Raw genomic sequence first — 56,223 nt, 5'->3', positions numbered from 1 at the left:
CGCCGCCACCACGGCGCAGGAAATCCTCGGCGATTTCGAGGGCGACAAGCTCGATTACGTGGTCACAGGCTATGGCACCGGCGGCACAGTGGCGGGGCTGGGCCGGGTACTGCGCGAGGCGCGGTCCAAGACGAGGATCGCCCTGTCGGAGCCCGCCAACGCCGCTGTTAGAAGGGATCGGCGAGGACATGAACGAGGAAGAACAGGCGATCTCGGCCTCGACCCCGGGCTACCGGCTGGGCGGACGGCCCATTGCACTTTTGCACACAATCTTGTGCAGTCGCGCCGCTTGTGTGCGCGACTGCAAGAGTTAGCTTGACGGCAAAACAATTCGAAAGGATTTCGACAGATGAGCGACGACAGCTATACGCCCCCCGAGGTCTGGACGTGGGAGGCGGCCTCCGGCGGGCAATTCGCCTCGATCAACCGCCCCATTGCAGGCCCCACCCATGACAAAGACCTGCCGGTCGGAGAGCATCCCTTTCAGCTTTATTCGCTGGCCACGCCCAATGGCGTCAAGGTGACGGTGATGTTCGAGGAACTGCTCGCCGCCGGGCGTGACGCCGAATATGACGCCTGGCTGATCAAGATCGGCGACGGCGATCAGTTCGGCAGCGGCTTTGTCGACGTGAACCCCAATTCCAAGATTCCGGCACTGGTGGATCACACCGGCGAAACGCCCCTGCGCGTGTTCGAGAGCGGCTCGATCCTGATGCATCTGGCCGAGAAGTTCGACGCTTTCCTGCCCGGGCACGGCCCGGCGCGCACCGAGGTGATCAACTGGCTGATGTGGCAGATGGGCAGCGCGCCCTATCTCGGCGGGGGCTTTGGTCATTTTTACGCCTATGCGCCGGAGAAATGGCAATACCCCATCGACCGCTTCGCGATGGAGGCCAAGCGACAGCTTGACGTTCTCGACCAGCAACTGGCGGAGCGGCCTTATATAGCGGGCGATTCATACACTATCGCCGATATTGCGATCTGGTCTTGGTATGGGCAATTGTGCCTCGGACGGCTCTATAGTGCAGGCACCTTCCTCGATGTGCAAAGCTACAAGCATGTGATGGCCTGGGCCGAAAAGATCGACGCCCGCCCGGCAGTGCAGCGGGGCCGCATGGTCAATCGCAGCTTCGGCGAGCCGCATATGCAACTGCACGAGCGGCACGCGGCCGAAGATTTCGAAACCCGCACGCAGGACAAGATCGGCGAAGACGCCTAATCGCTTTCACCCCGCCGCAGGATCGGGCATGAAGGGGCAAAGGAGCCTCTTCATGCCCAACCGCGACACCCAACTCCTCGCCGTGCTTATCGACGCCGACAACGTGCCCGCGAAATACGCCGACGCGATCCTGCGTGAGGTCACCAGCTATGGCGAGCCAGGGCTACGCCGGGTCTATGGCGACTGGTCGAGCCAGCAGTTGTCCGGCTGGACCCGCACGGCGCAGAATCTCGGCCTCGTCCAGCATCAGCAGACCGCCAATACCAAGGGCAAGAATGCCTCTGACATCGGGCTGGTCATCGACGCGATGGACATTTTGCACGCCGGCCATTTCGACGGGTTCGTGCTGGTATCCTCGGACAGCGATTTTACCCGTCTGGCCAGTCGCATCCGCGAGCAGGGGCTGACGGTGATTGGCATCGGCGAGGCCAAGGCACCCGATGCGCTCAAGAACGCCTGTAACCGCTTTGTCGCTATCGAAAACATCTACGAGGATGTGACCGACACGCCCCGCACCGCCCCCAAGACCAAACTCGACAGCCAGCATATCGCCGATGCGCGGCGGCTGATCTTCGACGCGATGGAGAAGATCGACAGCGATGACGAATGGTATCCGCTCGGGCGCATCGGCCAGCAGATCCAGGCCGACAAGCCGGATTTCGACACCCGCAGCTATGGCAAGAAGAAACTGAGCGACCTGATCAAGGAGTTGAAGGTGTTCGAGACGCAATCAGGGCCGGGCAACCAGCTTCTGGTGCGGCGGGTGGACTGACCCGGGGTCGGCGGGGTTGCGGCGTCAGCCCTGCCCCAGCACCGGGCCAAAGCGGATCAGGACGCGCCCCTCGGGCGTGGTATCGCGGTACACCACGAGATCGGGCAGGCGCAAGCGCAGCGGTTGCCGCGCCATCCCGGCGCGCCAGGCCGTGCCGGTGTCGAGGCAGGTCGCATCGACGCCCGCGTAGCTTTCGCGCGGCCGCACGCGGCGCAACTCGCCCAGATCGTCGAGCATGACACGCCCATCCACCACCGCCTGCGTGCGCCGCAGGATCTCGCGCCCGAGACTGGCGGTGCGCGGCCCCTGCCCCGGCAGGTCGGACCACACGCCACAGACATGCGCCCGCCCGTTGACGGAGATGAGTTCAGCGGCCACGCGTAGCCCGCCTCCCGAGGAATAGCGCCCCTCGGACCGGCTGACAGCGGGGCTCAGATCGACAAGACGGCTCAGGCGACGCAGGAACGGCACCACCTCGAGCGCCGCACCCATGGCCCCCGGCCCGGTCTGGCGAAACACAATGTGAGGGCCGCCATCGCCCTCATCGGCATGGGCGATCTGCTGGCGCGGCAGGAACACCTCCGGCACACGCCCCGTGCGCCACGGCAAATCGGTCAGGACACAGCCCGCAGGCGCGCCCGCATAATCCAGCTGCGGCGCGATCTGTGGCAAGGCACCCAGATCCTGCGCCACGCGCCGACCCTGCACATAGACGCTGGCCAATTGCACGATACGCCGTGCCTCGCCCGTGGTGTAACTCGCCTGGCTTTCGCTCTCGGCCCATGCGCCGCAGAGCGCGGTGCCACCTTGCGCGGTGCGACGAAACTCGGTCGCGACGGTCAGCCCGCCCCCCGAAGAGAACGTGCCATGCGCAAGGCTCACCCCCTCGCTCAGCCGGGTTTCGGCCTGCGCGCCGGTGGTGACGCCCAAGACAAGAACAAGGATCAGCGGAAATCGCATGGCGGGCCTCCAGGGCAGTTTTTGCCAGCCTAGCAAGACCCGCCATCCGGCACAAATCACGTCGCGGGTTACACCGCCCGCGCCAGCAACTGCTCCTCGACCATCCGGTCGGCGATCACGGCGGGGCTTATGCCCTCCGCCGCTGCACGGGTGAGGATATGCGCCATGTTGGCCTGCATCGCCGACAAACGGTCAGCAACCCAGCCATCCCGGTCCGCGATCTGCAGAATTTCGGCGGCGACATTGATGATCCCGCCGCCATTGGCCACGTAATCCGGCAGGTAGAGAATGCCGCGTGCCTCCAGCAGGTCGGCGGCCTCGGGCGTCGCCAGTTGATTGTTCGCCGCGCCACAGACCATCGCCGCCCTGATCCCGGGGATGCTCCACGCGTTCAGCACACCGCCGATGGCGCAGGGCGCGAAAATATCCGCCTCCGCCGCGTGAATGGCATCCGGTGCCACCGGCTCCGCGCTGAATTCCTTGACGGTCGAGGCGACGCGCGCCGCGTCCATATCCGCCACCAGCAGCCGCGCGCCCGCCTCGTGCAGCATCAGGCACAGGTGCCAGCCGACATGGCCCAACCCCTGCACCGCGACGCGACGACCGGCCAGATCGGCCTTGCCCCAGACCCGCATCGCACCGGCCTGCATCGCACCCAGCACGCCGCGCGCCGTCACCGGCGAGGGATCGCCGCTGGCATGCGCGCCCTGATCGCGGCCCGCCACAAACCGGGTCTCGCGGGCGATCTCGGCCATGTCCCCGGGGGACATCCCCATGTCCTCGGCAGTCCAGTAGCGGCCCGCAAGGCTGTCGATGGCGCGCCCCATGGCGCGCAGCAGCGCGGGCGTCTTGTCGTGGTGCGGATCGCCCATGATCACGGCCTTGCCCCCGCCAAGCGGCAGACCGGCAGCGGCATTCTTGTAGCTCATGCCGCGCGAAAGGTTCAGCACATCCTCGATCGCCGCATCGTCGCCCTCATAGACCCGCATCCGCAAGCCCCCCGCCGCCGGGCCAAGCCGCGTGGAATGCAGTGCGATATAGCCGCGCAAGCCGCTGTCGCGATCCTCGACGCGGTAAAGCTCTTCGTGGCCGGACGATGATAGACGTGTCAACATGGTGGAATCCTCCTTGCCCACAGGGTAAGACCAACCGGGCGAGATAAAACAGCAAACTTTGGTCACTTGCACGTGACGAACGGGGATTATCCCCAAAAACAAGGGGGATTTTGGGGATTATGGACAGTATTGACCGCCGCATCATCGCCGCCCTGCAACACGACGGACGCGCGAAGCTGGCCGATCTTTCGGCCGGTATCGGCCTCTCGCCGACGCCGCTCGCGCGACGGATCGCCCGGTTGGAAGAGACGGGCGTGATCACCGGCTACGCCGCCCGCGTCGATCAGGAAAAGCTCGGCCTGCCACTCAACGCCTTCATCTTCGTCGAGCTGGAGCATCACACCCGCGACGCCATCAAGACCTTCGAGACCCGCCTGCGCCGTTTCGACGAGGTGATGGAATGCTACCTGATGACCGGCACGCGCGACGTGCTCGTCCGCGTGGTCGCCGCCGACCTCGCGGGCTTCGACCGGTTTCTCGAGGACGGGCTGATGCAGACCCCCGGCATCCGCTCCATGCGCTCCAGCTTCGCGCTGCGTACCATGATACGGCGCGACGCTCTGCCCGAGGTCTGAATGGAGCACTTTGACCTCATCGTGATCGGCGCCGGGCCCGCAGGTGGCGCAGCGGCGTTCTGGGCGGCGCGCGCAGGCCTTACGGTGGCACTCATCGACCGCAAGAGCTTTCCGCGCGACAAGCTCTGCGGCGGCCTCGTGACGGGGCGCGCGCGGAGGCATTACGCCGCGATCTTCGGTCATGAGATGCCGTTCGACCCAGATCAGCGCAAGACCACGGTCGATTTCCGCCATCGCGGCCAGCCCATCGGGGTGATCCAGGATGCCCCGACGCTTTGCCTTGCGATGCGGTGGGACATGGATGCGATGATCTGCGGACAGGCGCTCGGCGCGGGCGCGCGGGATTTCACAGGGCAGGAGGTGTCTGCGCTGAATTTCAGCGCGCGCACCGTCACGCTCACCGATGGCCGCGCCCTTGCCTATGGCGTGCTGATCGGGGCCGACGGGGTTAACAGCCAGGTGGCGAAACGCCTCTTCGGCCAGAGCTTCGAGCGCGCGCACATCGGCTTCGGGCTGGAGATTGAGGCAACCGATCCGCACCTGTCCCCCGACGCGCCGATCCGCATCGACCTTGCAGCCGCGCAATGGGGCTATGGCTGGGTCTTTCCCAAACGGCGTTCGACCACCATCGGCGTCGGCGGCCTGCTGTCCGGAAACCCCGGCATGAAACGCACCATGGCCGCCTATTGCGACAGTCTTGGCGTGACGGCCCCTGAGGCGCGCATCAAGGGCCAGTTCCTGCCGTTCGGCCATTTTCGGAGAACCCCCGGACGGAACGCGGTGTTGCTCGCGGGCGACGCCGCCGGGCTGGTCGATCCGATCACCGGCGAGGGGATCGGCCACGCCCTGCATAGCGGCCAACTGGCGGCAGAGGCGGCAATCAGCGCGCTCGCCGCACACCGACCCGAGACGGCCCTGCGCCGCTACCGGCGCGCCCTGCGGCCGCTGCACCGCAGCCTGCGGATGGCGCGGCTGATCCGCCCGGTGATCTTCGCCCCCGCGCTTGAGCCGTCCTTCGCCCGCGCCTTCGCCCGTTCGACGACGCTGCGGCGGCAGTTTCTCGACCTGATGGCAGGGGATGCGGACTATGGCGGCATCCTGTGGCGGCTGGCGTTGCGTTTGCCGCGCCTCGGCCTGATGGCGCTTCAGCGCCGCAGGATCGAGGAATATACCAAGAGCCCGTGATCGCCCAGCTCCCGCTCGATCCGCGACCAGAGCGCGCCCATGCCGATGGGGTCGGTCCCGGTTGCCTGCGCGATCTCTTGCAGGCTGCGCCGTCCATCCACCGCCGCGATCAGCCGGGCCGCCTCTTTCGGCAGGCTCAGCCGCGCCCGCAACCCGCCAAAGCTAAGCTTGGGGCTTTGGCCCTGCGCCACCGCACGCGCCAGATCAGCGGCGCGCAGCCCCTTGACATGCGGTATCAGCGCGCGATTGCGGCCCGTGCCCTGGCCGCGTGCCTCGCTGCCACGCACCGCGTATCCCACATGCGTCTTGATCGTGCCGTTGAGCTTTTCGGCCAGCGCCATACGCTCCACCCTGCCCAGATGGTCCGGCACTTCGGTCAACCGCCCGAGATCATAAAGCGCGGGCATGGTAAAGCCCGACAGATGCCAGCCCGTCGCCTCCAGCATGTCGCAGAGCGTGGTCACGTCAAAGGCGCGGTCCTGCGAGTGCAATAGCAAGTCATAGAACCCTGCGTCGCTGTCCTTGTGATCGCCAAGATTGATATTGGCCTTGAACGGATGCCCCTCGGGCAGGCCAGCCATGATCTTGCGCGCCGCGTTCAGCCGCGCCTCGGGCACCATGCCGTCAAAAAGCGTGGCGAACGCCTCTTGCAGCGGATATACACCTGACCGCCCATAGGGCGCATAGACCATGAACCCCATGCCGCCGCCGGGGGCCAGCGCGGCCAGCAACGCGCGAAACCCCGCGGCCGGGTCGGGCAGGTGATGCAGCACGCCGCAACAGTCGATATAGTCGAATTCGCCATACTCAGCGGCGTTCAACAGGCTGCCGGTGACAAAGCGGATGCCACCCAGCCCCCGAACCCGCGCGCGCTCCTCTGCAATCGCACGCGAGGCGGTCGAGAGGTCCAGATAGGTGATCTCGGCCGCTCGCCCTGCATTCTTCATCTGCTGCGCCAGTTGGATGAGCGCGTCCCCGGTGCCGCCGCCCGCCACCAGCACCCGCAAGGGCCGTGACCAGTCGCGCGCACCGCCGAAGACGAAATGATCGACCTCCAGCACGTGCGACGGCGATCCGGTGATCAACCGCGTCTTCTCCTCCGCCGGATCGCGCGTCGGATAGGGATAGGCCTCGTATTGCGCCCTGACCTCGCTCACCATCCCGCCCCCTGTTTCTTCTTGGCAAAATACTCAAATCCGACGCGGATCTCACTCGAAAAGCTTGCGAAGCACGTCCTTCGCCTTGTCTTCGATCTTGTCTTCGATCTTCTCATTGACGGCATCCTCTAGGCTCTGGCCCTCCTTCGGCGTCACCTTGAGCCGCTTTTGCACCTCGCGCTCCAACCGCTCCTCGGCCTTCTGCTCCAGCTTCTCGCGCTCGGCCTTGAGGTTTAGATCGAGCGCCTTCTCCAGGTCGGGCTTGATGCGCGGGCTGGCCCAGGGCCCCTCGATCCGCACCGGGATAGCAAGGCCACGGGAATTCTCCCCCTCCAACAGCACCGGCGTGAAGAGATAGTCGATATCGCGCGCGCCCAGACCCACGCGGCCCGTCCCCTCGGCCCGCGCCAGCGGCAGCTTCATCGCCAGATCGCGGTTATAGAGATGACCCTTGTCCATTGTAAAACTGGCGCTCAGCGTGTCGAAAACCGTGGTCCCCCCCGACACGTCGCCCGCCCGCATCAGCCGGTCGAGATCGATCCCCGAGATCACCCCCCGTCCGGTGCGCATCGCGCCCTTGCCCGACAGCGAATTCATGATCGCATGCACCGATTGGCCGACGCCGAGAAACTCCACCTCGCCGTTTGCCGAGGCGGCAAACCGGGTGATGTCCATCGCATCCGCAAGGAAGCGTTCGAGGTTGATCCCCTCGGCATTCATGTTGCCCCCCACCGACAGGCCCGCGCGGTTGTTGGCCACGAACTCGCCGGTGATCAGCCCGTCATAGGCACGCAACTCACGCAATGAGAACACCGCGCGCGACCGGTCCAGCGTCATCAGCGTGCGGGTTGTGCCCAGCTTCAGGTCGCCCAGGTCGATGCTGTCGGCCACCAGCGCCACCTCGCCATTCGCAAGCGCCAGACCGCTTGCGTCGATAGGCGTGCGCGACCAGCCGCTGTCAGCACCGCCGCCCGCCTCCCCATCCGCGCCAGCGAATTGCGACAGATCAAGCGCGCCGGCATCGAGCTGCGCATTGACGCGCGGCACATCACCCGCAAGCTCGATATCCGCCGCCCCAGACAGCGCATTACCCCCCAGATCAAGCGTCATGTCGCGCAAGCTGAGCCGCATTTCCTGCGTCAGCGTCACATCCGCCCCGCCTCTGACGCCAGCGCCAAAGCCCTGTGGCAGATCCACCGCACCCAGATCCAGCGCCGCGACAAAGGCACTGGTGTCGGACATGTCGATATCGAACCGCCCCTGCACCTGCGGCTGAAGACCCGCGCGCCCGTCAAAGCCGAGACGCCCGCCCGGCCCCTCGATATTTGCCACCACATCCGTGACCGCCCCGTCGATGAACGCGCCCACCTGTTCCAGATGGCCCGACACCGTCACCGGATCGCCCGCCTGCCGCAGCACCACGTCGAATGTCGCCCGGCCATCGTAATCGGGCCAGCGCAGATCGAAATCCATGTCGCGGATCGCCTGCACCTCGCCTGTGCCATGATCGGTATAGGTCAGATAGGCGCCCTTTATCAGCGCCCGGTCCAGCGTCAGTGACAACCGGTTCGCGGTGGCAGGCGTGTCGCCCTCGGACTGGCCAGAGGGCGCCACGCCCTCGACCCCCAGTTCCCAGTTCACCCGTCCGTCGGCGGCCCGCTCCAGCCGGATCTGCGGCCCCACCGCCTCCAGCCCGGTGATCCGGATATCGCCCCCGAACAGCGCCGCAGGCTCCACCCCGATCTTGAGGCTGTCGGCGGTGAATATCGGCCCTGCGTCGGACCAGTCGGCATTGGCGACCTCGACGGCCCCGGTCGCGACGCCCAGAACGGGATAAAAGCTGATCTTTGTCTCCCCCGACATGGTGACCTGACGGCCCGTTGCCTTGGAAATCTGCTCGGCGGCGATCTTGGCGATCCGGTCGCCAGGCAGGAAAAACAGCGCGCCCAGCACGATTGCCACGATCACAACCACCAGCCCGATCAGCCGAAACACCCACCTCATGGCACACGCCCTTTCCTGCAACGCCTCAGGACAACTCTAGGCGTGCAGTGCAGGCTTGGGCAACCGCTTTTGCCCCTTCCCGCGGGACCGGGCAGAGGCTATATCGCGGCCATGTCACAAAACCCGCCCAGCCTTCGCCCCGACCTCGCCCCGCGCGCCCGCCTGACCGAGGCACCGCGCCACGGCCAACCCACCATCGGCATGGTTTCGCTAGGCTGTCCCAAAGCGCTGGTGGACAGCGAACGCATCCTCACCCGGCTGCGCGCCGAGGGTTACGGCATCTCGCCCGATTATACCGGCGCGGATGCGGTGATCGTGAACACCTGTGGATTTCTCGACAGCGCCAAGGCCGAAAGCCTCGAGGCCATCGGCGAGGCGCTGACCGAGAATGGCCGGGTGATCGTCACCGGCTGTCTGGGGGCCGAGCCCGACTACATCACCGGGGTGCATCCCCGCGTCCTTGCCGTGACCGGCCCGCACCAATACGAGCAGGTGCTCGACGCGGTCCATGCCGCCGTGCCGCCCAACCCCGACCCGTTCATTGATCTTTTGCCCGCTTCGGGGGTGCGCCTGACACCACGCCATTACAGCTATCTCAAGATTTCCGAGGGCTGCAATCACAAGTGTAAATTCTGCATCATCCCCGACATGCGCGGGCGTCTTGCCAGCCGCCCCGCCCATGCGGTGATCCGCGAAGCCGAAAAGCTGGTCGAAAGCGGCGTGCGCGAATTGCTGGTGATCTCTCAGGACACCTCCGCCTACGGTGTCGATATCAAACATGCCGAGACGAATGGCCATCGCGCTCATATCACCGATCTGGCGCGCGATCTGGGGAGCTTGGGCGCATGGGTGCGGCTGCATTACGTCTATCCCTACCCGCATGTGCGCGAGTTGATCCCGCTGATGGCGGAAGGGCTGGTGCTGCCCTATCTCGACATCCCGTTCCAGCACGCCCATCCAGACACTCTCAAACGCATGGCCCGCCCCGCCGCCGCCGCGCGCACCCTTGACGAGATCGCCGCCTGGCGACGCGAGTGCCCCGACATCGCCCTGCGCTCCACCTTCATCGTCGGCTATCCCGGCGAAACCGAGGCGGAATTCCAGACGCTTCTGGATTGGCTCGACGAGGCGCAGCTCGACCGGGTCGGCTGTTTTCAATACGAGAATGTCGCGGGCGCGCGCTCCAATGCCCTGCCCGATCACGTGGCCCAAGAGGTCAAACAGGACCGCTGGGACCGGTTCATGGCCAAGGCGCAGGCGATCTCGGAGGCCAAGCTGGCCGCGAAGGTCGGCCAGCATCTCGACGTTATCGTGGACGACATCGACCAAGACGGCATCGCCACCTGCCGCACCAAGGCCGACGCCCCCGAGATTGACGGGAACTTGTTCATCGACGAGGGGACAGAGGCGCTCTCACTCGGCGATATCGTCACCGTCGAGGTGGATGAGGCCGGGGAGTATGATCTGTGGGGGCGCGTCCCCGCCTAGTGGCCCACCAAAAATACTCTGGGCGGCACCTCCCTCCCCCGTCATCCTCGGGCTTGACCCGAGGATCTCTCGTCAGACGCATGCCCCGGAGCCTCGCTGTCGCGGACATTTTGGCGTGCCATGACGACGCAGGATGCGCGCTCTTCCCGTGACCTCCTCCCGTTCTAGATAACGCAAGAGGAGGCCCCGATGACCACTGAAACCCATGTGCTCTATAATGCCCGCTGCCCGGTCTGCCGGGCCGAGATCGACCGTTACCGGGGCTATGCCGAGGCGCGTGGCCTGCCGATCGCGTTTCACGACCTCAACACCCGCGATCTGGCCGATTGGGGGATCGGGGCCGATGCCGCCGCAAAGCGGCTGCATGTGCGGCAGGGCGGGCGCATCCTGTCGGGGGTCGATGCCTTCATCGCGCTCTGGCGGGCATTGCCGCGCTATCGCCGGATCGCGCGGATCGTGTCGTTGCCGGGGCTGCGTCAGGCCGCGCATCTGGTCTATGAGCGGCTTCTTGCCCCGCGCCTCTATGCCCGGCACCTCGCGCGTGAGGGGCGGGCAGCGTCGTGACGGTTCACTCCCCGCTCACCAAACTTGACAGATCCACCGCCGCCTCGCGCATCTGGTGCAGATAGCCGAGCGCGCGATCGATGTCGAACCGCTGCGTCGGCGCGTGAAACGACAGCGTCGCCATCAGCCGGCCGTTGATATCGAGCACCGGCACCGCGAGCGCGATCATGTCCTGCATGAACTCTTCGCGATCGAGCGCATAGCCGCTGTCGCGCACCAGCCGTATCTCGTCGATCAGTGCCTCGGGATCGGTGAGGGTGTTGGCAGTTCTCGCGCGCAGATCGGTCGCCGCGAGGTATTTCTCCAGATGCGTCCGCGCCAGTGAGCTGAGATACATCTTGCCGCTCGCCGTGCAGTAGAACGGGACCCGCGTACCGATGGGCAGTTGGATGCGCAGCGGCCATTCGGTCTCGACCCGCTCCAGGTAAGTCATCGCGTCACGATCCGGCAGGGCGATGTTGCAGGTCTCGCCGATCTCGCGGCTTAGCCGCTTGAGAATGGCCTGCCGCGCCGTGCGGATGCGCAGCGATGACAGGATGCCGCCCGCCATGGTGCGCAGCCGCGGCCCCGGCGAATAGGTGCGCCCGTCCATATCGCGTTGCAGGAATCCCTCCTCTTCCAGCGTGGCGAAGAGCCGGTGAATGGTCGGCTTGGGCAGGCCGAGCCGCGCATTCACATCCGTGGGCGTGACCGGCACACCGGCCCGCGCGATCTCTTCGATCACCAGAAGCAGGCGCAGGTTTGTCGGGATCGTTCCCGTGTTGTCACCGTCCATGACTACCCCATCGTCAGCGGTTCGGAAGCAAGGCCGTCGATAGCTCTGGTACGAGGGCCACGATAAACCAGACCGAAAGCAAAGCCACCAGATACGGGACGGTGTAGCGCAACAGGCGGAAATAGGGAACGCCCGTCACACCCGAGGCGACATAGAGATTGAGCCCGTAGGGCGGCGTGATAAACCCGATGGAGGCCCCCACAAGGAAGATCACCGCGAATTGAACCGGCTCCACCCCGACCGAATGCGCGATGGGGGCCAGGATCGGCGCGAGGATAATCGTCACCGGCAGACTTTCCAACACCATGCCGCAGACGAAGACAATCGCCATCGAGGTGAAGAGCACCGCGTAATAGCCGCCCATCGAGGTGACGAACCCGCCGATCAGCTCCTGCGCGCCCAGCACCGACAGGATCTGCTGCATCACCACCGACACCGCGATCAGCGGTGCCAGGATGCCGGTGATCTGCGCCGAGCGCATGGTGATCGCGGGCAGTTCCAGCGGGCTGAATCCTTCGACGACTAGCATTTCCGAGACCCGCTTTTCGCTGACATCGCGGCCCTTGGCCCCGCCCATGATCTTGTAGAGTGGCAGGCTGATGAAACCCACGATCACGCAAAAGCCCACGGTCACGCCCGCAGCTTCGGTGGGCGAGAACTTGCCGGTATAGATGCCCCAGAGCACGAGGCCGATGGCAAAAAAGCCGAGCCAGGCACCGATTGCGGTCTTGATCACCCGCATCGGGCTGAGCGTGATCAGAATGCCCCACTTGTTGCTAAAGCAGATCAGGAAGGCCGCGAACATCATTGCGCCCACCATCAGCGCGCCTGGAATGATCCCAGCCACGAACAACTCCGAAATCGGCAGGTTCAGTAGAAAGCCGTAGACGATGAAGATGATCGAGGGCGGGATGATGATGCCGACCGTACCGCCCGCCGCTGCGGTGGCCGCCGAGAACCGCTCGTCATAGCCGCCCTTGACCATCTCGGGATGCAGCATCGAGCCGATGGTTGCCGTGGTGGCCGAGTTCGACCCCGAGATCGCGGCAAAAAGCCCGCAGGCACCAAGCGAGGCCATCGCCAGCCCGCCGCGTATCCAGCCAAGGCAGGCATAGGCGAAATCCGACAGTCGGCGCGCGATGCCCGAGCGGTTGATCAGATCACCCGTCAGGATAAACAGCGGCATGGCCAGCAGCGCAAAGCCATCGGTGAACACATCCGCCAGCGCCCCGCCGATATTCTGGAGCGGCATCCCGAGGACGAAAGATACGCCGATCACCCAGTAGCCGATCACCAGAAAAACCGGCACGCCCAGCATGAAGAGAAACGTCACCGCGATGGAAATGAGCGTGACGAGGGTTGAAGGGTCGGTCATGTCAGTCACCTCCGATCACGGATTGGGTGATAAGCGTGTCGCCGTTTCGGTAATTGGCGATGTCGCGCAGCGCGTTCTCGATCACCCGAGCCACCAGCGTGGTGAATGCCAGCGGCACCGACAGCAGGAACCACCATTGCATCACGTTGTCGGTGCCCAGCATGATCTGGAAATTCGCTGCCGAATTGACCGCGACCTTCATCGACGTCACCACAACCACCCAGGAAAACCCGATCCACAGCAGCGCATCCAGCATCAGGCAGCCCATCTGCCCGGCGCGCGGCATGGCGGTGCGAAACTCGGCAAAGGCCAGATGCGTGCGAAGCTTGACGTTATAACTGCACCCGAACCACGTCATGATCAGAAACAGGAACGGCGGCAGCGTGGTCGACCACGGCGCCTGCTGCGACAGCACGAAGCGGCGGAACACCTCGACAAAGATGATCCCGCCGATGGCGAGGTAAGAGACGACCATCAGCGATTGTTCAAGATTGCGCTCGGCCCAAGGCACCACGCGGTAGAGGGTCAGAAAGGCGATCGCGACCACCAGCATCGCGATCAGGCCCAACGGCCAGGTCGCCGGTGCGCGCATCGCCTCGCTCAACATCCACGAATCGCCCGAGGCGAGGGCACCAAATATCTCCCCCATACCCTGAAACCAGCCGGTCATGCCCACTCCTTCTCTTTGGGTTGCCGTATGTCGCGGCCGAACGTCTCGGCGGCTTGAAGCCGGGCCGCGCGCGGCCCGGCCCTATGCTAGGCGATCAGGCCGAACGCCACCAGCGACGCGGCTCGACATTCTCGGGCAAGGTATCCACGGGGATCTCGCGCGCGGTATCGTAAATCTCCTGATAGGTGTCGATGCCCCCGGCCCAGCCGTTGAGTCTCTCGCGCCATTGCGCCCAAGGCTCGGGGTTGAACTCGGGCGAGCACATTTCCTCGGCCATCTTGATCTGATCGTCGGCGAGAAAGGCAGGCCGCACGCCGTGCTCGGCAAAGATCGTGCCGGGCAATTGCGGATCGGAAAACCCGACAGTCTTGATCAGTGCCGCCTCGTTCGCTGCCTGAACCTGGACCTGCGCCAGATAGGCCGATTCCATAATCGCATCCTGCAGATGCGGCTCCATCGCATCAAAAACGCGCACCGACATCGAAGTATGCTCGGTTCCGCAGAAGAACTTGAGATCGACCGATTGGCTGACCACCGGCGACATGTTGGCATAGGCCACCGCCGACGCCCAGGTCTCGGCCCCGTCGATCAGGCCCTGCTTGAGCCCGTCCAATGTTTCTTCCCAGGCCACCGGCACCGGGTTGAGGTTGAGAAGCTGCATAGCGATACGGCCCAGTTGCGTGCCAGTCACGCGGTTCTTGGTGCCGAACAGCTCTTCGAGCTTGGTCACGGTCGGTTTCTCGGCAAAGTTGTTGCCCAGCTGGATGCCGCGCAGTTCGCAATGCGAGAACAGGAATTTCAGCCCGTGACGGTTTTCCAGCGGCTCGCGCAGCACGCGCTGCGAGGCCGGGGAATAGAGGAAATGGTACTGCGCCGCCCGGCTGGGAAACATGTAGGCATAGTCCAGCACGTTGAGATAGGGCGCACCGCCCGCCGAGTTCTGCGTCGAGGCGGCATACATGTCGATCACGCCGGTCTGGGTCTTTTCGACACAGTTGAGCTGGCCGCAAATCTGGTTGTCGCCGATGAATTCGACACGAATCTCGCCTTCCGTCCGCTCCTCCAGGTCGCGGGCGAACTCCAGAACGCCGGCACGCTCGATCAGCAGGTTGCGCGCGTTGAAACCCGAAGCCCCCAGTTTCAGCGTGTGCTTGGGCTCCTTGGCAAAGCGTTTTTCATAGGTGCTCTCGGCGGCGCGTGCGAGGGAGGGCAGACTGACAGCCCCCGTCAGCGCACCCGCACCCATGACCACGGATGACAGGCCAAATTGGCCTGACAGACGGAATAAATCCCTCCGGGAAATCCCGGCTAGGGCTTTCGATGCTTTCATGGTTCCCTCCCTGAAATTGCAATATTGATACTTGCGGTATCATTATTGGTCAACTTATGGTCAATGTGGCAAGGAAAAACTTTTTTCCTCTCAAACGCATCGAAAGGTCATTGAAAAATGTCTGAAATTTCTGCGGATTACGTGATCGTCGGCGCAGGCTCTGCTGGATGCGTTCTGGCGAATCGCCTCTCCGCCGATCCCAAGACCAAGGTTGTGCTGATGGAGGCGGGTGGGCGCGACTGGAACCCGTGGATTCATATCCCGGTCGGGTATTTCAAGACCATGCACAACCCGAGCGTCGACTGGTGCTACCGCACCGAGCCCGATCCGGGGCTCAATGGCCGCGCGATCGACTGGCCGCGCGGCAAGGTTCTGGGCGGGTCGTCGTCGCTCAACGGCCTTCTGTATGTGCGGGGCCAGCCGCAGGATTACGACCGCTGGGCGCAGATGGGCAATCCGGGCTGGGGGTGGGACGATGTGCTGCCGCTCTTCAAACGATCCGAGCGGCAGGAACGCGGCGCGGATGACTATCACGGCGATCAGGGATCGCTCTGGGTGTCTAACATGCGCCTGCAACGGCCGATCTGCGACGCCTGGGTCGCAGCGGCGCAAGAGGCGGGCTATCCGTTCAACCCCGATTACAACGGCGCGACACAGGAAGGCGTGGGCTATTTTCAACTGACCACGCGCAACGGGCGGCGGTGTTCCTCCGCGGTGGCCTTTCTAAACCCGGTGCGGGACCGCGAGAACCTGACGATTGTGACCCGCGCACAGGCGAGCCGGATCACCTTTGACGGCACCCGCGCGACCGGTGTGGCCTATCGCGACCGTGCGGGGATAGAGCATACGGCGCGCGCCGGGCGCGAGGTGATCCTCTCATCGGGGGCCATCGGCTCTCCGCAGCTAATGATGCTGTCGGGCCTGGGCGAAGCCGCGCATCTGGCCGAACACGGGATCGAGGTGCGGCGCGACCTGCCCGGCGTGGGGCGCAACATGCAGGATCATTTACAGGCGCGGCTGGTGTTCAAATGCAATGAGCCGACGCTAAACGACGAGGTGCGCAGCCTGTTCGATCAGGCGCGTATCGCGCTGAAATACGCGATGTTCCGTGCGGGTCCGATGGCGATGGCCGCGAGCCTTGCCACCGGGTTCATGCGCACCGGCGATCATGTAGAAACCCCCGACATCCAGTTCCACGTGCAGCCTTGGTCGGCGGACAGCCCTGGCGAGGGGGCACATCGCTTCTCGGCCTTCACAATGTCGGTCTGTCAGTTGCGCCCCGAAAGCCGGGGCGAAATCCGCCTCGCCTCTGCCGATCCGAACACCTATCCGAAAATCCATCCCAATTACCTCGCGACCGAAACCGACTGCCGGACCATTGTTGAGGGCATCCGCATCGCCCGCCGCATCGCCCGGCACGCGCCGCTCACGACCAAGATATCCGAGGAATTCCGCCCCGACGCCTCGCTTGATATCGACGATTACGACGGCACGCTCGACTGGGCGCGCAACTATTCCACCACGATCTATCACCCAACCGGCACCTGCAAAATGGGCCAAGGTCCGGGCGCGGTGGTCGATGCGCGGCTGCGCGTACATGGCATCACCGGGCTGCGCGTCGCCGATTGCTCGATCATGCCCGAGATCGTCTCGGGCAATACCAACGCCCCGGCGATCATGATCGGGGAAAAGGCATCGGACATGATTCTCGAGGATCAGGCTTGACAAAAAACGCCCCCCGGCCATGCCGAGGGGCGATTGCGGATCAGTGGACCACCGCGTCGGCGGGCGGGTCCTGGGTGGTTGTCCCCACCCGGTCGCCGATGATCAGCCCGTCGGGGCCTGCTGTGACCGGCACGGTCGCGCCGTCGAGGATGTCGCCCGCAAGCAGCGCCTCGGCGAGCGGATCCTGCAAGGCGCGCTGGATCACCCGCTTGAGCGGACGCGCGCCGAACACCGGATCATAGCCCGCATCGGCAAGCCATGTCTTGGCGGCATCGTCGAGTTGCAGCGCAATGTTGCGGCTGGCCAGACGCCGGAGCAGGCGGCGCAGCTGGATTTCGACGATCCCGTCCATATCCTCGCGGTTGAGGCGGTCGAAGATGATCGTCTCGTCGAGCCGGTTGAGGAATTCAGGGCGGAAATGGGACCGCACCGCATCCATCACGTCGCGCTTGGCCTCCGCCGAATCCGAGCCTTCGGGCAGCTGGCTGAGCGCCTGTGAGCCCAAGTTCGAGGTGAGCACGATCAGGGTCTGCTTGAAATCCACGGTGCGCCCGTGACCATCAGTCAGCACCCCGTCATCGAGCACCTGCAACAGCACGTTGAACACGTCGGGATGCGCCTTTTCGACCTCGTCGAATAGCACCACCTGATAGGGGCGGCGGCGCACGGCTTCGGTCAGCACCCCGCCCTCGTCATAGCCGACATAGCCCGGAGGCGCGCCGATCAGACGAGCGACCGAATGTTTCTCCATGAATTCCGACATGTCGATGCGCACCATCGCTGAGTCGTCGTCAAAGAGGAACTCGGCCACCGCCTTGGTCAGTTCGGTCTTGCCTACGCCGGTCGGCCCGAGGAAGAGGAAGCTGCCCAGGGGCCGGTTCTCGTCGTTGAGGCCCGCGCGGGCGCGACGCACGGCGTTGGCCACGGCCTTGACCGCCTTGTTCTGGCCGATCACGCGTTGATGCAGGTTGTCTTCCATGCCCAGCAGTTTTTCGCGCTCGCCTTCCAGCATCTTGGCGGTCGGGATGCCGGTCCAGCGTTCGACGACCTGCGCGATCTGCTCGGGGCGCACGGCCTCTTCGACCATGACATCGTCATCGCCTTGGCTCTCGGCCTCACTCAGTTGCTTTTCAAGCTGCGGTATGACGCCATAGCTGAGCTCGCCCGCCTTGGCGAGATTGCCTTCGCGCTTGGCGATGTCGAGCTCGGCGCGGGCGCGGTCGAGTTGCTCCTTGATGTCGCGGGCGCTGGCCAGCTTGTCACGCTCGGCCTGCCATTGCGCGGTCATCTCCGAGGATTTCTCCTGCAACTCGGCCAGTTCCCGTTCCAGCTTGGCCAGCCGGTCCTTGGAGGCGGCGTCGTCCTCCTTGCGCAGCGCCTCGGCCTCGATCTGCTTTTGCAGGATGTCGCGGTCGAGCGCGTCGAGTTCCTCGGGTTTGCTGTCGACTTCCATGCGCAGACGGCTGGCGGCCTCATCCATCAGGTCGATGGCCTTGTCGGGCAGGAAGCGGTCGGTGATGTAGCGGTGGCTGAGCGTCGCCGCCGCCACCAGCGCCGAATCCGAGATGCGCACGCCGTGATGCAGCTCGTATTTCTCCTTGATGCCGCGCAGGATGCTGATCGTGTCCTCCACCGTCGGCTCCTCGACCACAAGCGGCTGGAACCGGCGGGCCAGCGCGGCATCCTTTTCCACATGCTTGCGGTATTCGTCGAGCGTGGTCGCGCCGATGCAGTGCAATTCGCCACGCGCGAGCGCCGGTTTGATCAGGTTGGCGGCATCCATCGCGCCATCGGCCTTGCCCGCGCCCACCAGCGTATGCATCTCGTCGATGAAGAGGATGATTTCACCGGCGGCCTGCGTCACCTCATTGAGCACGCCCTTGAGCCGTTCCTCGAAATCGCCGCGATATTTCGCACCCGCGATCAGTGCGCCCATGTCGAGCGACAGCAAGCGCTTGTTGCGCAAGGATTCAGGCACGTCCCCATTGACGATGCGCAGCGCGAGGCCCTCGGCGATGGCGGTTTTACCCACGCCCGGCTCACCGATCAGAACCGGGTTGTTCTTGGTGCGGCGGCTGAGCACCTGCATGGCGCGGCGGATTTCATCATCGCGCCCGATGATGGGGTCGATCTTGCCTTCGCGGGCGGCCTTGGTCAGATCGTGCGCGTATTTTTCCAGCGCCTCATAGGTGTCCTCGGCGCTCGCCGTGTCGGCGGTGCGGCCCTTGCGGATGTCGTTGATCGCCTCGTTGATCTGCTGCGCGCTGATACCGCCTGCATCAAGCGCCTCCTTGGCCGGACTTTTCACGACGGCAAGCGCAGTCAGGATGCGTTCCACGGGCACAAAGCTGTCACCGGCTTTCGAGGCCAGCTTCTCGGCCTCCGCCAGCACCTTGCCGGTTTGCTGGTCCATATAGGTCTGGCCCGCATCGCCCGAGACCTGCGTTATCTTGCCAAGCGCCAGATCGTTGGCCTGCATCACGCGCGCGGGATCGCCGCCGCCGCGTTTGATCAGGTTGCTGGCCAGACCCTCGGGATCGTCCAGCAGCGCCTTGAGCAGATGTTCGGGGGCAAGTTTCTGATGGCTTTCGCGCATCGCGATGGTCTGTGCGGCCTGAATGAAACCGCGCGACCGCTCCGTGAACTTGTTGAAGTCCATGGTCGTTCTCCTTTTCTCAAGCGTTCCCCCGGTGCCGCACCCTAATCAAGGCATGCAGCGGTCGGGGACCTTGAATAGTAAATGGGGAACGGCCGTGTGAGGTTCAAGACAGACCCTCCCCGAAATCGCAGCCTGCCACATTTTTGTGACCCCGGCTTGGATCAACCCATTGCGATACCGATATCTTCTGTAGTTATCCACAGGCCCCGCGCGGGCCATCAGACAAAGGATCGGACTCATGCAACATCAGCCATGCCGGATCGGACCAGTGCGCTACAATCCCCAACAGGGCGCGTTCGAGGCAGTCGTGGACATCATGCAGGGCGCAGTTGCAATCGGCTATGCCGTTCACTTCCCGGCACCGCTCACGGCGGAGTATGACCGGGTCATGCGAGGCCTGCGCGAACGGGCGGAACGGTTGCACCGGTCGGGCCGTGCCGGGCTTCGGATGCTGCGCCTGACGGAGCACGTGATCGCCGCGCACTCGCATGCCGCCTGACCACGGCCGCGTGACACAGAGGGCTTGACGCCCTGCGGGCGCGCCGCGACAAGGGCGCAGCATCCTGCCCCTGCTTCCGGAGTGTTCCCGATGTCCGATGACCGCCTGATCGTTGCCCTCGACCTGCCCAATGCGCTGGAGGGCTTGCAGCTTGCCGAGGCGCTCGGGCCCTCGGTCAGCTTCTACAAGATCGGGTTGGGGATGCTGACGGGCGGTGGGCTGGCGTTGGCCAATGAGCTCAAACAGGAGCATGGCAAGCGGATTTTCCTCGATATGAAACTGTTCGATATCGGGGCCACAATCGAGGCCGCAGTGCGCGGGCTGGCGCAGTTCGATCTGGATTTCCTGACGGTGCATGGTGATCCGCATGTGGTGCGCGCAGCCAAGGAAGGCGCGGCGGGCAAGCCCTTGAAAATCCTTGCCGTGACGATCCTGACCTCGCTCGACCGGGCCGATCTTGATGCCGGGCTGATCAAGCCGGGCGATCTGCCCGATCTGGTGGCCGAGCGCGCGGGGCGGGCGTTCGAGGCGGGGGCCGATGGCGTGATCGCAAGCCCGCAGGAGGCCGCGATGATCCGCGCCCTTCCACAAGCGACGGGGCGGCTGATCGTGACACCCGGCGTGCGACCAACGGGCAGTGCCCTGGGCGATCAGAAACGGGTGGCGACCCCAGCGCAGGCGGTGACCGACGGGGCCGATCATATCGTGGTGGGCCGTCCCATCTGGGCGGCGGAAGACCCGCGTGCCGCCGCCAAGTCGATCCTTGCCGAGTTGCGCGGCTGACCGGCGATCGGCTCAGGGTAATTCATCTTCCGGAATGATGCGGAAGAACGCGCCGCCCGACCACAGACCGAACCAGCCCCCCGAACAATCACCGATCTCGACCAGCCGGTAAAAACTCTTGCGGTCGATGAGCGCCTCGAGATTGGCGCGCACCAGCACGTAAGGCGCGGGCTCTCCGGTCTCGGGGTCGCGCGATACACGAATCGGATGATCCGGCCCGGCGGTGACGTGATCGCCGACATTGGTCTCGAATCGCAGGGTCTGTTCCTGCCCTGCCCCCTCGGGCTCGATATCGACGGCGACGAAGGGTGCATCGTCCACGGTGATCCCGACCTTTTCGACCGGGGTGACCAGAAAATAATCATCCCCGTCGCGGCGCAGAATGGTCGAAAAAAGCCGCACAAGAGCGGGGCGCGTGATCGGCGTGCCCTGATAGAACCACGTGCCGTCACGGGCGATCCGCATGTCGAGATCACCACGAAATGGCGGATTCCAGTCGTGCACGGGGGGCAGCCCGCGCGCTTGCTTGGCAACGGCGCGAGCCGAGGCGGCGAGGCCCTCGGCTGACGGGGTTGTGAGGGGTTTGTCGCTCATTGCTTTTGCCATTTCTGTCTTGCGCGATACACTCTAGGCTGAAGATATAGTTCTGACAGGAGTTTTGCCATGACCGATGACCCCGATCTTCTCGCCGGTCTCGACGCGCTGGAAGGCAAATTGGCGCAGGCCCGCGCCTCAATCACACGGCGGTTCATCGGTCAGGAGCGGGTGGTCGACCTGTCGCTTTCGGCGCTTTTGTGCGGCGGGCACGGGTTGCTCATCGGTCTGCCCGGTCTGGGCAAGACCCGACTGGTGGAAACGCTCGGCACGGTGATGGGGCTCAACACCAACCGCGTGCAGTTCACCCCCGATCTCATGCCCGCCGACATTCTCGGCAGCGAGGTGCTGGAAACCTCGGAGGACGGAAAACGCGCCTTCAAGTTCATCGAAGGTCCGATTTTCTGCCAACTGCTGATGGCCGACGAGATCAACCGCGCGAGCCCGCGCACGCAATCGGCCCTGTTGCAGGCGATGCAGGAACGGCAGGTCACGGTCGCGGGTCAAAACCGCAGCCTGACGCCGCCCTTCCACGTACTCGCCACGCAAAACCCGATCGAGCAAGAGGGCACATACCCCCTGCCCGAGGCGCAGCTTGACCGCTTTCTAGTGCAGATCGACGTGCCTTATCCCGACCGCGACACCGAACGCGCGATCCTGCTCGCCACCACCGGGGCCGAAGAAGAGGAGGCGCATGGCGTCTTTACCCCCCAGGAGTTGATTGACGCGCAACAGACGTTGCGCCGCATGCCGGTGGGCGAAAAGGTGATGGAGGTCATTCTCGATCTGGTGCGCGCCTGCCGTCCCGAAGATGCGAGCGCCGATGACCGGGTACGCGAGAGCGTCGCCTGGGGCCCTGGCCCGCGTGCAGCACAGGCGCTGATGCTGACGGTACGGGCGCGGGCGATGCTGCAGGGCCGTTTGGCACCCGATGCCAGCGACGTGGCCGCAATGGCACAGCCGGTGCTGGGGCATCGCATGGCGCTCAATTTCGCAGCACGGGCCCGGGGCGACAGCCTCAACTCGTTGATCGCGCGCATGGTCGAGGATGTGACACAGGTTCAGGCCGCAGCCTGACATGATAGCGAGTGTTCATACCCTGCGCCCCCGCGCCGAGGCCGAGGCCGCGCGCCTGCCGCCGCTTCTGGCGCGGGCCGAGCATCTGGCGGGCACCGTCCTTCTGGGCGAGCACGGCCGCAGACGGGCGGGGCAAGGCGACGATTTCTGGCAATACCGCCCGGTGCAGCAGGGCGACAGCCGCCGAATGATCGATTGGCGCCGCTCGGCCCGGTCGGACGCGCAATTCGTGCGGCAACGCGAATGGCAGATCGCGCAGAGCGTCATGCTCTGGGTCGATCCCGCCGCTTCGATGCGGTTTTCCTCGGACAAGGGCCTGCCCGACAAGGCGGATCGTGCGCGGCTTCTGGCGCTGGCGATGTCGGTGCTGCTGCTGCGCGGAGGCGAGCGGGTGGGAATGACCGGCACCGCCCTGCCCCCCCGGCGCGGGCAGGCGCAACTGGCCCGGCTGGCGCAGGCGCTGACCCTCGACAGCGACGAGGATTACGCAAGCCCCGACATGGCGGGCCTCGTGCCGCATGGCCGGGCGCTCTTGATCTCGGATTTCATGGGTGATCTGAGCGGGCTGCACGCAGCGCTGACCAAGGCGGCGGATCGCGGGGTGCGCGGCGTGGTCTATCAGGTGCTCGACCCGGCGGAAGAGGCGTTTCCCTATCGTGGGCGCACGATATTCGAGAGCATGGGCGGCACGCTGGCGCATGAGACCTTGAAGGCGAATGATCTGCGCGACCGCTATCTGGAACGGCTGGCCGCGCGTAAGGCCGAACTGGCCGCGCTTTGTGCCGCGACCGGCTGGCGGCATGGCCTGCATCACACCGGCGACTCCGCGCAATCGGCGCTTCTGTGGCTCTATCGTGCAATCGACAAGGGGGCGGGCGCATGATGCTCTGCCCCATCGGTTTCGCAGCACCCTGGCTGTTGCTGGCGCTCGCGGCCCTGCCCATCCTTTGGATTATCCTGCGCGCCGTGCCGCCCGCCCCGATCCGGCGGCGGTTCCCCGGTGTGGCGCTGCTTTTGGGGCTGACCGATGATGACACGGTGACGGATCGCACGCCGTGGTGGCTGTTGCTGCTCAGGATGCTGGCCGTCGCAGCGGTGATCGTGGGGCTGGCAGGCCCGGTGCTCAACCCGCGCGCCGAGGGCGAGGCGGCAAGCCGCCTGCCGCTGCTGATCATGACCGATGCAAGTTGGGCCACTGCGCGGGACTGGAATGCGCAGATCGCGGTGATGGACGGGCTTTTGGCCGAGGCGAGCCGCGCCGGGCGCGCCGCCGCAATCATGGATCTGAGCGACCCCCAGGCACCGGTTTTTCGCGCTGCCGAGACTTGGCGCAGCGGGCTGCCGGGGCTGACACCCGCGCCCTGGGCCCCCGCGCCCGCGACGCTTGAGACGGCGGCGGGCCTGCTGGACGAGGACGGGTTCGAGACGCGCTGGTTCTCGGACGGGCTGGCGCATGACGGGCGCGATGCACTGCTTGAGACGCTGGAAGCGCGCGGCCCGGTCACGGTGCATGAAAGCGTGCGCCCGGTCATGGCGCTGCGGCCTGCGCAACTGTCTGACGGACTGGTCGATCTGACCGCGCTGCGCGCCGCGCCCGGCGATGCGCGCGAAATCACCGTCAACGCCCATGGCCTTGATCCGGCAGGCATTCCCCGCGTACTGGCAAGCCTGCCGATGACGTTTCAAGACGGCGCGACCGAGACCACCGGCGCGCTGTCGCTGCCGCCGGAACTGCGCGCCCGCGTGACCCGGTTCGAGATCGCCGGCGAGACGCAGGCCGGGGCGGTCACGCTCACCGATGACGGGCTGAAACGGCGCGAGGTGGCGCTGATTTCCGGGCGCGAGGATCGCGAGGGGTTGGAGCTTCTGTCGCCGCTGCATTACCTTGAACAGGCTCTGGTGCCGACCGCCGATCTGCTCGACGGCGCGTTGATGGATGTGCTACCCGCCAACCCCGATGTGATCGTGCTGGCCGATGTGGCGACGCTGTCGGGGGCCGAGCAGGCGGCCTTGCTCGAATGGGCCGAAAAGGGCGGGTTGCTCCTGCGCTTTGCCGGGCCGCGCGTCGCCGCAAGCGATGTCTCGCGCAGCGAAGAGGCCCCGCTGATGCCGGTGCGCCTGCGCGCGGGCGGGCGCACCGTGGGCGGCGCGATGAGCTGGGGAGAGCCAAAATCTCTGGCCCCATTCCCCGATGGCAGCCCATTTCAGGGGCTCGATATCCCCACCGATGTGACGGTCAGCGCGCAGGTCATGGCACAGCCCGACCCGACGTTGGCCGAGCGGGTTATCGCGCAGCTGACCGATGGCACGCCGCTGGTCACGCGCAAGCGCATCGGTGCGGGCCAGGTCGTGCTCTTTCACGTCACCGCCAATGCCGAATGGTCGTCATTACCGCTTTCGGGCCTCTTCGTCCAGATGCTGGAGCGGCTGGCGGTCTCTTCTGCCATGGCCCCGCCGGACATGGCAGAACTGGCGGGCACAACATGGCAACCGGTCGAGGTGCTTGACGGGTTCGGACGGCTGGATGACGCGGGCACACGGCCCGGCGTGGCGGGCGAGGACGTGCTTGATGCAGCCCTTGGCCCCGACCTTTTACCGGGGCTTTATGATGGTCCCGAACGCAGGGTGGCGCGCAACGTCATGACAGCCGCGACGACACTGACCCCTATGTCATGGCCCGCCCGCATCCCCGTCGAGGGGCTGGCCCGCACGCCTGAGACGCCGCTTGGCGGATGGGTACTGGCAACGGCGCTGGTGTTGTTGACGGCCGATATCCTTGCCTCGCTGGCACTTTCGGGGCGGCTCTGGCCCGCGCGGGCGGCGGCGGTTCTGCTGCTGGCGCTCAGCCTTGGCGCACCGCAACCGGCGCAGGCGCAATCGGATGATGCCCGCGCCATTGAGGCGACCTCGGAGGTGGTGCTGGCCCATGTGATCACCGGCAACACGCAGGTCGACGATGCCGCGCGCGCCGGGCTGCGGGGGCTGGGGCGCATGCTCACCTTCCGCACCTCGATCGAGCCTGATCCGCCGATCAGCGTCGACCTCGAAACCGACGAGCTGGCGTTCTACCCGATCCTCTACTGGCCGATCACGCCTGATCAGCCCACCCCATCGGCCGAGGCCTATGTGAAGCTCAACGACTACCTGCGCAGCGGCGGCATGATCGTGTTCGACACGCGCGATGCCGATGTGGCAGGGTTCGGTGCCTCCTCACCCAATGGTGCGCGGCTGCAACGGCTGGCCGCCCCGCTCGATATTCCCCCGCTGGAGCCGGTGCCCGAGGATCACGTGCTGACCCGCACCTTCTATCTGCTCAGCGATTTTCCGGGCCGTCACACCGGCCGCGCCGTCTGGGTCGAGGCCGCACCCCCCGATGCCGAACGCATCGAGGGGATGCCGTTCCGCAATCTCAACGACGGGGTGACGCCAGTGGTGATCGGCGGCAATGACTGGGCCTCGGCCTGGGCAGTGAACGAGCGTGGCGATCCGCTCTTTCCGGTCGGGCGCGGCTATGCCGGGGAGCGGCAGCGAGAACTGGCTTACCGCTTTGGTGTCAACCTGGTGATGCATGTGCTGACCGGCAATTACAAATCGGATCAGGTCCATGTGCCCGCGCTTCTCGACAGGTTGGGCCAATGACGGGCAGCGTAATCTTCGATCCGCTTCTGCCGGTCTGGCTGATTGGCGCATTGGCGGTGCTGGTCGCGGCCGGGCTGTCCCTCGCGCTGTTGCGGGGCCTCTCTGGCTGGGCGTTTCGGGCGCTGGCCGGGCTGGTGGTGCTGGGGGCGCTGCTTGGCCCCGCCTATCAGCAGGAGGATCGCGCACCGCTGAGCGATATCGTGCTGCTGGTCGAGGATCAAAGCGCCAGCCAGGGCCTTGGCGACCGCGAGACGATGACGCAATCGACCGCCGATACGCTGGCCGCACGGCTCGAGGCGCGCGACAATACCGAGGTGCGGCGCGTGCCGGTGCCCGACGCGCCCGAGAATGGCGGCACCCTGGCGATGACCGCGCTGGCACAGGCCATGGCCGAAGAGCCGCGCGGGCGCATCGCCGGGGTGATCCTGCTGTCGGACGGGCGCATTCACGACGCCGAGCGCGCGCCCGACATCCCCGCGCCGCTGCACCTATTGCATAGCGGACGCGAGGGCGACTGGGACCGGCGGCTGCGCGTCGACAATGCCCCGGCCTTTGCCATCCTCGACGAGGAAGTGCGTCTGACGCTGACCATCGAGGATGATGGCGCCGCCCCCGAAGGCGTGATGGAAGTGCCGCTCGACATCTCCATCGACGGCGAAGAGCCGCGCCGCTTCCTGGTGCCCCTGGGCGAGGAGATGACCCTGCCGTTGACCCTGCCGCATGGCGGGCGCAACGTGCTGCAATTCACCACGCCCATGGCGACGGGCGAGCTTACCGACCGCAACAACACCGCGCTGGTGCAGATCAACGGCGTGCGTGACCGGCTCAGCGTGCTGCTGGTCTCGGGCCAGCCGCATCCCGGCACCCGGACATGGCGCAACCTGCTGAAATCCGACAGTTCCGTCGATCTGGTGCATTTCACGATCCTGCGCCCGCCCGAGAAACAGGACGGCGTGCCGGTGCGGGAACTGTCGCTCATTGCCTTTCCGACGCGGGAATTGTTTCTCGAAAAGGTCGATGATTTCGACCTGATCATCTTTGACCGTTATCGTCGGCGCGGCATCCTGCCCTCGATCTATCTCGAGAACATCCGCCAATATGTGGAAAAAGGCGGCGCGGTGCTGCTCGCCGCAGGCCCGGATTTCGCCGGGGCCGAAAGCATCTATCGCGGCCCGTTCGAAGAACTGGTACCCGCCCGCCCCACCGCGCGGGTGGTGGAAGAGGGCTATCGTCCCGATGTGACCGACCTTGGCGAGCGGCACCCGGTGACCGCCGGGCTGGAGCGTGATTTCGGCGCCGAATGGGGGCGCTGGATGCGCCAGATCGAAGTGACGCCGACGGGTGGCGACGTGGTGATGTCGGGTGCGGGCGACCGGCCACTATTGATGCTCGACCGGGTGGGCGAGGGGCGCGTGGCGCTTCTGGCGTCGGACCACGCCTGGCTTTGGGGGCGCGGGTTCGAGGGCGGCGGGCCACAGCTCGAATTGCTGCGCCGTCTGGCGCATTGGATGATGAAGGAACCCGAGCTTGAGGAAGAGGCGCTCTGGGCCGAGGCGACCGGCCAGAGGATGCGCATCATCCGCCGCTCGCTGTCGGGCGATGTGGGGCCCGTGACGATCACCACCCCCTCGGGCGAGGCGGTGGAGCGCGATCTCGAAGAGGTCTCTCCGGGGCGGTTCGAGGCGCTTTATGACGGGCCCGAAATCGGGCTTTACCGGCTGGAGAATGGCGAAGAGAGCGCCGTCATCGGGCTTGGCCCGGCGGCCCCGGTGGAATTCGAGCGCACGATTGCCAGCGATGCCGCCTTGCGGCCGGTGATCGACGCCACGAATGGCGGGGTGCAGGCGATGGCCGACGGGGTGCCGCGCATCCGCGAGGTGCGCGACGGCCGCCCCGCCGCCGGTCGCGGCTGGATCGGCATCACCCCGCGCGGCGCCTATGAGACGATGAGCGTGAGCCAGATGGCACTGTTGCCGCCCTGGCTGGTGCTGTTGCTGGTCTCCGGGCTGATCCTGGCCGGATGGTTGCGCGAAGGGCGTCGGTAGAGGGTGGTTTTGCCCTGAAGCTGTCGTTGCCGTTATGCCCCTGCGCGGCGATTTGGCTGCAACCTGCTCTGTGCTCAGATGTTTCCGGGCTTGGCTGGGATAAAGCGCTACATAACCAGCGTCGGATGGCCACACCGCGGCCCGGCGATACGCGGCTCACTATCAACGGGCCCTCAAGGCCTAAGCCTGCCTCAGGGCGTCAATTCCACCCGCACCGGCGCCCCGCTCCAGCCATCGACGGAACAATGCGCCTTGACGAAAATCTCGCGGGTGCCATCGGGAATCTGCAGGTTTGTCAGCGACCGGGTGAAAGGCTGCTCGTTGACATGCGGGTGGTGCAGCACGCGGTGGCCAAGGCGATTGCCCTCGGAGTCCAGCACCTCCCAGCCATCGGCATAATGGTCCCAACCGGTATCGGGATGCTCAAGGGTCACATCGACACGCCATGACATGCCCAACTTCTCCACCTGAACATCAAGTATCACGGGGTCATGCGCCATAGCGGCGGTGGCGAAACAGCAGGTGACAAGGCAAGATGTGATTTTTTTCATAACTCCCACCATAAGGCGAAAACGCCTGTGTTGCACTCACGTCTTTGTGTGGTTTTCCGCAGTGTCCGGCTGCATAAGCACCGCCCGAGACGCCGAGGCGAATTCGCGCCGCAGCAACACCAGTGCTGTTACCAGCGCCGCCGCGATCAGCGCATGGGCCCCAAGCAACCAGGCGGTGGCGGCGAGCGCACAATAGAGTGCGCGCAGCCCGCGATTGAACCCGCGCGCGGCGGTAATGTTGATCTCGCCCGCCTTGCGGGCCCGCGCCAGAGCGGCGGGATGGCCCGGATCGTTGGGCACCGCCCCCATCAGTACCGCGCAATAGCCGAACAACCGGTTGGACCAGACGAACTTGAGAAAGGCATTGACCAGAAACAGCACGACCAGCAGGATCTTGATCTCCCAGACGATCATCGGGCGTTGTCCCGCGCTCAGATCGTCGGCAAGGCCGATCACCTGCTCCAGATCGCCCAGAAGCGCCAGTGCCCCGCCGATGGCAATCAGCGTGGCCGACGCGAAAAACGCCGTGCCCTGCCGCAATTGCCCGATCATCTGCGAATCGAAGATGCGCGGATCACGGGTCACGAATTGCACCATCCATTCGCGGCGATAGTCCGCCATCAGGTTCGAGGTAGAGGGCCAACGGCGCGGCGCGTTTTCGATCAGCAGCGTCGTGCAGATCCAGACGCCAAGCAGCAGCGCCACGCCGACAGCGTCGAGCCGCGTGAAATGCGCCAGCTCTGGTGGCAGCGCGCCCATCGGGTTCAGAACGGGCGCACGACCACGGCCCAGAGCACCGCAATCGCGCCGAACACGCTGATTTCGTTGAAGATTCGCAGGAAACGGTCGCTCTCGGTAAAGATACCCTTTCGCGCCCGCAGCACCAGCCGTCCGGTCCAGCCGTAATGCAGGGCCAGCGCAAGCACCAGCGCCAGCTTGAGATGCGTCCAGCCGGGCCAGCCCAGCCAATTCGCGAGGTAGAGCCCGGTCGCGATGGCGATCACGCCAAGACCCAGTGAGAAGCGATAGAGCCGGATGGTCAGATCGCCAAGCGGGCCGAATTCGCCCAGACTGTCCCATTCGCGGTGCCAATAGATCAGCGCGCGGGGCACGGCGAAGATCGACGTCATCCAGCCCATGACACAGAGAATATGTATGATCTTGACCCAATCCATGCGCTTTCCCTTGCCCGAGCGCGCCAAGCTGCGCAAGTGTCAGAGGGTCGCGCCGATGAAAAAGGACTCGCAACATCGTCAAATTGGTTATATAGTTTTACCAATTTCAAGAGGTACGCCATGCAGATGCCAGAGCCAAACCCCGCCATCCTCGCCAAGAAAGCCGTGCTTGTTGAGCGTCTTCAAGGGGTTTTGCCGAATGATGCCGTGATCACGGAGATTTCCGAGACGCGCGCCTATGAGTGCGATGCGCTGACCGCCTATAAATGCCCGCCTCTGGCCGTGATCCTGCCCGGCTCGACGCAGGAGGTCTCGGATGCGCTTGCGATCTGTCACGAGATGGGCGTGCCGGTGGTGCCGCGCGGGTCTGGCACGTCACTGGCGGGCGGCGCGCTGCCCACGGCGGATAGTGTGATCCTAGGGGTGGCGAGGCTCGCCGATGTGCTGGAAACCGATTACGACAACCGTTTCATCCGTGTGCAGACCGGGCGCACCAACCTAAGCGTCACGGGTGCGGTGGAAGAGCACGGGTTTTTCTACGCGCCGGACCCGTCGAGCCAGCTGGCCTGCGCCATCGCGGGTAATATCGCGATGAACTCGGGCGGCGCGCATTGCCTGAAATACGGCGTGACCACCAACAACCTGATGGGCGTGACCATGGTGCTTATGGATGGCACCGTGATGGAACTGGGCGGCGCGCATCTAGAGGCCGAAGGCTATGACCTTCTGGGTCTGATCTGCGGATCCGAGGGGCAGCTGGGCGTGGTGACCGAGGCCACTTTGCGCATCCTGCGCAAGCCCGAAGGCGCGCGGCCGGTTCTCATAGGGTTCAATTCGAACGAAGTGGCCGGGGCCTGCGTCAGCGACATCATCAAGGCGGGCGTGCTGCCGGTGGCGATCGAATTCATGGATCGCCCCTGCATCCGCGCGACCGAGGATTTCGCCAAGGCGGGCTATCCCGATTGCGAGGCGCTGCTGATCGTCGAGGTCGAAGGATCGGATGCCGAGATCGACGAGCAGTTGGCCCTGATCGAGGGGATCGCGCGCAAACATGATCCGGTGGAGTTGCGCCAGAGCCGGTCCGCAGAGGAAAGTGCCAAGATCTGGCTGGGCCGCAAATCGGCCTTTGGCGCGATGGGGAATATCAACGATTACATGTGCCTCGACGGCACCATCCCGGTCAGCCAGCTGCCTCATGTCCTGCGCCGCATCGGCGAGATGTCGGATCAGTTCGGGCTGGACGTGGCGAATGTGTTTCACGCGGGCGACGGTAACATGCATCCGCTGATCCTGTTCGATGCCAACAAGCCCGGCGATCTGGAACTGTGCGAGGAATTCGGCGCCGAGATTCTCAAGCTCTGCGTTGAGGTGGGCGGGTGCCTTACCGGCGAACATGGTGTGGGGATCGAGAAGCGCGACCTGATGGCGCATCAATATGACCCCGATGATCTGGCCGCGCAGATGGATGTAAAGGATGTGTTCGACCCGAAATGGCTGCTCAACCCGGCCAAGGTTTTTCCGCTCGACTCGTCCGATCCACGGCGGGCGGCCTGATCTTTCAAAGACCGGGGGTTTCACCCCCGGACCCCCAGAGTATTTTTACCAAGAAGAAACAGCATGACACCGAAAACAGAGGCGGAACTCGCCGAGATCATCAGCGGTACCGAGGGACCGCTGCGCATCGAGGGCGGCGGCACACGGCCCCTTGGGCGGGTCTCCAACGGGGCGCGGCTGAGCACGTCGGGGCTGACGGGCATCGAGCTATACGAGCCGGGCGCGATGACGCTGGTCGCCAAGGCAGGCACGCCGCTGGCGGAGATTGTGGCCGCGCTGGAGGCCGAGGGCCAGCGGCTGGCCTTCGAGCCGATGGATCATCGTGGACTGTTGGGCACGGACGGCACGCCCACCATCGGCGGCGTCGTGGCCGCCAATGTCAGCGGTCCGCGCCGCATTCAGGCCGGGGCCTGCCGCGATTTTCTGCTGGGCGTGCGCTTTGTCGATGGGCAGGGCCGCGTGGTCAAGAATGGCGGGCGGGTGATGAAGAACGTCACCGGCTATGATCTGGTCAAGTTGATGGCGGGCAGTTACGGAACGTTGGGCGTGCTGACCGAGGTCGCACTCAAGGTGCTGCCGCGCCCGCGCAGCAGCGGTATGCTGCTGTCGGAGGGGCTGCGCGATGACCGTGCGATCACCGCGTTGAGCCATGCGCTCGGCTCGCCCTACGAGGTGACCGGGGCGGCGCATCTGCAGCGCGGCCAGGATGGCGCGCCGGTGACGATGATCCGGCTTGAAGGGTTTGAGAATTCGGTGGCCTATCGCGCCGGAGAATTGCAATCGCTGCTGGCGGGATTCGGACGCTTCACCCTGGAGACCGATCCGGCAGTGACCGAGGCCGCCTGGCACCACGTGCGCGATGTCGGCCCGTTTCACGGGCGCGAAGGCGATGTCTGGCGTATCTCGGTCAAGCCGACCGATGCGCCGGGGATCGTCGCCGATCTGGCTGGCACCGAGGCGCTCTATGATTGGGGCGGCGGGCTGATCTGGCTGCTGGCCCCCGACGGCTCGGGCGTGAATGCGGCCAGGCTGCGCGCCGCCGTGGCCGCGCGCGGCGGGCACGCGATGCTGATCCGGGGGGACCGGAGCCGCGCCACCTTCGCACCCCTGCCCGCGCCCGTGGCCGCCCTGCAAGAGGGGTTACGGCAGAAGTTCGACCCCCGTCAAATCCTCAACCCCGGCCTGATGGCGCAGGGCGAGACCGCCTGAGCCGCGCCCGGAGACATAGCATATGAAGACCGAATTCACCGCCGAACAACTCGAAAACCCGAAGATCGCGCGCGCCAACGAGATTCTGCGCTCTTGCGTGCATTGCGGGTTCTGCACCGCCACCTGCCCCACGTATCAGGTGCTGGGCGATGAGCTGGATAGCCCCCGGGGCCGAATCTACCTGATCAAGGACATGCTGGAGAATGACCGCGTGCCCGATGCCAGGACGGTCAAGCATATTGATCGCTGCCTGTCGTGCCTGGCCTGCATGACGACCTGCCCCTCTGGGGTGCATTACATGCATCTGGTGGATCAGGCGCGCGAATATATCGAGCAACGTTACAAGCGGCCCATGGGCGACCGCGCCCTACGCTGGATATTGGCGCGCATCCTGCCCTATCCGATGCGGTTCCGGGTGGCGCTCTTGGGGGCCAAGATCGGGCGACCCTTTGCGCGGCTGATGCCGGATGCGCGGCTGCGCGCAATGCTGGAGATGGCACCCAGGCAGGTGCCGCCCGTCAGCCGCAATGACAATCCACAGACCTTTCCGGCACAAGGAGCGCGAAAGAAACGTGTGGCGCTGATGACCGGCTGTGCGCAGCGCGCGCTCAACACCGATATCAATGACGCGACGATCCGGCTGCTGACCCGGCTGGGCTGCGAGGTGGTGGTGGCCGAAGGGGCGGGCTGTTGCGGCGCGCTCACGCATCACATGGGCAAGACTACAGAAAGCCACGCCACGGCGGCGAAGAACATCCGCGCATGGGCGCGTGAAATGGATGGTGCGGGGCTGGATGCGATTGTCATCAACACGAGCGGCTGCGGCACCACGGTCAAGGATTACGGGCATATGTTCCGGCTGGAGACGCTTGCGCAGGATGCGACGCGGGTCAGCGATATCGCCATGGATGTGAGCGAGTTGCTGATTCAGCTCGACCTGCCCGAAGGTGCCGACAAGCAGATGGTGATCGCCTATCACGCCGCCTGTTCGCTGCAGCACGGTCAGCAGATCAAGACCTATCCCAAGGACCTGCTCAAGCGTGCCGGGTTCAGCGTGGTGGAGCCGACGGATGCCCACCTGTGCTGCGGCTCTGCGGGCACTTACAACCTGATGCAGCCGGAGATTTCGAAGAAGTTGAAAGATCGCAAGATCCGCACGCTGGAGGCCAAAAAACCGGACGTGATCGCCGCCGGAAATATCGGCTGCATGATGCAGATCGGCTCGGGCACGGGCACGCCCGTTGTGCATACAGTCGAATTGCTCGACTGGGCCACTGGCGGGCCGAAACCACCGGCGATGGAGCGCGCCACCTCGGGAAAGTCGGAGGTTCCGATTCTGCGCTGATCCGGCCATAATCTGGCCCAAAACGCGCGCTATCTGACAGGCATCTCAGATGTGCCGGAGGTCCGATGCTGCGTTCTTGTCTTGTCACCCTTCTCGTCATGCTGGCCGGAAGCGGCGCTGCCGAGGACAGCCGTCTGGAGCGGCTGGATGTGGGCGACGAGGCCCGTCAGTGGGAGGCCGTGGGCCGACTCGAACTTGCGGGGCGCGGATTCTGCACCGGGGCACTAGTGGCACCCGATCTGGTGCTGACCGCAGCGCATTGCCTCTATGAGAAGGCTACCGGCGCGCGGATCGATCCGGCGCGGATCGAATTCATGGCGGGTTGGCGCAATGGACGCGCGGCAGCCTATCGCACGGTCCGCCGCGCCGTGATCCATCCCGATTATGATTTCGACGCCGAGGTGACAGCAAACCGGGTGCGTAACGACCTTGCGCTACTGGAATTGCACCACCCGATCAAGAACACCCGCGTCACCCCGTTCGAAACCGATGAGCGCCCGCGCAAGGGGCAAGAGATCGGCGTCGTGAGCTATGCCAAGGGACGCGCCGAGGCCCCGTCGCTCCAGAATGTATGCAAGGTCAAGGCGCGCCAGCAGGGCGTGCTCATCATGTCATGCGATGTTGATTTCGGATCGAGCGGCGCACCGGTCTTTTCCTTCGAAGGCGGGCAGCCGCGCATTGTCTCGGTGGTGTCGGCGATGGCCGAGGTGGACGGGAGCAAGGTGTCGCTCGGCACGCAACTGTTGGCCCCGCTGCAAACCCTGCGCGCGGCACTCGATGCCGGGCAAGGGGTGTTCCAGGACGCCGCCCCCAAGACCTTCACCCTTGGCGAACGCCGCGACACCGGCGCGAAATTCGCCAGGCCATGACCCGGGCGCGCCGCATCCTCGGGGTTGTCGCCGCCTTGTGCCTGGCCTCGGGCGGGGCAATGGCGCAATCGAGTGGGCTGACCCGGCTGACCGACCGCGACGACCTGTTCGGTTGGGAGGCCGTGGGGCGTGTGGATATCGGGCGCTCTGGGTTCTGCACCGGGGTGCTGATCGCGCCCGATCAGGTGCTGACAGCGGCGCATTGCGTCTTTGATCGCGCAAAACAGCCGGTCGAGGCCGCAAAGATCCGCTTTCGCGCCGGACTGCGCGATGGCGAAGTGATCGCCGAATCCGGCGTGACCGGCTATGTGACCGCGCCGGGCTATGATCCGCGTGACGGCATGCAGGCGCAGAATATCCGCAACGATGCAGCCCTGCTGCGCCTTGCCACCCCGATCAGCAGCGCGCTTGCCGCGCCCTTTGTCGTGCATGAGCGCCCGCGCGACGGTGAACGCGTGAGCGTCGTCTCTTACGGGCGCGACCGCGACAAGGCCCCGTCCTGGCAGCGCGAATGCAACATGCTGTGGCGCGCCGAGGGGATCATGGCGTTTGACTGCGACGTGATCTTCGGCTCGTCGGGCGCACCGGTCTTTGCCCGGCATGGCAGCCGCGCACGCATCCTGTCGCTGGTCAGTGGCGGACAGTGGAAAAGCACCGAAAAGCGTGCCTATGGCATGGACCTGCCCGCGCTGATCCCCACGCTCAAGCGAGATCTGCGCACCGCCACCGCCGGCCAGGCGAGCGTCAATCCCGGTTTCACGCGGGTGCAGGTGGGCACGGGCAAACGCGCCTCGGGCGCGCGCTTCGCCAAGCCCTGAGCGGCGCATGCACCGCTCTTGACAGGGGCGGGACCGCTTCCCAAATAGATTCCAACCCGGTGCCACACAAAGGGCCGGGGGTTTACAGGCCTGTCCCTGCGGGAAGGCCGACAAGTCAGGTATCGCTCAAAGGAGGATGACCCATGCGCAACTTTGATCTTGCACCGCTCTACCGGGCGACGGTCGGGTTCGACCAGATCGCCGACCTGCTGGATCGGGTGATGGCCAGCGACGTGACGCAGCCCACCTATCCGCCCTACAATATCGAGAAAACCGCCGACGATGCCTATCGCATCTCGATCGCCGTCGCGGGCTTTGGGGCCGATGATCTCAGCGTCGAGGTGAAGGATGGCGCGCTCGTCGTCTCGGCGGCCAAGGCCGAGGATGACAGCGACCGCACCTATCTGCATCGCGGCATCGCCACCCGCGCGTTCGAGCGTCGGTTCCAACTGGCCGATCATGTCCGGGTGACCGGCGCGTCGCATGCCGATGGCATGCTGCATATAGACCTGGAACGCGAAATGCCCGAGGCGCTGAAACCCCGCCGCATTTCGATTGCCAATGGCGATCAGTCCGTTGCCAAGGATGTTTTGGACGCCGAAAAGGTGAACTGAGGCGGGACCCCCCGCGCAACCACCGAGCGCCCGGTCGCATCTCCCTCGGCCGGGCGTCTTGCCGTTTCAGGGCTGGCGCGCCTCTAGCAGGACGCCGCCGCCCTCGCCCCCGATCAACAGCAGCGCGCCGTCCGCGGTGACATCGAACCGGGTCACCTGTTCGAGCGCGTCGAGCATCCGGCGCTCCTGTTCCATCAGTGGCTCATGGCAGGCCATCATCGTGCTGCCCATGGCCCCGAATTGCAGACCCTCACCGGTGAGCGTGAACCCCCCGATCAAGCGGTTACACCCGCTGCTGCCCGCGACACGGCCCGGATTGAGGAAATTGAGTGACAGGCGCTCGGGTTCGATCAACTCCGCATCACCCAAGGCCGTGACCTGCCAAACGCCGTCGATCAGCAAATCAGAAGGGTCCCCCCCGCAGCCACGCAGATCGCGGCCGTCAAGGGTTAAGATTGCCGTGTCGGGATAGGGCATGCCGCTCATGTCATCATGGCAGAGTCGCTCTTCGATCCGCAGATGCGCGCCTGCGTCAGGCATGTCGAAATCATAGGCACCGGGGACCACCTGCACCACCGGGCGCGGGGCTTCGCGCGTGATCTCACCGTAATCGCCGACGATCTCTGCGGTTTTCGGTCCGAGATCCACATACCAGCCCGGCTCGTTGCCGCGCGCGCGGTAAGGCATCTCGCCCGCCGGGAGCACCTCGCGACACTCCGGCAGATCCCGTCCCTCAAGCCGGATCGTGGTCGCGTCGCCCTTGTTCCACACGGTCGTCTCTCGGTCCTTGACGCCTTCATAGCGCGCGCCCGAGGCCGCCTCAACCTGCACGAGCGGGATGTCGCGGCCCTCGGCACGCAGTACCATCTCCTCGCCCAATATGCCCACCATGACCGACACATCCCCGCAAACAAGCTCAGTGGCGAAGGCAATCGGCGTGACCGGCTCCAGGGTCAGTTCCCCTAGATCGACTGGCTCACGTCCAGTCTCGAATGCCAGACCGCGGAGCACCCATCGGGGTTCGCCATGCACGCGGATCACTGCACTCACCTCGCCCGCCAGGCCCGGCGGCACCGCCATCTCAAAAGGCAGCGGCACCTGTTTGCCGTCGGGATTGAGCGTCGTCTCACCCAGCATCGCGCCAAAGCGGCCCTCGGCCACCACGGTGGCACGCGCCTTGGGCGGCAGGGCGATGCGCTGAACGTATCCGAGCGTGCCGGTAATCCAGCGCACATCGTCCTCTTGCGCCTTGGCCGGCAGGACCGACAGAAGCGGCGGAATGCAGATCAGAGACATGACGCGGAACATGGGCCGCCTTCCCTCTCGCGGTCGGGTTTTCCCTACCCTAGACAATGCCTGCCCGCTGGTCGAGCCAATCAGACACTCAGGCAGACATATTTCATTTCGAGGTAATCCTCGATCCCGTGATGGCTGCCTTCGCGCCCGAGGCCCGATTGCTTGACCCCGCCGAAGGGCGCGACCTCGGTCGAGATGATGCCGGTATTGACACCGACAATCCCGTATTCGAGCGCCTCGGCCACCTTGTAGACGCGGCTGAGATCCTTGGCATAGAAATAAGAGGCAAGACCGAAGATCGTGTCATTGGCGAGGTCAATCACCTCGTCCTCGTCCTCGAACCTGAAGAGCGGCGCGAGGGGGCCGAAGGTTTCCTCGGTGGCGAAATCCATGTCGCGGGTCGCGCCGGTGATGATGGTGGGCGGCAGGAACAGCCCCTCAGTCTCTTCCGCCCCGCCAAGGATCACCGTGCCGCCCTTGGCGGTCGCGTCGGCCACATGCTCGCGCACCTTGACCAGCGCATCGGCGTTGATCAGCGGCCCGAGCGATGTGCCATCGGCCAGACCGTCCCCGACTTTCAGCTTTTCGACCGCCGCCTTGAGCTTGGCCGCGAAGGCGTCATAGACACCCGATTGCACGTAGATGCGGTTGGCGCAGACACAGGTCTGGCCGTTGTTGCGGAACTTGCACAGGATCGCGCCCTCGACGGCGGCATCAAGATCGGCATCGTCAAAGACGATGAAGGGCGCGTTACCGCCCAGTTCCATCGAGCATTTCATCACGCTGTCGGCGGCCTGGCGCAGCAGGATGCGGCCCACCTCGGTGGAGCCGGTGAAGGTCAGCTTGCGTACGGCCGGATTCTCGCAGAATTCCTTGCCGATCTCGGACGACCGCGACGAGGTGACGATGTTGAACACGCCCGCCGGGATCCCTGCGCGTTCCGCCAGCACGCCCATCACCGTGGCCGAGAGCGGCGTTTCCGCCGCCGGGCGCCCGACAAAGGCACAGCCTGCGGCCAATGCGGGCGCGGCCTTGCGGGCGATCATCGCATTGGGAAAGTTCCACGGCGTGATCGAGGCCGCGACGCCGATCGGCTGCTTGACAACCATGATTCGCTTGTCGCGCTGATGGCCGGGGATCATCTCACCATAGATGCGTTTTGCCTCTTCGCCGAAGAACTCGATGAAGGACGCGCCATAGGCCACCTCGCCCTTGGCCTCAGCCAGCGGTTTGCCCTGTTCGGCGGTCAGGATCACGCCCAGATCGTGCTGGTTCTCCATCATCAGGTCGAAGAACTTGCGCAGCACGGCGGCGCGTTCCTTGCCGGTCCACTTGGCCCAATCCTTTTGTGCAGCCTCGGCCTCGGCGATGGCACGGGCCACCTGCGCCCGGCTCAGATCGGCGACATTGGCGATGACATCACCTCGCGCCGGGTTGGTGACCTTAAAGGTGCCATTGTCGCCATCCACCCATTGCCCGCCGATATAGGCCTTTTCCGCCAGCAGGCTGGGATCGTTGAGCAGGGATTTCAGGTCGGTCGTGGTCATCGCGGTATCCTCCGGGCGTGTCTTTTGGTCTCGTCATGTCAGACCAGCTTGGGCTAGGAATGTCTAGGGCCAGATATAAGGAGATCACGCCGTGGAACTGGACGATGCCTATGCCAATGTCCCCTATATTCCGGGCGGGGCGCAATACCCGGCGCGCTGGACGGTCGCCGCAGAGGCGTTTCGCGCACGGCTGAGCGCGGAGGGACGCGCGGAACTCGGCCTGCCCTATGGCAAGGGCGCACGGCAGGCATTTGACCTGTTCCACCCCAAGGGCACGGCGCAGGGCCTCGTGATCTTTGTGCATGGCGGCTACTGGTTGCGCTTCGACCGGTCCTACTGGTCGCACCTCGCCTCCGGGTCATTAGCGCGAGGCTGGGCAGTGGCGATGCCGTCCTATGACCTTTGCCCCGAGGTGCGGATCGCAGAGATCACCCGGCAGATTTCACAGGCCGTCACGGTGGTGGCGGGCCGGGTGGAGGGGCGGATCGCGCTCGTGGGTCATTCGGCGGGCGGGCATCTGGTGGCGCGCATGGCGGTGCCGGGGGTCTTGCCGGCCGAGGTAGCCGCAAGACTCAGCCACGTCTTACCGATCTCGCCGGTCTCAGATTTACGGCCACTTTTGCAAACCTCGATGAACGAGCATTTCCGCCTGGATATGACGGCGGCGGAGGCCGAAAGCCCGGCGCTGATGCGCCCCCTGCCAGTGCCGGTCACGATCTGGGTCGGGGCTGAGGAACGGCCGGTATTTCTGGATCAGGCGCGATGGCTGGCCGAGGCCTGGGGTGCCGGGCAGGAGATTACCAGAGGGCGGCACCATTTCGACGTGATCGAGGCGCTCGAGAGGGCCGAGAGCCGGATGGTTGTGCAATTGCTGGGGTGAGGGCTGGTCTGAAGCGGTCGTTGCCGTGAGCCGCGCAACGGGCCGATCGCTTGCCTGTCTGCCCCCGGACAAGAGGCGCGGTCCCCCTCCCCGTCATCCAGACGGCGCGGCGGGCTTCGGCCTTGAAGCCCGGCAGTGGCATGACGGCGCAGGTCCACTCCCAAGCCTAGACAACACAAGCATCACAGCCGTCTCAGCCGTCGGCCTCCTTCGCGCGGCGCACTGTGCGCTCCAATGCCTCCAGAAAGCGCGAGCGGTCGGCCTTGGTGAACCCCTTGCCGCCACCTTGGCGGAACGGGTCGGCGGCGCGCAGATCGGCCATGAGATCGCGCGTGGCCAGCACATTCCCGATATTGGCCGCCGTCAGCGCCTCGCCATTGTGCTTGAGCACCTGCGCTCCGGCCTCGACGCATCTTGCAGCCAGCGGAATATCCCCCGTGATCACTACGTCACCCGGCCCCGCGCGTTCAGCGATCCACATGTCGGCCACGTCGGGACCATCGGGCACGATCACCATTTCCACCAGCGGATTGCGCGACGGGCGCAACCCGCCATTGGAGACGATGAACATCCGCAGCCCGTGCCGGGTGCCCACGCGCTCGACCTCGTCCTTGACGGGGCAGGCATCGGCGTCGACATAGAGGCTCACGCGCTCTTGGCCTTCTTGCCACCCTGCTTGACCTTGTATTCCTCGGGAATCGGCATCCGGTTGAACGCGTCCAGCCCGGCGATCTTGTAGGCCTCGGCCAGCGTCGGGTAGTTGAAGGTGTTCTGCACGAAGTAATCCACCGTGCCCTTGAGGTTGAGCACCGCCTGCGCGATATGGATCAGTTCCGTCGCTCCTTCGCCGACGATCTGCACACCGAGCACCCGACGCGTCTTGAGCGAAAAGAGCATCTTCAGCAGCCCGTGTTCCAACCCCATGATATGCCCGCGACTGGTTTCGCGGAACCGCGCGACGCCGACCTCGTAGTGGATACCGCGCTCCTGCATTTCCTCTTCGGACATGCCGCAGGTGGAAATCTCAGGCACCGAATAGATGCCGTAGGGGAACCACGGGCTCTCGGGCAATGTCGGCGTGTCGAGCGCGTGGCAGGCGGCGACGCGGCCCTGCTGCATCGAGGTCGAGGCAAGCGACGGATGCCCGATCACGTCCCCCGCCGCATAGATATGCGGCACGGTCGTCTGATAGGTCTTGCGATCCACCTCAAGCCGCCCGCGATGGTCGGTTTCCAGCCCGGCGGCAACGAGGTTGAGCTTCTCCGTCGCCCCCATCCGCCCGGCGGCGAACAGCAGCATCTCGGCGCGCACGTGGCGGCCATCGGCAAGGCTCACCTCCACATGTTTGCCCGCATCCTCGATCGTGTCGATGGCCGAGCCGAGCCGGAGGTCGACGCCGTTCTCAAGGATCTGATGGGTGAAATCCCGGATGATCGCGCGGTCGATGAAGTCGAGAAAGGTTTCGCGCGGCTCGATCAGCGTGACCTGCACGTCGAGTGCCGAGAACATCGTGGCATATTCCACGCCGATCACGCCCGCGCCGACCACGATTAGGCTGCGCGGAATCTGCCCGAGTTCGAGAAACTCGTCGCTGTCGACAATGGTACTGCCGTTGAAGGGCACGGTATCGGGGCGGTAGGTCTTGGTGCCGGTCGAGATCAGGAACCGGTCGGCGGTAAGGCGTGTGGCCTCGCCCGCCTCGGTCGCGACCTCGACGGTATTGGCATCGGTGAAGCGCGCCACACCGTTGAGCGTATCAACATGGTTTCGGTTGAACTGATGTTCCAGCACGTCGACCTCGTAATCGAGCGTCTTGTGCAGGCGCATCTTGAGATCCTGCGCCCCGATGTCGTCCTTCACCCGGTAAGAGCGGCCATAAAAGCTGCGCTCGCGCCAGCCCGAGAGGTTGAGCACCGTCTCGCGCAGGGTCTTGGAGGGGATCGTGCCGGTATGCACCGACACGCCGCCCAGCTTGTCCTTCTTGTCGATCACCAGCACCCGCCGCTTGAGCTTGCCGGCCTGAATGGCCGCCGCGCGACCGGCGGGACCAGAGCCGATGATGATCAGGTCGTAATGGCTCATGGCTTACTCCGCATAAAGCGCCTCGGCATGGAAGGTGACGTGATCCTCCATGAAGGTCGAGATGAAGAAATAGCTGTGATCGTAGCCCTTTTGCATGCGGAACGTGCCTTCCTGCCGCCGCGCGGCCATGGCCTGCGCCAGCGTCTCGGGGCGCAAGAGGTCAAGGAACTGATCCGAGGTGCCGGTATCCACCAGAACCGGCCCGTCAAAGCCGCGCTCCCCCATCAGCAGGCTGGCGTCATGGGCGGCCCATGTGGCCTCGTCACCGCCAAGATAGGCCGCGAACTGCTTGCGGCCCCAATCACCGCCAGTCGGGTTGCAGATCGGCGAAAAGGCCGAGACCGAACGGAACCGCCCCGGCAGCGACATCGCAAGCGTCAGCGCGCCATGCCCACCCATGGAATGGCCGGTGATCGCCTGCCGGTCCATGTCGAGGGCGAATTCGCGGCCCAGAAGCGCGGGCAGTTCGTCTGCCAGGTAATCCCACATGCGGAAATGCGGGGTCCAGGGCTCTTGCGTGGCGTTCACGTAGAAACCGGCCCCCTGGCCCAGGTCATAGGCGTCATCATTGGCCACATCGTCGCCGCGCGGCGAGGTGTCGGGGAACACAAGTGCGATACCCTGTTCCGCCGCCCAGCCCTGCGCGCCTGCCTTGACCATGGCGTTCTCATGGGTGCAGGTCAGGCCCGAGAGATACCACAGCACCGGAACCGGGCCCTCCTGCGCGTCCTCGGGTAGGAAGAGGCCAAAGGTCATGTCACAGCCGCAGGCGTCGGATTTATGCGTATAGACCCCCTGCGTGCCGCCGAAACATGCGTTCTGCGAAACCGTTTCCATGTCGTTCTCCTCTTTCCTCTTGGTAACTGTTCAGTAAAGCCGGGCGACCCAGCCGATCACAAGCGACACCGTGACGATGGCCGCGACCGTCGATATAAGGATGGCAGATGACACCCGTTTGGGGGCCACGCCGTAATGTTGCGCGATCATGAAGACATTGCCCGCGACCGGCAGGCTGGCCGCCGCGATCATCACCGCCGCCGCATAGAGCTGCACCTCGAAGAGGATCAGCGCAGAGATGGCCACCGCGCCGGGGTGCAGCACCAGCTTGCAAAACGACAGCCACCCCGCCACGCTGGCGCGTTCCGCCGATTTCGAGGCGAGCGAGGCCCCGATGGCAAAAAGCGCGCCGGGAGTGGCAGCATCGCCCAGAATACGCACGAAAGCGTTGATCGGATCCGGGATCGGCAGGCTCAGCGCCGACCACGCAAGCCCCAACACAATCGAGACGATCATCGGGTTCTTTAGCAGGCCCAGCCCCACGGTGCGAAAGATCCGCAGGCTCATCCGCCCGTCGCGCGAGCCGGTGATCAGGATCACCACCAGCGAGCCGAAGACAATCAGATCGACCGCCAGCACCACCATCACCCAACCAATCGCCGCTTCGCCCATCAGCATCGCCAGCATCGGCACCCCGAGGAACCCGACGTTGCCGATCACCGCGCATTGCGCCTCGATCGCGGTTTCCGACAGGCTGACGCCGCGCAGCATCGCGACGACAGTCGCCACCCCATAGATCAGCGCGGTCGCCGCCAGATAGGCCAGCACGAAATTCCAGTCGAGCACGTCCGACAGCGTCAGATTGGCCGAAAACCGGAACAGCATCGCCGAGAGCGCGAAGTAAAACACGAATTTCGTGAGCCAGGCCGTGGCCTCTTCGGGAAAGAACCCGCTGCGCCCGGCCCCGTAGCCCAGACCGATGATCAGAAAGAAGGGAAGGGTCTGGAAAAAAATGCTCAGCATAGGGCGTGTCGTAGCAGGTTCGCGGGCAGCGTCAATCCGCATGGCCGCGCGCGGTCTACCCCGCGAGGCGGCGGATGAGCGGGGCGATGATCAACGGCGTCAGATACATGGGCACCTGATAGCAACCGATGAACAGCAGCAGCGCCGCGCCGGTCTCGGGTGGCAGCGCACCGAGAAAGAGCCCAAGGTTGCGATTGCCCACCACAATGGCAAGTGCGGGGGTGCCGGGGCTGCCGCGCAACAAGAGCAGCGCGCCGATCTGCGCCCCGAAATTGAGCGTGAAGACGGCGGCGAGGGTCAGCCACAACTCGCGCGAGGGCGCGAGGATCGCAGGCCCCACCGCCGCCATCAGTCCCACCACCACCACCGCCATAACCAGGGTGATCAAGCCATCGACCGTCCCCTGCCCTTCGGCCCTGCTCAGCCACGGCACCGTACGGCGCATCAGCATCCCCGCGCCCCCCGCCAGCGCGATCACCGCCAGTAGCCGCAGCGCGGCCATCGCCACCACCTCGGGCGCGCCAAAGACAGGCAGAACCCAGAAGACCGGCAGCACCGTCAGCGGCAGGAGCGCCGTGCCCAGCACCAGTTGGCGCAAGGCCGGGGCCGGATCGCCGCCCGCCATGATCGTCAGGCCCGGACTACCCGTAAGCGGGGCTGCGGCCAGCACCAGCACCGCCCCGACCCCGATGATCGACTCCATCGCGCCAAGCACCCAGAGCCCGGCAATCGCGCAAAGCGGCAAGATGACCTGCAGGATCAGCGTGGCGCGCAGGAACCGGGGCAAGGCATGCGTGCCGGGAAAGGCCGCGACCACATCCACCCGCAGAGTGGCAAGGAACAGCATCAGCGCGATCAGCGGAAAGATCAGCGGCTCCATCGCGCGGGCAAGGCCGGGGGCGAGAATGCCCACCAGCAGCCCAAGCACCAGAACGAGACGCCCATGCCGCGCCAGCGCGTGAAAAGCCGGTATCACAGCGCCGCTGCGCCCCGCGCCGCCTGATCATAGCTTCCCGAGAGCGTGCGCAAGAGGCCCGCGAGCCGCGACAGTTCCGCCGTGTCCAGCCCTAACTGCCGCACCGAGCGCACCAGCAGACGCTCTCGTACGCGTTCGTATTGGGTGCAATAGTCCTGCCCGGCTGCGGTGATCTGCACGGTCTTTTCCTTGCCCGAGCGCCCGGTGATGATCAGCCCGTGACCGGCCAGCTTCTTGACCGCGTAATTCACCAGATGCGTGTCCTCGACATTCAGCACGAGGCAGATATCGGCCAGGCTCTTGGGCCTCTTGCGGTGATGCACCAGATGCACGATCAGCACCTCCAGCGGGGTCAGCCCCGGCATGCCCGAGGCGGTCATGCAGCGTACGATCCAGCGTTGAAAGGCGTTGTTCGCCATCGTCAGGGCAAACTCCATTTCCGACAGTTCCGGCAAACCGGAATTCGCCAGATGCGCCGAGGACACGACCGGCCCTAGCGCGCCAGCATCGTCTGAGGGATCCATAGCGCAATCTCCGGGAAAAGGGTCAGGATGGCAGTGGCCAGCACCAACAGTAGGAAGAACGGAAAGGCATGGCGCGCGATCTCGAAAATACTGCGCCCGGTAATGGATTGCAGCACAAAGAGATTAAAGCCCACCGGCGGGGTGATCTGGCTCATCTCGACCACCAGCACGAGGAAGATGCCGAACCAAATGGGGTCGATCCCCGCCGCCAACACCATCGGCAGGATCACGGATGTCGTGAGCACGACAATGGAAATCCCGTCAAGAAACATGCCCAGCACGATGAAGAACACCACCAGTGCGGCCAGGAGCATGTTGGCCGAAAAGCCCTGCTCGCCGATCCACGCCGCCAGCGCGCGGGGGATGCCGGTATAGCCCATGGCGACGGTCAGGAACGCCGCGCCCGCAAGGATGAAAGAGATCATGCAAGTGGTGATCGTGGCACCCCGCAGGGCACCCCACGTGCTCTCCCAGTTGAGCGAGCCACTCATGCCGGACAGGATCAGCGCGCCCAGCACGCCGACCACCGCCGCCTCGGTCGGCGAGGCGAGCCCGGCATAGATCGAGCCGATGACGGCGATGATCAGAAGGACCGTCGGTCCCAGGAGGATCACCGCGCGCAGCTTGACCCCGAGCGAGGTGGCGGGCTCTGCCGCAGGCATCTTATCGCGATGGGTCAGCGCCCAGAGCATCGTGTAACCCGAGAAAAGCGACGCCAGCAGCAGCCCCGGGCCGATGCCCGCAAGGAACAGCCGCGCGATGCTCTGCTCCGTCGCAGCACCATAGACGATCAGGATGATCGACGGCGGGATGAGAAAGCCGAACGTGCCAGAGCCTGCCAGCGTGCCGATGATCATCCGGTCGTCATAGCCGCGCCGCGTCAGTTCGGGCACCGACATGCGCCCCACCGTGGCGGTGGTGGCCGCCGACGATCCCGACACGGCAGCGAAAAGCGCGCAGCCAAAGATATTGGCATGCAAGAGCCGCCCCGGCAGCCGCCCCGTCAGCGGCGCGAGCCCCGAAAACATGTCCGATGACAGTCGCGAGCGAAACAGGATCTCGCCCATCCAGATGAACATCGGCAGCGCCGTCAGATCCCAGATGTTGAGCGCGCCCCAGACCTTGGTGCCGAACACCAGTTCGGCGGGCGCGGTCGAGGCCAGCATCATCGCGGCGAGTGCGACGGCAATCAGCGAAAACCCCACCCAGAGGCCGAGCGCCAGGCAACCGAAGAGGATCGCGACGAGGGTCAGCGACAGAAGTTCAATGCCCATCGGTCTTGCCCTGCTTCTCGGCCTCTGCGCGCAGAAACGCCGGATCACCCCCGCGCAGCACCACAAAAGTCTCATCCAGCACAGCGATCCAGAAGATCACGAGGCCCAGAACCATCACCCCCTGCGGAATCCAGAGCGGGAATTTCGCCATCCCGAAGGAAACCGCGTTGAACGTCCAGGAATCCCAAGCCTGCACCCCAGTGCTGTAGAGCGCGAACGCCCCAAGCCCGAGCGCCACCAACAGGACCAGCCCAGCCAAGGCGCGGCGCAGATCGGATGACACGGATTGCGTTAGCATCGTCACCCGCACATGGCCCGCGGCGCGCAGCGTGCCTGCAAGTGCCATGAAAACCGCGCCTACAAAGAGAAACCCGCCAAATTCCGAGAGCGAGGTGATGGCGATACCCACGGGCTCCTGTCCGATGGCCAGCATCGCCTTGTCGATGACGCGGCCCGTCACCTGCACCAGCACCAGCACGGCAATCGCCACCAGCGCCAATGCGGCCAGAACAAAGCCCGCATCGTATAAACGGTCGAGCAGCCTGCGGATCATACGCGGCCCCTTTCTGTCGCAGGAAGGACGCGGGGCGTTTCACCCCGCGCCAGTCAGGATCAGCGCGCGCTATAGGCCGACAGAATTACGGCCCCTGCGTCACCGGCCTGTGCCTGCCATTCCTTGGTCATGGTCTCGCCGATCTCACGCAATTCGCGGGCCAGTGTCTCGGAGGGCTGCGAGACCTGCATGCCGTTTTCCCTGAGGGCGGCGATCTTTTCCTCGGTCTCGGCCATCGACATTTCCCAGCCGCGCAGCTCCGCCTCGGCCGAGGCCTCTATCAGCGCCTGCTGCTGATCGGCGCTCAGCGCCTCGAAGGCGCGGGTGTTGACGAAGACCATGTTCTTGGGCAGCCAGGCCTGCGTGTCGATATAATGACTCACGAAATCCCAGGCCTGCGACGACACGCCGGTCGAGGGCGAGGTGATCATCGCCTCGACCCGCGAGGTGGAAAAGGCGGTGGGGATATCGCCCGCCTCGACTGTCGTGGGCACGGCACCCATCAGCTGCGCCAGACGCTCGGTCGCGGTGTTGTAGGCGCGAAAGCTGACGCCCTGCATGTCCGAGATCGAGTCGATTTCCTTTTGCAGGTAGAGGCTCTGCCCCGGCCACGGCACGGCAAAGAGAAGGGTCAGCCCCTGATCGGCCAGCTTCGCCGCGATCTGGTTACGCGAGGCGGCCCACAGTTTCGAGGCATCTTTATAGCTTGCCGCCAGAAACGGCACCGAATCGACGCCGAAGACCGCATCCTCGTTGGCCAGCTGCGACATCAGGGTCTCGCCGATCGGCGCCAGCCCCCGGCGCACCGAGTCGCGAATTTCCGGGTGAGCGTAGAGCGAGCCCGCCGAATGCACGGTGATGGACAACTCACCCTCTGTCGCGCTCGCGACCTCATCGGCGAATTGCATGATGTTTTGCGTATGAAAGACCGAATCGCCATAAGGTGTCGGCATGTCCCAAGTGGTCTGTGCCTGCGCGGCAAGGGCGCTCATGGCAAAGGCCCCCGACAGGGCCAGCGTGGTGAAATATTTCATGGTCGTCTCCCTGGGTTTTGTTACAAATTGATGCCGGGTGCTGTCCCGGTTCTGAACAGAGCCTGACCCGTCACTTGTAATTTGTCAACAAATTGCCATTGTGGCGCGTAAAGTTGAACCCAACATGCGGAAAATCCGGGATTTCCGGACCTGATGGATTGCGCATTCCTCTCGCCTCATCCCCCCTCGGGGCCGGTCGCGGCAGTGATCGCGCTCACTGGGTGCCGCTTCAGCGCGGGCTGGACAAGGCCTTTGCAAAGGCCTTGAACGCGCTTTTCAAAGCGCGTGAAAGCGGCTTGCAAGCCGCTTTGGAAGCCGTTTGCAAACGGCTTCACGCCCCCGCCTCAGCGATAGGCGGTGGCGGTCATCGTTGCAACGCCATCGGTCTCACGGCGCACCCGCAGGCTCAGCCCCTCGTCGCTCTCGCGTGCCTCGATTGCGACCGGCATACCGCAGATGAGCGGTGACAGGCCGCGATAGGCGAACCGTTTCGGCAGGCACCCCATCAGGTGCGTGGCAAGGTTCATCATCCAGACCGCCTGCATCGGGCCATGCACGACAAGGCCCTCATACCCCTCGACCCCCGTGGCATAGGGGTGATCGTAATGGATGCGGTGGCCGTTGAAGGTGAGCGCCGAGAAACGAAAAAGCAGCGCCGTGTCGGGCGTGAGGTGCCACGCCGTCGCGTCCGGCCAGTCCTCGGCACGCACCGGCGCGTGGGATTGTCCCGGCTTGGGATCTTCGCGATAGACGATGTCCTGCCGCTCTGAGACACGCGCCTCACCCGATACCTTATAGGTATGGCGCTGCGTGACAAAGCCCAGCTTGCCGCTGCGCCCCTCCTTGAAGGCCACATCCTCGATCACCGTCTCGCGGGTCACCAGGTCACCGGGTGCGAAGGGGACGTGAAAGGTCAGTTCTCCGCCCGCCCACATCCGGCGCGGCAGCGGCAGCGCGGGCAGGAAGAGCCCGGTCTTGGGGTGGCAATCGCAGCCCAGCTTGTCCGGGGCCACGACATCCGGCACAAGACACCAGTGCAGCCCCACCGGCACCTCTGCCTCGGCGAGATACCCTGCCAACGTGGCGCGGTATTGCGTGATCAGCCGCTCAGACATCGGCTCCGAGCGCGCATATCCCCATCCGATCCAGTCGCTGTAATCGCTCATCTCACGCCCCCCGTCCCGGCCCGTAGGATTTCGGCAACCCCAGCACCTGTTCCGCAATATAGCACAGGATCAGGTTGGTCGAGATCGGCGCGATCTGGTAGAGCCGCGCCTCGCGCCATTTGCGCTCCACGTCATATTCCTCGGCAAAGGCAAAGCCGCCATGGGTCTGCATGCAGGCCTCGCCCGCCTCCCAGCTAGCCTCGGAGGCGAGCAGCTTGGCGGCATTGGCCTCGACGCCCGGGTTTTGCCCCGCATCATACATCGCCGCCGCGCGGTAGACGATTCCTTCCGCCGCCATCAGATGCGCCTGCGCCCGTGCCAGCGGAAACTGCACGCCCTGATTGGCGCCGATGGCCTCGCCGAACACCGCGCGTTCGCGGGCGTAATCCGACCCGGTTTTCAGGAACCACTTGGCATCCCCGATGCATTCGGCGGCAATCAGGATACGCTCGGAATTCATACCCGAGAGGATATAGCGAAAGCCCTTGCCCTCCTCGCCGATCAGGCTGTCGGCGGGGATGCGCAGGTTGTCAAAGAACACCTCGGTGGTGGCGTGGTTGATCATCGTGCGGATCGGGCGGATTTCCACCCCGTTGCCGATCTTGTCCCGCAAATCGACGAGGAAGACCGACAGCCCGTCGGTTTTCGACTTGGCCTGGTCGCGCGGCGTGGTGCGCGCCAGCAGGATCATCAGGTCGGAATGCTCGACCCGCGAGGTCCAGATCTTCTGGCCGTTTATCACATATTCGTCACCCTCGCGCCGCGCCGTGGTCTTGAGCGCGAGCGTATCGGTACCGCTCGTGGGTTCGGTCACGCCAAAGGCCTGCAGGCGCAGCGTGCCGTCGGCGATGCCCGGCAGATAGACGGCCTTTTGCGCCTCGGACCCGTGCCGCAGCAGCGTGCCCATCGTATACATCTGCGCGTGACAGGCGGCGGCGTTACAGCCAGAGCGGTGGATTTCCTCCAGGATCACCGAGGCCGCCGTCAGGTTCAGCCCCGATCCGCCGTATTCCTCGGGGATCATCGCCGCAAGATAGCCCTCGCGGATAAGCGCATCGACAAACTCCTTGGGATAAGCGCGGCGCGCATCCAGATCGCGCCAGTAGCCGCCCGGAAACGCGGCGCAGACCTGCGCCACGCCATCGCGAATATCGGCAAACTCGGCCGTTGGATCAAAAGACGTCATTCCAGCCCCTCCTTCTCTTGCTGCCCCTGATTGGCAGGTTTTAGCGCTCAATGGAATATTCACATCGGGGTTTTCCATTCCCCCGCCCTGGGGCATGGTGCGCCGAACCCGATCCACCCAGGAGGCCCCCATGCGCACCGACCTTTCCGGTCTTCTCGTCGTCTCGCTCGAACAGGCGGTCGCCGCCCCCTATGCCGCGAACCGTCTGGCCGAGGCGGGGGCGCGGGTCATCAAGGTGGAACGCCCCGAGGGCGATTTCGCACGCGGCTATGATAGCCTTGTGCAGGGCGAGAGCGCCTATTTCGTCTGGCTCAACCGGGGCAAGGAATCGGTCTGCCTCGACCTGCGTGACGAAGCCGACCGAGCGCTGATGGAGCGGATGCTGGCCCGCGCCGATATCTTCATCCAGAACCTCGCGCCGGGGGCCATCGACCGGCTGGGATTCGCCCCCGACCGGCTGCGCGCCGACTATCCGCGCCTGATCACCGTATCGATCTCGGGCTATGGCGAGGAAGGGCCGCTCGCCGATCTCAAGGCCTATGACCTGCTGGTGCAGGCCGAAACCGGGCTGTCCTCGATCACCGGCAACGCGGCGGGCCCGGCGCGCACCGGCGTGTCGGTCTGCGATATCGCGGCGGGAATGACGGCCTATCAATCCATCCTCGAGGCGCTGATCGGGCGCGCCACCACCGGCGAGGGGCGGCATATCGCGGTGTCGCTCTTTCACGCGCTCAGCGACTGGATGAACGTGCCCTATCTGCAATATGCCTATGGCGGCAAGGTGCCGCCGCGCGCGGGGCTCAACCACCCCACCATCGCGCCCTACGGTGTCTATGAGGGCAGCGACGGCAAATCCGTGCTGATCTCGATCCAGAACGAGCGGGAATGGGCCATGTTCTGCGAGACGATCCTCGGGGATGCCGCACTTGCCCGCGATCCGCGCTTTGACAGCAATTCGAACCGCGTGGCACATCGCGATGCCCTCGACGCGGTGCTGCGCCCGGCCTTTGCCGCCGTGCCCCGCGACGCGATGGCCGACCGCCTGCGCGCCGCGCGCATCGCCTATGGCAGGGTCAGCGAGATGGAGGACGTGGTAAGCCACCCGCAGAACCGCTATGTCACCGCCGAGACGCCAAGCGGCCCGGTGCGGATGCTGGCCCCCGGCGCGCTGATCGACAACACCCCAGCCACGCCCGGCCCGGTGCCCGGTCTGGGGGAGCATACGCGCGCGCTGCGCGATGAATTCGGAGAGGACTGACATGAATACCGGCGCAAGGATCGCGTCGATCCTGAAAGAGACGGGCGCGCGCGATGTGCTCGATATCGGCTGCGGCCACGGCGCTCTCGCGCGGCGAATGGTCCGCGAGGGCCTTGCCGTAACAGGCATCGACCCGGCCCCCGACGCCATCGCGGCGGCGCAAGCGAAGGTGCCCGAGGCACAGTTCTCGGTTGCCGGGGCCGAGGCGCTTCCGTTTGATCCGGACAGCTTCGATGTCTGCGTATTTCTCAATTCCCTGCATCACGTGCCGGTGCCCCTGATGGAGCAGGCGTTGCACGAGGCGCTGAGGGTTTTGCGCCCCGGCGGTGAGGTGATCGTGCTGGAACCATTGGCCGAGGGGCCGTTCTTCGAGGTGATGCGCCCGGTCGAGGATGAAACGGAGAACCGCCGCGCCGCCATGGCCGCGATCGACGCAGTGATGGCCTCTGGCGCGGCGACCGGGCCGGCCCCGATCACGTGGTCTCGACCCACGCCGGTGGCCGATACCGAGGCGTTCATCGACATGCTCGCGCGCGTCGACCCCGCCCGCCGCGCGGTGGCCGAGGCGCAGCGCGAGCGGCTCGCCGATCTCTTTGCCCGCCATGCGACCGAAGGCCCAAAAGGCCCCGAACTTTTTCAACCCCTGTGCCTCTGGCGATTGCGGCCCATCTGAGTATCCGGGCAAATTGGCTCTGGATTGATATGTGTTTTTGTGTTTTTTTTCCCGACAAGGGGAGAAATCGCACGTGTTCAGCTTTGGCGACATCATGACAGAGGCGCTCGGCCTGATCCTGACATGGGACCGGGACCTGAGCGAAATCGTGCTCTTGTCGCTGCGCGTGACCCTGACGGCGGTGGCGGTCGCCTGCCTGATAGGCCTGCCGCTCGGTGCTGTGATAGGTGCGTTCCGCTTTCCTGGGCGTGGCGCGGCGACGGTGCTGCTCAATGCGCTGATGGGGCTGCCGCCGGTGGTGGTGGGGCTCTTCGTCTACCTGATGCTGTCTAATGCCGGGCCTTTGGGCGTGCTCGGTCTGCTCTACACCCCCACGGCCATGATTATCGCGCAAACCATCCTCGTCACCCCCATCGTGGCGGCGCTGACGAAACAGGTGGTCGAGGACCTGCATGGCGAATATGCCGAGCAATTCGCCTCGTTCGGCCTGACGGCGCGTGAACGCGTGTCTGCGCTGTTGTGGGACGCACGCTATAGCCTGCTGACCGTGGCGCTGGCGGGTTTCGGCCGCGCGGTGGCAGAGGTGGGGGCGGTACTGATCGTGGGCGGCAATATCAACCACGTGACACGGGTGATGACCACAACCATCGCTTTGGAGACCTCCAAGGGCAATCTCGAACTGGCACTGGCATTGGGTGTGCTGCTTCTGGCACTGGCGGTAATCGTCAATGCGCTCGTCATGGCGCTCCGGGCCTCGGCGGTGCGGGCGGCCTATGCGTGATACGGTGATGGATATCCTCGCAGAACGCCCCGTAGAGGCGAAACCGCTGCTTGAGGCGCGGGGCTTGCGCTTTGCGGCGGGCGGCCAGACCCTCATTCACGGCATTGATGTAGCCGTAGAGCCGGGCAAGCGCATCCTCGTGATGGGGGCAAACGGCAGCGGCAAGAGCCTGCTCTTGCGGCTGCTACATGGGTTGCTGACACCCTCCGCAGGGCAGGTTCAGTGGCGCGGTCATGCCCCCGACCGCGCCGCGCGTCGCGCGCAGGCGATGGTGTTTCAGCGCCCGGTCATGCTGCGCCGCTCGGTGCTGGCCAATCTGAATTTCGCGCTCAAGGTCCACGGCCTGGCTGGTCGCGACCGTGCAGACCGCGCGAACGAGGCCCTGGAGATGGCGCGGCTCACCGATCTCGCAACTCATCCTGCCCGCGTCCTGTCGGGCGGAGAGCAACAGCGCCTCGCGGTGGCGCGCGCGCTGGTGTGTGACCCTGAGCTGCTGTTTCTCGACGAGCCCACCAGTAGCCTTGATCCGGCCTCGACCCAGATGATCGAGGATCTGGTGAACGCCGCCCATGCGCGCGGCGTGACCATCGTGATGGTCACCCATGACATGGGCCAGGCCCGGCGCATGGGGGACGAGGTGATCTTTCTCCATGCCGGACGGGTCGCGGAGCGCGGCCCGCGTGACGAGGTTCTGGGCGCGCCGTGCTCCGAGGCCGCACGCGCCTGGACGCAGGGGCGGCTCTACACCGCTACCCACCATTAACCCCAAACCAGAACGGAGCATTCAATGTTCAGACGTCATCTTCTTTCGCTCGCCATGGGCACCGCACTCGCGCTTGGCCTCTCCGGTGCAGCACAGGCGCACGACGAGTTCATCGTGGTGCAATCCACCACCTCGACGCAGAATTCCGGCCTGTTCGACCACATCCTGCCAATGTTCCAGAACGAGACCGGCATCGAGGTGCGGGTCGTGGCCGTGGGCACCGGGCAGGCCATCAAGAATGCCGCCAATGGCGATGGCGACGTGCTCTTCGTCCATGCCAAACCCGCCGAAGAGAAATTCGTGGCCGAGGGCCACGGCGTCAGCCGCGCGGATGTGATGTATAACGATTTCGTCATCGTCGGCCCACCCTCCGACCCCGCAGGCGTGGCGGGGATGAGTGACGTGGTCGCAGCCCTGACCAGGATCAGCGAGGCCGAGGCACCCTTCGCCTCGCGCGGCGATGACAGCGGCACCAACAAGGCCGAGTTGCGCCTGTGGACCGAGGCCGGCATCGACGCGCAGGCGGCCTCTGGTGGCTGGTATCGCGAGACCGGGTCGGGCATGGGTGCCACGCTCAACACCGGCACGGCGATGGGGGCCTATATCATGACCGACCGCGCCACATGGATCGCCTATGGCAACAAAGGCGACTACCAGATCGCGGTCGAGGGCGACCCGAAGATGTTCAACCAGTATGGTATCATCCTCGTGAACCCGGAGAGACACACCAGCGTCAAGGCCGAGGCCGGACAAGCATTCATCGACTGGGTGCTCTCGGATGAGGGGCAGGCCGCCATCGCGGGCTATACCGTGGATGGCCAGCAGCTGTTCTTCCCGAACGCCGGGGGCTGACTACATCCAGTTTGGCGCGAAAGCCGTTTGCAAACGGCTTCCAAAGCGGCGTCCACGCCGCTTTCACGCGCTTTGCAAAGCGCGTGGGAAGGCCCTTGCAAGGGCCTTCCCTGACCTCACGGCGACAGCCAGTGCACCTGCCCCATCGGGGACAGGTCATAGCCACCAAGTGCCGCGGCCTTGGCCACCATCGTGTCGGATCGCATGAAGGCGACAAGACGCTGCACGGGATCGGTAAAATACAGCCGCCGGTCAATCAGCACATCGAACCGTTCCTGCAACAGCGGGCGAAAGGTAAGGCGGAACTGCCGCGCCATTGATTCGATGCCGAGCGTCGCCTCCGCCTCGCCCGCTGCCACCGCCGCCGCCGCGTCGCTTTCGGTATGGGCGGGGCTTGTCGGCGTGAGGATATCACCGGGGGCAAGCCCGGCCTCGCGCATCAGACGGTCAAAAAGCGCCGTGGTCCCGGCCCCCTCCTGTCGCAGAATCACCCGCCGCCCGCGCAAATCGTCGACCCCACGCACCATATCCGCCACCGACGGCGTCAGGATCAGGCCGCGCATCCGCGCCGCCCAGCCGATCAGCACCGCGTCGCGCAGGCCCGCAGCCTCAAGCGCAGCAATGTTCCAGCCGTCGGCGTCGGGGATGTGCAGCCCGGCAAGACCCGCGCGCCCCTCAGCGAACCCGAGCAGCCCGTCACAGCTTCCGTTCCACAGGGTTGCGAGCCCAGCTCCGCTTTCACGCAGCGCCCAGTCGAGCAGCGGATCGTGCGAGCCGGTGACGAGGTCCGGGCGCGTGGCGGGGTGCAATGCGCCCTCGCCTTCGATCCATGCGGTGAGTTCGCCTTGGGGAAAGAGCAGCTTGCCGGTAATCTTGCGATGCGGAATCTCGCCTGTCGCCACCATGTCATAAACCTTGCGCTCGCGCACGCGGAGCAGGTCGGCAACTTCCTTGGTGGTCAGATAGGCGGGGTCCATCGGCTCTCCGGGTCGCTGTGGCACGCCCCGTTCCTAGCCTATTCCAAGCCGGAAATCAGCAGGAAAGCGCGCTCAGAGCCGGTTGATCGGCACTTTCAGCATCGGGTTTCCGTCGCGGTCCGTCGGCACCTCGCCTGCGCGCATGTTCACCTGAAGCGAGGGCAGGATCAGCCGAGGCATGGCCAATTGCGCATCGCGTTCGGTGCGGAACCTGACAAATTCCTCACGGGTCTTGCCGCCGCCCACGTGGATGTTG

The 56,223-nt window shown here is 65.1% G+C and carries 52 protein-coding genes and 2 pseudogenes (1 of these 54 only partly in view); 26 read left to right on the top strand and 28 right to left on the bottom strand.

The genetic code is table 11. From position 1 onward, the window contains the following. From BHD06_RS08665 to BHD06_RS08655, 3 genes and pseudogenes are all read left to right on the top strand, one after another. Window positions 1-208: pseudogene (locus BHD06_RS08665) on the top strand (PLP-dependent cysteine synthase family protein) (its annotated part extends 491 nt beyond the left edge of the window); the annotation flags it as partial. Between the two features lie 141 nt (window positions 209-349). After that, a complete protein-coding gene (yghU, locus tag BHD06_RS08660; RefSeq protein ID WP_080456602.1) occupies window positions 350-1,219 on the top strand; it encodes a glutathione-dependent disulfide-bond oxidoreductase in 870 nt (289 codons plus the stop codon). Between the two features lie 52 nt (window positions 1,220-1,271). Then, window positions 1,272-1,991, top strand: a complete 720-nt coding sequence (locus tag BHD06_RS08655) for an NYN domain-containing protein (RefSeq protein WP_080456601.1) — start codon at window positions 1,272-1,274, stop codon at window positions 1,989-1,991. A gap of 24 nt (window positions 1,992-2,015) precedes the next feature. Here BHD06_RS08655 and BHD06_RS08650 read toward each other — a convergent pair whose 3' ends face one another. Then, the gene (locus tag BHD06_RS08650) at window positions 2,016-2,951 is read right to left on the bottom strand and encodes an orotidine 5-phosphate decarboxylase (RefSeq protein ID WP_080456600.1); all 936 of its coding nucleotides are present in this window, start codon (window positions 2,949-2,951) and stop codon (window positions 2,016-2,018) included. Window positions 2,952-3,019: 68 nt separating this feature from the next. Then, entirely contained in the window at window positions 3,020-4,066 is a 1,047-nt protein-coding gene (locus tag BHD06_RS08645) for a Glu/Leu/Phe/Val dehydrogenase (RefSeq protein WP_080456599.1), read from the bottom strand. Between the two features lie 119 nt (window positions 4,067-4,185). On the opposite strand from BHD06_RS08645, the gene BHD06_RS08640 reads away from it, so the two are divergent. Both BHD06_RS08640 and BHD06_RS08635 read left to right on the top strand, forming a co-directional pair. After that, a complete protein-coding gene (locus BHD06_RS08640; protein ID WP_080456598.1) occupies window positions 4,186-4,641 on the top strand; it encodes an Lrp/AsnC family transcriptional regulator in 456 nt (151 codons plus the stop codon). Continuing rightward, window positions 4,642-5,826: an NAD(P)/FAD-dependent oxidoreductase gene (locus BHD06_RS08635; protein ID WP_080456597.1), complete on the top strand. Its 1,185-nt coding sequence runs from the start codon at window positions 4,642-4,644 to the stop codon at window positions 5,824-5,826. Here the strand turns inward: BHD06_RS08635 and BHD06_RS08630 are convergent. Beyond that, window positions 5,787-6,983 (bottom strand): class I SAM-dependent methyltransferase, encoded by a 1,197-nt coding sequence (locus BHD06_RS08630; RefSeq protein ID WP_080456700.1) that lies wholly within the window; start codon window positions 6,981-6,983, stop codon window positions 5,787-5,789. The genes BHD06_RS08635 and BHD06_RS08630 overlap by 40 nt on opposite strands. Before the next feature lie 51 nt (window positions 6,984-7,034). After that, the gene (locus BHD06_RS08625; protein WP_080456596.1) at window positions 7,035-8,987 is read right to left on the bottom strand and encodes an AsmA family protein; all 1,953 of its coding nucleotides are present in this window, start codon (window positions 8,985-8,987) and stop codon (window positions 7,035-7,037) included. A 111-nt stretch (window positions 8,988-9,098) separates the two neighbouring features. Between BHD06_RS08625 and rimO the strand changes: the two genes are divergently transcribed. Further along, window positions 9,099-10,475, top strand: a complete 1,377-nt coding sequence (gene rimO / locus BHD06_RS08620) for a 30S ribosomal protein S12 methylthiotransferase RimO (protein WP_080456595.1) — start codon at window positions 9,099-9,101, stop codon at window positions 10,473-10,475. Window positions 10,476-10,664: 189 nt separating this feature from the next. After that, the gene (locus BHD06_RS08615; protein ID WP_080456594.1) at window positions 10,665-11,039 is read left to right on the top strand and encodes a thiol-disulfide oxidoreductase DCC family protein; all 375 of its coding nucleotides are present in this window, start codon (window positions 10,665-10,667) and stop codon (window positions 11,037-11,039) included. 4 nt (window positions 11,040-11,043) lie between these two features. Here the strand turns inward: BHD06_RS08615 and BHD06_RS08610 are convergent, their stop codons facing one another. From BHD06_RS08610 to BHD06_RS08595, 4 genes are all read right to left on the bottom strand, one after another. Continuing rightward, window positions 11,044-11,814: an IclR family transcriptional regulator gene (locus BHD06_RS08610; RefSeq protein ID WP_080456593.1), complete on the bottom strand. Its 771-nt coding sequence runs from the start codon at window positions 11,812-11,814 to the stop codon at window positions 11,044-11,046. 13 nt (window positions 11,815-11,827) lie between these two features. After that, a complete protein-coding gene (locus BHD06_RS08605) occupies window positions 11,828-13,189 on the bottom strand; it encodes a TRAP transporter large permease (protein WP_080456592.1) in 1,362 nt (453 codons plus the stop codon). A 1-nt stretch (window position 13,190) separates the two neighbouring features. Further along, on the bottom strand, window positions 13,191-13,859 hold the full coding sequence (locus BHD06_RS08600; RefSeq protein WP_080456591.1) for a TRAP transporter small permease: 669 nt from the start codon (window positions 13,857-13,859) through the stop codon (window positions 13,191-13,193). Between the two features lie 94 nt (window positions 13,860-13,953). Then, the gene (locus tag BHD06_RS08595; RefSeq protein WP_080456590.1) at window positions 13,954-15,189 is read right to left on the bottom strand and encodes a TRAP transporter substrate-binding protein; all 1,236 of its coding nucleotides are present in this window, start codon (window positions 15,187-15,189) and stop codon (window positions 13,954-13,956) included. A gap of 117 nt (window positions 15,190-15,306) precedes the next feature. Here BHD06_RS08595 and BHD06_RS08590 point away from each other — a divergent pair, with 117 nt between their 5' ends. Next, a complete protein-coding gene (locus BHD06_RS08590; RefSeq protein WP_080456589.1) occupies window positions 15,307-16,914 on the top strand; it encodes a GMC family oxidoreductase in 1,608 nt (535 codons plus the stop codon). 40 nt (window positions 16,915-16,954) lie between these two features. Here BHD06_RS08590 and clpB read toward each other — a convergent pair whose 3' ends face one another. Then, window positions 16,955-19,573 carry an ATP-dependent chaperone ClpB gene (clpB, locus tag BHD06_RS08585; RefSeq protein ID WP_080456588.1) on the bottom strand — a complete coding sequence of 873 codons (2,619 nt, stop codon included), beginning with the start codon at window positions 19,571-19,573 and terminating at the stop codon, window positions 16,955-16,957. A gap of 238 nt (window positions 19,574-19,811) precedes the next feature. Here clpB and BHD06_RS08580 point away from each other — a divergent pair, with 238 nt between their 5' ends. Both BHD06_RS08580 and pyrF read left to right on the top strand, forming a co-directional pair. After that, entirely contained in the window at window positions 19,812-20,072 is a 261-nt protein-coding gene (locus BHD06_RS08580) for a hypothetical protein (protein ID WP_080456587.1), read from the top strand. A gap of 90 nt (window positions 20,073-20,162) precedes the next feature. Then, a complete protein-coding gene (pyrF, locus tag BHD06_RS08575; RefSeq protein WP_080456586.1) occupies window positions 20,163-20,855 on the top strand; it encodes an orotidine-5'-phosphate decarboxylase in 693 nt (230 codons plus the stop codon). A gap of 12 nt (window positions 20,856-20,867) precedes the next feature. Here pyrF and BHD06_RS08570 read toward each other — a convergent pair whose 3' ends face one another. After that, window positions 20,868-21,449 (bottom strand): DUF1285 domain-containing protein, encoded by a 582-nt coding sequence (locus BHD06_RS08570; RefSeq protein ID WP_080456585.1) that lies wholly within the window; start codon window positions 21,447-21,449, stop codon window positions 20,868-20,870. A gap of 69 nt (window positions 21,450-21,518) precedes the next feature. Here BHD06_RS08570 and BHD06_RS08565 point away from each other — a divergent pair, with 69 nt between their 5' ends. The 4 genes from BHD06_RS08565 to BHD06_RS08550 are packed head-to-tail and all read left to right on the top strand — an operon-like array spanning window position 21,519 to window position 28,210. Next, window positions 21,519-22,526 (top strand): MoxR family ATPase, encoded by a 1,008-nt coding sequence (locus BHD06_RS08565; RefSeq protein ID WP_080456584.1) that lies wholly within the window; start codon window positions 21,519-21,521, stop codon window positions 22,524-22,526. Between the two features lies 1 nt (window position 22,527). After that, on the top strand, window positions 22,528-23,409 hold the full coding sequence (locus BHD06_RS08560; RefSeq protein ID WP_176214314.1) for a DUF58 domain-containing protein: 882 nt from the start codon (window positions 22,528-22,530) through the stop codon (window positions 23,407-23,409). Then, complete coding sequence (locus tag BHD06_RS08555; RefSeq protein ID WP_139784670.1) at window positions 23,406-26,165, top strand: DUF4159 domain-containing protein; 2,760 nt, start codon at window positions 23,406-23,408, stop codon at window positions 26,163-26,165. The genes BHD06_RS08560 and BHD06_RS08555 overlap by 4 nt, the downstream gene beginning before the upstream one ends. Further along, on the top strand, window positions 26,162-28,210 hold the full coding sequence (locus tag BHD06_RS08550; protein WP_080456582.1) for a hypothetical protein: 2,049 nt from the start codon (window positions 26,162-26,164) through the stop codon (window positions 28,208-28,210). The genes BHD06_RS08555 and BHD06_RS08550 overlap by 4 nt, the downstream gene beginning before the upstream one ends. 191 nt (window positions 28,211-28,401) lie before the next feature. Here BHD06_RS08550 and BHD06_RS08545 read toward each other — a convergent pair whose 3' ends face one another. The 3 genes from BHD06_RS08545 to BHD06_RS08535 are packed head-to-tail and all read right to left on the bottom strand — an operon-like array spanning window position 28,402 to window position 29,936. Then, window positions 28,402-28,761, bottom strand: coding sequence for a hypothetical protein (locus BHD06_RS08545; protein ID WP_080456581.1), 360 nt, complete (start codon window positions 28,759-28,761; stop codon window positions 28,402-28,404). 36 nt (window positions 28,762-28,797) lie between these two features. Next, window positions 28,798-29,520, bottom strand: coding sequence for a DUF599 domain-containing protein (locus tag BHD06_RS08540; protein ID WP_080456580.1), 723 nt, complete (start codon window positions 29,518-29,520; stop codon window positions 28,798-28,800). 5 nt (window positions 29,521-29,525) lie between these two features. Beyond that, a complete protein-coding gene (locus tag BHD06_RS08535) occupies window positions 29,526-29,936 on the bottom strand; it encodes a CopD family protein (protein ID WP_080456579.1) in 411 nt (136 codons plus the stop codon). A 120-nt stretch (window positions 29,937-30,056) separates the two neighbouring features. On the opposite strand from BHD06_RS08535, the gene BHD06_RS08530 reads away from it, so the two are divergent. The 6 genes from BHD06_RS08530 (at window position 30,057) to BHD06_RS08505 (ending at window position 36,345) form a co-directional block, all read left to right on the top strand. Continuing rightward, the gene (locus BHD06_RS08530; protein ID WP_080456578.1) at window positions 30,057-31,490 is read left to right on the top strand and encodes an FAD-linked oxidase C-terminal domain-containing protein; all 1,434 of its coding nucleotides are present in this window, start codon (window positions 30,057-30,059) and stop codon (window positions 31,488-31,490) included. A gap of 63 nt (window positions 31,491-31,553) precedes the next feature. Continuing rightward, entirely contained in the window at window positions 31,554-32,699 is a 1,146-nt protein-coding gene (locus tag BHD06_RS08525; RefSeq protein ID WP_080456577.1) for an FAD-binding protein, read from the top strand. A 22-nt stretch (window positions 32,700-32,721) separates the two neighbouring features. Further along, window positions 32,722-34,044: a glycolate oxidase subunit GlcF gene (gene glcF / locus BHD06_RS08520; RefSeq protein ID WP_080456576.1), complete on the top strand. Its 1,323-nt coding sequence runs from the start codon at window positions 32,722-32,724 to the stop codon at window positions 34,042-34,044. Between the two features lie 65 nt (window positions 34,045-34,109). Next, entirely contained in the window at window positions 34,110-34,913 is an 804-nt protein-coding gene (locus BHD06_RS08515) for a serine protease (protein WP_080456575.1), read from the top strand. Then, window positions 34,910-35,731: a serine protease gene (locus BHD06_RS08510; protein WP_080456574.1), complete on the top strand. Its 822-nt coding sequence runs from the start codon at window positions 34,910-34,912 to the stop codon at window positions 35,729-35,731. The genes BHD06_RS08515 and BHD06_RS08510 overlap by 4 nt, the downstream gene beginning before the upstream one ends. 143 nt (window positions 35,732-35,874) lie before the next feature. Beyond that, window positions 35,875-36,345, top strand: coding sequence for an Hsp20 family protein (locus BHD06_RS08505; RefSeq protein WP_080456573.1), 471 nt, complete (start codon window positions 35,875-35,877; stop codon window positions 36,343-36,345). 66 nt (window positions 36,346-36,411) lie between these two features. Here the strand turns inward: BHD06_RS08505 and BHD06_RS08500 are convergent, their stop codons facing one another. Together BHD06_RS08500 and BHD06_RS08495 are read right to left on the bottom strand one after the other, a co-directional pair. After that, a complete protein-coding gene (locus BHD06_RS08500; RefSeq protein WP_080456572.1) occupies window positions 36,412-37,653 on the bottom strand; it encodes an META domain-containing protein in 1,242 nt (413 codons plus the stop codon). Window positions 37,654-37,721: 68 nt separating this feature from the next. Continuing rightward, complete coding sequence (locus BHD06_RS08495; protein ID WP_080456571.1) at window positions 37,722-39,188, bottom strand: NAD-dependent succinate-semialdehyde dehydrogenase; 1,467 nt, start codon at window positions 39,186-39,188, stop codon at window positions 37,722-37,724. A gap of 91 nt (window positions 39,189-39,279) precedes the next feature. Between BHD06_RS08495 and BHD06_RS08490 the strand changes: the two genes are divergently transcribed. Continuing rightward, window positions 39,280-40,068, top strand: a complete 789-nt coding sequence (locus BHD06_RS08490) for an alpha/beta hydrolase (RefSeq protein ID WP_080456570.1) — start codon at window positions 39,280-39,282, stop codon at window positions 40,066-40,068. A 193-nt stretch (window positions 40,069-40,261) separates the two neighbouring features. Here BHD06_RS08490 and BHD06_RS08485 read toward each other — a convergent pair whose 3' ends face one another. From BHD06_RS08485 to BHD06_RS08435, 11 genes are all read right to left on the bottom strand, one after another. Beyond that, entirely contained in the window at window positions 40,262-40,717 is a 456-nt protein-coding gene (locus tag BHD06_RS08485; protein WP_080456569.1) for a YaiI/YqxD family protein, read from the bottom strand. Continuing rightward, on the bottom strand, window positions 40,714-42,150 hold the full coding sequence (gene sthA / locus BHD06_RS08480; protein WP_080456568.1) for a Si-specific NAD(P)(+) transhydrogenase: 1,437 nt from the start codon (window positions 42,148-42,150) through the stop codon (window positions 40,714-40,716). The genes BHD06_RS08485 and sthA overlap by 4 nt, the downstream gene beginning before the upstream one ends. 3 nt (window positions 42,151-42,153) lie before the next feature. Further along, window positions 42,154-42,987 (bottom strand): S-formylglutathione hydrolase, encoded by an 834-nt coding sequence (fghA, locus tag BHD06_RS08475; protein WP_080456567.1) that lies wholly within the window; start codon window positions 42,985-42,987, stop codon window positions 42,154-42,156. A gap of 30 nt (window positions 42,988-43,017) precedes the next feature. Beyond that, window positions 43,018-43,950, bottom strand: a complete 933-nt coding sequence (locus BHD06_RS08470; RefSeq protein WP_080456566.1) for an AEC family transporter — start codon at window positions 43,948-43,950, stop codon at window positions 43,018-43,020. A 55-nt stretch (window positions 43,951-44,005) separates the two neighbouring features. Next, the gene (locus BHD06_RS08465; protein ID WP_080456565.1) at window positions 44,006-44,926 is read right to left on the bottom strand and encodes a hypothetical protein; all 921 of its coding nucleotides are present in this window, start codon (window positions 44,924-44,926) and stop codon (window positions 44,006-44,008) included. Continuing rightward, window positions 44,923-45,450, bottom strand: a complete 528-nt coding sequence (locus BHD06_RS08460) for a winged helix DNA-binding protein (RefSeq protein ID WP_254892355.1) — start codon at window positions 45,448-45,450, stop codon at window positions 44,923-44,925. The genes BHD06_RS08465 and BHD06_RS08460 overlap by 4 nt, the downstream gene beginning before the upstream one ends. Then, complete coding sequence (locus tag BHD06_RS08455; protein ID WP_080456564.1) at window positions 45,420-46,724, bottom strand: TRAP transporter large permease; 1,305 nt, start codon at window positions 46,722-46,724, stop codon at window positions 45,420-45,422. Before BHD06_RS08455 ends, BHD06_RS08460 begins: the two co-directional genes overlap by 31 nt. After that, window positions 46,714-47,277 (bottom strand): TRAP transporter small permease, encoded by a 564-nt coding sequence (locus BHD06_RS08450; RefSeq protein WP_080456563.1) that lies wholly within the window; start codon window positions 47,275-47,277, stop codon window positions 46,714-46,716. The genes BHD06_RS08455 and BHD06_RS08450 overlap by 11 nt, the downstream gene beginning before the upstream one ends. A 59-nt stretch (window positions 47,278-47,336) precedes the next feature. Next, entirely contained in the window at window positions 47,337-48,311 is a 975-nt protein-coding gene (locus BHD06_RS08445; protein WP_080456562.1) for a TRAP transporter substrate-binding protein, read from the bottom strand. A gap of 344 nt (window positions 48,312-48,655) precedes the next feature. After that, the gene (locus BHD06_RS08440) at window positions 48,656-49,477 is read right to left on the bottom strand and encodes a MaoC family dehydratase N-terminal domain-containing protein (RefSeq protein WP_080456561.1); all 822 of its coding nucleotides are present in this window, start codon (window positions 49,475-49,477) and stop codon (window positions 48,656-48,658) included. A 1-nt stretch (window position 49,478) separates the two neighbouring features. Next, complete coding sequence (locus BHD06_RS08435; RefSeq protein ID WP_080456560.1) at window positions 49,479-50,663, bottom strand: acyl-CoA dehydrogenase family protein; 1,185 nt, start codon at window positions 50,661-50,663, stop codon at window positions 49,479-49,481. Between the two features lie 130 nt (window positions 50,664-50,793). Between BHD06_RS08435 and BHD06_RS08430 the strand changes: the two genes are divergently transcribed. The 5 genes from BHD06_RS08430 to BHD06_RS08410 all read left to right on the top strand — a co-directional run bounded on the left by BHD06_RS08430 (window position 50,794) and on the right by BHD06_RS08410 (window position 54,990). Further along, the gene (locus BHD06_RS08430) at window positions 50,794-51,921 is read left to right on the top strand and encodes a CaiB/BaiF CoA-transferase family protein (protein ID WP_080456559.1); all 1,128 of its coding nucleotides are present in this window, start codon (window positions 50,794-50,796) and stop codon (window positions 51,919-51,921) included. Window position 51,922: 1 nt separating this feature from the next. Then, a complete protein-coding gene (locus tag BHD06_RS08425; protein ID WP_254892353.1) occupies window positions 51,923-52,594 on the top strand; it encodes a class I SAM-dependent methyltransferase in 672 nt (223 codons plus the stop codon). Between the two features lie 73 nt (window positions 52,595-52,667). Continuing rightward, window positions 52,668-53,375 (top strand): ABC transporter permease, encoded by a 708-nt coding sequence (locus tag BHD06_RS08420; RefSeq protein ID WP_080456557.1) that lies wholly within the window; start codon window positions 52,668-52,670, stop codon window positions 53,373-53,375. A 7-nt stretch (window positions 53,376-53,382) separates the two neighbouring features. Next, a complete protein-coding gene (locus BHD06_RS08415; protein ID WP_254892351.1) occupies window positions 53,383-54,138 on the top strand; it encodes an ATP-binding cassette domain-containing protein in 756 nt (251 codons plus the stop codon). Between the two features lie 24 nt (window positions 54,139-54,162). After that, window positions 54,163-54,990, top strand: coding sequence for an extracellular solute-binding protein (locus BHD06_RS08410; protein ID WP_080456555.1), 828 nt, complete (start codon window positions 54,163-54,165; stop codon window positions 54,988-54,990). A 116-nt stretch (window positions 54,991-55,106) separates the two neighbouring features. Here BHD06_RS08410 and BHD06_RS08405 read toward each other — a convergent pair whose 3' ends face one another. Further along, window positions 55,107-55,991, bottom strand: coding sequence for a helix-turn-helix transcriptional regulator (locus BHD06_RS08405; RefSeq protein ID WP_254892350.1), 885 nt, complete (start codon window positions 55,989-55,991; stop codon window positions 55,107-55,109). Window positions 55,992-56,039: 48 nt separating this feature from the next. Next, window positions 56,040-56,223: pseudogene (locus BHD06_RS08400) on the bottom strand (MBL fold metallo-hydrolase); the annotation flags it as partial.

Source organism: Roseovarius sp. A-2 (genome assembly GCF_002072155.1).
Taxonomy (GTDB): domain Bacteria; phylum Pseudomonadota; class Alphaproteobacteria; order Rhodobacterales; family Rhodobacteraceae; genus Roseovarius.
This window is presented reverse-complemented; position numbering and strand designations above follow the sequence as displayed.

Bases quoted from the DNA above. Each gene is read 5' to 3' on its own strand.
- yghU (WP_080456602.1), top strand. From the start codon at position 350: ATGAGCGACGACAGCTATACGCCCCCCGAGGTCTGGACGTGGGAGGCG.
- BHD06_RS08655 (WP_080456601.1), top strand. From the start codon at position 1,272: ATGCCCAACCGCGACACCCAACTCCTCGCCGTGCTTATCGACGCCGAC.
- BHD06_RS08650 (WP_080456600.1), bottom strand. From the start codon at position 2,951: ATGCGATTTCCGCTGATCCTTGTTCTTGTCTTGGGCGTCACCACCGGC.
- BHD06_RS08645 (WP_080456599.1), bottom strand. From the start codon at position 4,066: ATGTTGACACGTCTATCATCGTCCGGCCACGAAGAGCTTTACCGCGTC.
- BHD06_RS08640 (WP_080456598.1), top strand. From the start codon at position 4,186: ATGGACAGTATTGACCGCCGCATCATCGCCGCCCTGCAACACGACGGA.
- BHD06_RS08635 (WP_080456597.1), top strand. From the start codon at position 4,642: ATGGAGCACTTTGACCTCATCGTGATCGGCGCCGGGCCCGCAGGTGGC.
- BHD06_RS08625 (WP_080456596.1), bottom strand. From the start codon at position 8,987: ATGAGGTGGGTGTTTCGGCTGATCGGGCTGGTGGTTGTGATCGTGGCA.
- rimO (WP_080456595.1), top strand. From the start codon at position 9,099: ATGTCACAAAACCCGCCCAGCCTTCGCCCCGACCTCGCCCCGCGCGCC.
- BHD06_RS08615 (WP_080456594.1), top strand. From the start codon at position 10,665: ATGACCACTGAAACCCATGTGCTCTATAATGCCCGCTGCCCGGTCTGC.
- BHD06_RS08610 (WP_080456593.1), bottom strand. From the start codon at position 11,814: ATGGACGGTGACAACACGGGAACGATCCCGACAAACCTGCGCCTGCTT.
- BHD06_RS08605 (WP_080456592.1), bottom strand. From the start codon at position 13,189: ATGACCGACCCTTCAACCCTCGTCACGCTCATTTCCATCGCGGTGACG.
- BHD06_RS08600 (WP_080456591.1), bottom strand. From the start codon at position 13,859: ATGACCGGCTGGTTTCAGGGTATGGGGGAGATATTTGGTGCCCTCGCC.
- BHD06_RS08595 (WP_080456590.1), bottom strand. From the start codon at position 15,189: ATGAAAGCATCGAAAGCCCTAGCCGGGATTTCCCGGAGGGATTTATTC.
- BHD06_RS08590 (WP_080456589.1), top strand. From the start codon at position 15,307: ATGTCTGAAATTTCTGCGGATTACGTGATCGTCGGCGCAGGCTCTGCT.
- clpB (WP_080456588.1), bottom strand. From the start codon at position 19,573: ATGGACTTCAACAAGTTCACGGAGCGGTCGCGCGGTTTCATTCAGGCC.
- BHD06_RS08580 (WP_080456587.1), top strand. From the start codon at position 19,812: ATGCAACATCAGCCATGCCGGATCGGACCAGTGCGCTACAATCCCCAA.
- pyrF (WP_080456586.1), top strand. From the start codon at position 20,163: ATGTCCGATGACCGCCTGATCGTTGCCCTCGACCTGCCCAATGCGCTG.
- BHD06_RS08570 (WP_080456585.1), bottom strand. From the start codon at position 21,449: ATGAGCGACAAACCCCTCACAACCCCGTCAGCCGAGGGCCTCGCCGCC.
- BHD06_RS08565 (WP_080456584.1), top strand. From the start codon at position 21,519: ATGACCGATGACCCCGATCTTCTCGCCGGTCTCGACGCGCTGGAAGGC.
- BHD06_RS08560 (WP_176214314.1), top strand. From the start codon at position 22,528: ATGATAGCGAGTGTTCATACCCTGCGCCCCCGCGCCGAGGCCGAGGCC.
- BHD06_RS08555 (WP_139784670.1), top strand. From the start codon at position 23,406: ATGATGCTCTGCCCCATCGGTTTCGCAGCACCCTGGCTGTTGCTGGCG.
- BHD06_RS08550 (WP_080456582.1), top strand. From the start codon at position 26,162: ATGACGGGCAGCGTAATCTTCGATCCGCTTCTGCCGGTCTGGCTGATT.
- BHD06_RS08545 (WP_080456581.1), bottom strand. From the start codon at position 28,761: ATGAAAAAAATCACATCTTGCCTTGTCACCTGCTGTTTCGCCACCGCC.
- BHD06_RS08540 (WP_080456580.1), bottom strand. From the start codon at position 29,520: ATGGGCGCGCTGCCACCAGAGCTGGCGCATTTCACGCGGCTCGACGCT.
- BHD06_RS08535 (WP_080456579.1), bottom strand. From the start codon at position 29,936: ATGGATTGGGTCAAGATCATACATATTCTCTGTGTCATGGGCTGGATG.
- BHD06_RS08530 (WP_080456578.1), top strand. From the start codon at position 30,057: ATGCAGATGCCAGAGCCAAACCCCGCCATCCTCGCCAAGAAAGCCGTG.
- BHD06_RS08525 (WP_080456577.1), top strand. From the start codon at position 31,554: ATGACACCGAAAACAGAGGCGGAACTCGCCGAGATCATCAGCGGTACC.
- glcF (WP_080456576.1), top strand. From the start codon at position 32,722: ATGAAGACCGAATTCACCGCCGAACAACTCGAAAACCCGAAGATCGCG.
- BHD06_RS08515 (WP_080456575.1), top strand. From the start codon at position 34,110: ATGCTGCGTTCTTGTCTTGTCACCCTTCTCGTCATGCTGGCCGGAAGC.
- BHD06_RS08510 (WP_080456574.1), top strand. From the start codon at position 34,910: ATGACCCGGGCGCGCCGCATCCTCGGGGTTGTCGCCGCCTTGTGCCTG.
- BHD06_RS08505 (WP_080456573.1), top strand. From the start codon at position 35,875: ATGCGCAACTTTGATCTTGCACCGCTCTACCGGGCGACGGTCGGGTTC.
- BHD06_RS08500 (WP_080456572.1), bottom strand. From the start codon at position 37,653: ATGTTCCGCGTCATGTCTCTGATCTGCATTCCGCCGCTTCTGTCGGTC.
- BHD06_RS08495 (WP_080456571.1), bottom strand. From the start codon at position 39,188: ATGACCACGACCGACCTGAAATCCCTGCTCAACGATCCCAGCCTGCTG.
- sthA (WP_080456568.1), bottom strand. From the start codon at position 42,150: ATGAGCCATTACGACCTGATCATCATCGGCTCTGGTCCCGCCGGTCGC.
- fghA (WP_080456567.1), bottom strand. From the start codon at position 42,987: ATGGAAACGGTTTCGCAGAACGCATGTTTCGGCGGCACGCAGGGGGTC.
- BHD06_RS08470 (WP_080456566.1), bottom strand. From the start codon at position 43,950: ATGCTGAGCATTTTTTTCCAGACCCTTCCCTTCTTTCTGATCATCGGT.
- BHD06_RS08460 (WP_254892355.1), bottom strand. From the start codon at position 45,450: ATGGATCCCTCAGACGATGCTGGCGCGCTAGGGCCGGTCGTGTCCTCG.
- BHD06_RS08455 (WP_080456564.1), bottom strand. From the start codon at position 46,724: ATGGGCATTGAACTTCTGTCGCTGACCCTCGTCGCGATCCTCTTCGGT.
- BHD06_RS08450 (WP_080456563.1), bottom strand. From the start codon at position 47,277: ATGATCCGCAGGCTGCTCGACCGTTTATACGATGCGGGCTTTGTTCTG.
- BHD06_RS08445 (WP_080456562.1), bottom strand. From the start codon at position 48,311: ATGAAATATTTCACCACGCTGGCCCTGTCGGGGGCCTTTGCCATGAGC.
- BHD06_RS08440 (WP_080456561.1), bottom strand. From the start codon at position 49,477: ATGAGCGATTACAGCGACTGGATCGGATGGGGATATGCGCGCTCGGAG.
- BHD06_RS08435 (WP_080456560.1), bottom strand. From the start codon at position 50,663: ATGACGTCTTTTGATCCAACGGCCGAGTTTGCCGATATTCGCGATGGC.
- BHD06_RS08430 (WP_080456559.1), top strand. From the start codon at position 50,794: ATGCGCACCGACCTTTCCGGTCTTCTCGTCGTCTCGCTCGAACAGGCG.
- BHD06_RS08425 (WP_254892353.1), top strand. From the start codon at position 51,923: ATGAATACCGGCGCAAGGATCGCGTCGATCCTGAAAGAGACGGGCGCG.
- BHD06_RS08415 (WP_254892351.1), top strand. From the start codon at position 53,383: ATGGATATCCTCGCAGAACGCCCCGTAGAGGCGAAACCGCTGCTTGAG.
- BHD06_RS08410 (WP_080456555.1), top strand. From the start codon at position 54,163: ATGTTCAGACGTCATCTTCTTTCGCTCGCCATGGGCACCGCACTCGCG.